The sequence below is a fragment of the Sorangium sp. So ce367 genome (assembly GCF_051520455.1).
GTDB classification, from domain to species: domain Bacteria; phylum Myxococcota_A; class Polyangia; order Polyangiales; family Polyangiaceae; genus Sorangium; species Sorangium cellulosum_B.
Genome location: NZ_CP150334.1, coordinates 10264772 through 10321728 on the forward strand (window position 1 = coordinate 10264772; position 56957 = coordinate 10321728).

The 56957-nt window shown below is 71.2% G+C and carries 53 protein-coding genes (2 of these 53 running past the window's edge); 28 read left to right on the forward strand and 25 right to left on the reverse strand.

The features are described 5' to 3' along the window. From WME97_RS38845 to mnmA, 4 genes are all read right to left on the reverse strand, one after another. Positions 1-552, reverse strand: partial view of a class I SAM-dependent RNA methyltransferase gene (locus WME97_RS38845; RefSeq protein WP_437545182.1) — the 5' portion only. The gene continues 846 nt to the left of window position 1, outside the view; the window shows 552 of its 1398 coding nt (coding positions 1-552); its start codon is at positions 550-552; the stop codon falls past the left edge of the window. Then, positions 549-2825, reverse strand: a complete 2277-nt coding sequence (locus WME97_RS38850; RefSeq protein WP_437545184.1) for a protein kinase domain-containing protein — start codon at positions 2823-2825, stop codon at positions 549-551. Before WME97_RS38850 ends, WME97_RS38845 begins: the two co-directional genes overlap by 4 nt. Before the next feature lie 190 nt (positions 2826-3015). Next, entirely contained in the window at positions 3016-3669 is a 654-nt protein-coding gene (locus WME97_RS38855) for a hypothetical protein (protein ID WP_437545186.1), read from the reverse strand. Next, entirely contained in the window at positions 3666-4823 is a 1158-nt protein-coding gene (gene mnmA, locus WME97_RS38860; protein ID WP_437545188.1) for a tRNA 2-thiouridine(34) synthase MnmA, read from the reverse strand. The genes WME97_RS38855 and mnmA overlap by 4 nt, the downstream gene beginning before the upstream one ends. A gap of 206 nt (positions 4824-5029) precedes the next feature. Between mnmA and WME97_RS38865 the strand changes: the two genes are divergently transcribed. Beyond that, complete coding sequence (locus WME97_RS38865) at positions 5030-6322, forward strand: response regulator (protein WP_437545190.1); 1293 nt, start codon at positions 5030-5032, stop codon at positions 6320-6322. Between the two features lie 39 nt (positions 6323-6361). Here the strand turns inward: WME97_RS38865 and WME97_RS38870 are convergent, their stop codons facing one another. Then, positions 6362-6970: a CPBP family intramembrane glutamic endopeptidase gene (locus WME97_RS38870; RefSeq protein WP_437545191.1), complete on the reverse strand. Its 609-nt coding sequence runs from the start codon at positions 6968-6970 to the stop codon at positions 6362-6364. Between the two features lie 93 nt (positions 6971-7063). On the opposite strand from WME97_RS38870, the gene WME97_RS38875 reads away from it, so the two are divergent. From WME97_RS38875 to WME97_RS38890, 4 genes are all read left to right on the forward strand, one after another. After that, positions 7064-7393: a hypothetical protein gene (locus WME97_RS38875; RefSeq protein ID WP_437545193.1), complete on the forward strand. Its 330-nt coding sequence runs from the start codon at positions 7064-7066 to the stop codon at positions 7391-7393. Beyond that, on the forward strand, positions 7390-8196 hold the full coding sequence (locus WME97_RS38880) for a zinc ribbon domain-containing protein (protein WP_437545195.1): 807 nt from the start codon (positions 7390-7392) through the stop codon (positions 8194-8196). The genes WME97_RS38875 and WME97_RS38880 overlap by 4 nt, the downstream gene beginning before the upstream one ends. Continuing rightward, on the forward strand, positions 8174-9475 hold the full coding sequence (locus tag WME97_RS38885) for a DNA methyltransferase (protein ID WP_437545196.1): 1302 nt from the start codon (positions 8174-8176) through the stop codon (positions 9473-9475). Before WME97_RS38880 ends, WME97_RS38885 begins: the two co-directional genes overlap by 23 nt. A gap of 165 nt (positions 9476-9640) precedes the next feature. Then, on the forward strand, positions 9641-9982 hold the full coding sequence (locus WME97_RS38890; RefSeq protein ID WP_437545198.1) for a hypothetical protein: 342 nt from the start codon (positions 9641-9643) through the stop codon (positions 9980-9982). 67 nt (positions 9983-10049) lie between these two features. Here WME97_RS38890 and WME97_RS38895 read toward each other — a convergent pair whose 3' ends face one another. Then, complete coding sequence (locus WME97_RS38895; RefSeq protein ID WP_437545200.1) at positions 10050-11339, reverse strand: NAD(P)/FAD-dependent oxidoreductase; 1290 nt, start codon at positions 11337-11339, stop codon at positions 10050-10052. A gap of 80 nt (positions 11340-11419) precedes the next feature. Here WME97_RS38895 and WME97_RS38900 point away from each other — a divergent pair, with 80 nt between their 5' ends. The 5 genes from WME97_RS38900 to WME97_RS38920 all read left to right on the forward strand — a co-directional run bounded on the left by WME97_RS38900 (position 11420) and on the right by WME97_RS38920 (position 15519). Further along, positions 11420-11731: a 2Fe-2S iron-sulfur cluster-binding protein gene (locus WME97_RS38900; protein ID WP_437545201.1), complete on the forward strand. Its 312-nt coding sequence runs from the start codon at positions 11420-11422 to the stop codon at positions 11729-11731. 333 nt (positions 11732-12064) lie between these two features. Further along, positions 12065-13729, forward strand: a complete 1665-nt coding sequence (locus WME97_RS38905) for an isocitrate lyase/phosphoenolpyruvate mutase family protein (protein WP_437545203.1) — start codon at positions 12065-12067, stop codon at positions 13727-13729. A gap of 4 nt (positions 13730-13733) precedes the next feature. Further along, positions 13734-14255: a thiamine pyrophosphate-binding protein gene (locus WME97_RS38910; RefSeq protein WP_437325131.1), complete on the forward strand. Its 522-nt coding sequence runs from the start codon at positions 13734-13736 to the stop codon at positions 14253-14255. Then, positions 14252-14815, forward strand: coding sequence for a thiamine pyrophosphate-dependent enzyme (locus tag WME97_RS38915; RefSeq protein WP_012239915.1), 564 nt, complete (start codon positions 14252-14254; stop codon positions 14813-14815). The genes WME97_RS38910 and WME97_RS38915 overlap by 4 nt, the downstream gene beginning before the upstream one ends. Then, positions 14812-15519 carry an NTP transferase domain-containing protein gene (locus WME97_RS38920; protein ID WP_437545206.1) on the forward strand — a complete coding sequence of 236 codons (708 nt, stop codon included), beginning with the start codon at positions 14812-14814 and terminating at the stop codon, positions 15517-15519. The genes WME97_RS38915 and WME97_RS38920 overlap by 4 nt, the downstream gene beginning before the upstream one ends. Before the next feature lie 35 nt (positions 15520-15554). Here the strand turns inward: WME97_RS38920 and WME97_RS38925 are convergent, their stop codons facing one another. Further along, entirely contained in the window at positions 15555-16508 is a 954-nt protein-coding gene (locus tag WME97_RS38925; RefSeq protein WP_437545207.1) for a CDP-alcohol phosphatidyltransferase family protein, read from the reverse strand. A gap of 413 nt (positions 16509-16921) precedes the next feature. On the opposite strand from WME97_RS38925, the gene WME97_RS38930 reads away from it, so the two are divergent. Next, positions 16922-17290, forward strand: a complete 369-nt coding sequence (locus tag WME97_RS38930; RefSeq protein WP_437545209.1) for a PDZ domain-containing protein — start codon at positions 16922-16924, stop codon at positions 17288-17290. A gap of 18 nt (positions 17291-17308) precedes the next feature. On the opposite strand, the gene WME97_RS38935 is transcribed toward WME97_RS38930, so the two are convergent. Continuing rightward, a complete protein-coding gene (locus tag WME97_RS38935; protein WP_437545211.1) occupies positions 17309-17704 on the reverse strand; it encodes a YbjN domain-containing protein in 396 nt (131 codons plus the stop codon). Positions 17705-17957: 253 nt separating this feature from the next. Here WME97_RS38935 and metK point away from each other — a divergent pair, with 253 nt between their 5' ends. Together metK and WME97_RS38945 are read left to right on the forward strand one after the other, a co-directional pair. Then, the gene (gene metK, locus WME97_RS38940) at positions 17958-19208 is read left to right on the forward strand and encodes a methionine adenosyltransferase (protein ID WP_437545213.1); all 1251 of its coding nucleotides are present in this window, start codon (positions 17958-17960) and stop codon (positions 19206-19208) included. Between the two features lie 317 nt (positions 19209-19525). Further along, positions 19526-20830 (forward strand): hypothetical protein, encoded by a 1305-nt coding sequence (locus tag WME97_RS38945; protein WP_437545215.1) that lies wholly within the window; start codon positions 19526-19528, stop codon positions 20828-20830. 65 nt (positions 20831-20895) lie between these two features. On the opposite strand, the gene WME97_RS38950 is transcribed toward WME97_RS38945, so the two are convergent. After that, positions 20896-21531 (reverse strand): phenylalanine--tRNA ligase beta subunit-related protein, encoded by a 636-nt coding sequence (locus WME97_RS38950; RefSeq protein ID WP_437555575.1) that lies wholly within the window; start codon positions 21529-21531, stop codon positions 20896-20898. Between the two features lie 149 nt (positions 21532-21680). Here WME97_RS38950 and WME97_RS38955 point away from each other — a divergent pair, with 149 nt between their 5' ends. Continuing rightward, positions 21681-24359, forward strand: coding sequence for an O-antigen ligase family protein (locus WME97_RS38955; protein ID WP_437545217.1), 2679 nt, complete (start codon positions 21681-21683; stop codon positions 24357-24359). A gap of 58 nt (positions 24360-24417) precedes the next feature. Beyond that, positions 24418-25680 carry a hypothetical protein gene (locus WME97_RS38960; protein WP_437545219.1) on the forward strand — a complete coding sequence of 421 codons (1263 nt, stop codon included), beginning with the start codon at positions 24418-24420 and terminating at the stop codon, positions 25678-25680. Here WME97_RS38960 and WME97_RS38965 read toward each other — a convergent pair. Beyond that, the gene (locus WME97_RS38965; RefSeq protein ID WP_437545221.1) at positions 25677-29180 is read right to left on the reverse strand and encodes an FG-GAP repeat domain-containing protein; all 3504 of its coding nucleotides are present in this window, start codon (positions 29178-29180) and stop codon (positions 25677-25679) included. The two genes, WME97_RS38960 and WME97_RS38965, sit on opposite strands and share 4 nt — an antisense overlap. 287 nt (positions 29181-29467) lie before the next feature. Between WME97_RS38965 and WME97_RS38970 the strand changes: the two genes are divergently transcribed. The 5 genes from WME97_RS38970 (at position 29468) to WME97_RS38990 (ending at position 37204) form a co-directional block, all read left to right on the forward strand. Next, on the forward strand, positions 29468-31780 hold the full coding sequence (locus tag WME97_RS38970; RefSeq protein WP_437545223.1) for a GumC family protein: 2313 nt from the start codon (positions 29468-29470) through the stop codon (positions 31778-31780). A gap of 12 nt (positions 31781-31792) precedes the next feature. Continuing rightward, positions 31793-33346 carry a hypothetical protein gene (locus WME97_RS38975; protein ID WP_437545225.1) on the forward strand — a complete coding sequence of 518 codons (1554 nt, stop codon included), beginning with the start codon at positions 31793-31795 and terminating at the stop codon, positions 33344-33346. A 169-nt stretch (positions 33347-33515) separates the two neighbouring features. Beyond that, a complete protein-coding gene (locus WME97_RS38980; RefSeq protein WP_437545227.1) occupies positions 33516-34325 on the forward strand; it encodes a hypothetical protein in 810 nt (269 codons plus the stop codon). A 60-nt stretch (positions 34326-34385) separates the two neighbouring features. Then, positions 34386-35651 (forward strand): glycosyltransferase family 4 protein, encoded by a 1266-nt coding sequence (locus WME97_RS38985; protein ID WP_437545229.1) that lies wholly within the window; start codon positions 34386-34388, stop codon positions 35649-35651. Then, complete coding sequence (locus WME97_RS38990; protein ID WP_437545231.1) at positions 35648-37204, forward strand: heparinase II/III domain-containing protein; 1557 nt, start codon at positions 35648-35650, stop codon at positions 37202-37204. Before WME97_RS38985 ends, WME97_RS38990 begins: the two co-directional genes overlap by 4 nt. A 21-nt stretch (positions 37205-37225) precedes the next feature. Here the strand turns inward: WME97_RS38990 and WME97_RS38995 are convergent, their stop codons facing one another. From WME97_RS38995 to WME97_RS39015, 5 genes are all read right to left on the reverse strand, one after another. Next, positions 37226-37972, reverse strand: a complete 747-nt coding sequence (locus WME97_RS38995) for a class I SAM-dependent methyltransferase (protein WP_437545233.1) — start codon at positions 37970-37972, stop codon at positions 37226-37228. A 56-nt stretch (positions 37973-38028) separates the two neighbouring features. Further along, positions 38029-39594: a glycosyltransferase family 4 protein gene (locus tag WME97_RS39000; protein ID WP_437545235.1), complete on the reverse strand. Its 1566-nt coding sequence runs from the start codon at positions 39592-39594 to the stop codon at positions 38029-38031. Between the two features lie 405 nt (positions 39595-39999). Continuing rightward, on the reverse strand, positions 40000-40995 hold the full coding sequence (locus WME97_RS39005; RefSeq protein WP_437545237.1) for a class I SAM-dependent methyltransferase: 996 nt from the start codon (positions 40993-40995) through the stop codon (positions 40000-40002). 61 nt (positions 40996-41056) lie between these two features. After that, positions 41057-41521, reverse strand: a complete 465-nt coding sequence (locus WME97_RS39010; RefSeq protein ID WP_437545239.1) for a serine O-acetyltransferase — start codon at positions 41519-41521, stop codon at positions 41057-41059. Next, positions 41518-42624, reverse strand: coding sequence for a glycosyltransferase family 4 protein (locus WME97_RS39015; protein ID WP_437545241.1), 1107 nt, complete (start codon positions 42622-42624; stop codon positions 41518-41520). Before WME97_RS39015 ends, WME97_RS39010 begins: the two co-directional genes overlap by 4 nt. A gap of 513 nt (positions 42625-43137) precedes the next feature. Between WME97_RS39015 and WME97_RS39020 the strand changes: the two genes are divergently transcribed. The 7 genes from WME97_RS39020 to WME97_RS39050 all read left to right on the forward strand — a co-directional run bounded on the left by WME97_RS39020 (position 43138) and on the right by WME97_RS39050 (position 48916). Further along, positions 43138-43665: a MerR family transcriptional regulator gene (locus WME97_RS39020; protein WP_437545243.1), complete on the forward strand. Its 528-nt coding sequence runs from the start codon at positions 43138-43140 to the stop codon at positions 43663-43665. A gap of 18 nt (positions 43666-43683) precedes the next feature. After that, the gene (locus tag WME97_RS39025) at positions 43684-44901 is read left to right on the forward strand and encodes an IscS subfamily cysteine desulfurase (protein WP_437555576.1); all 1218 of its coding nucleotides are present in this window, start codon (positions 43684-43686) and stop codon (positions 44899-44901) included. A 72-nt stretch (positions 44902-44973) separates the two neighbouring features. Then, entirely contained in the window at positions 44974-45423 is a 450-nt protein-coding gene (gene iscU / locus WME97_RS39030) for a Fe-S cluster assembly scaffold IscU (protein WP_437545245.1), read from the forward strand. A gap of 67 nt (positions 45424-45490) precedes the next feature. Then, complete coding sequence (locus tag WME97_RS39035; RefSeq protein ID WP_437545247.1) at positions 45491-45967, forward strand: HesB/IscA family protein; 477 nt, start codon at positions 45491-45493, stop codon at positions 45965-45967. A 53-nt stretch (positions 45968-46020) separates the two neighbouring features. Next, positions 46021-46557, forward strand: a complete 537-nt coding sequence (hscB, locus tag WME97_RS39040) for a Fe-S protein assembly co-chaperone HscB (RefSeq protein ID WP_437545249.1) — start codon at positions 46021-46023, stop codon at positions 46555-46557. Next, on the forward strand, positions 46554-48560 hold the full coding sequence (gene hscA / locus WME97_RS39045) for a Fe-S protein assembly chaperone HscA (protein WP_437545251.1): 2007 nt from the start codon (positions 46554-46556) through the stop codon (positions 48558-48560). Before hscB ends, hscA begins: the two co-directional genes overlap by 4 nt. Continuing rightward, positions 48560-48916 (forward strand): 2Fe-2S iron-sulfur cluster-binding protein, encoded by a 357-nt coding sequence (locus tag WME97_RS39050; RefSeq protein WP_437295123.1) that lies wholly within the window; start codon positions 48560-48562, stop codon positions 48914-48916. Before hscA ends, WME97_RS39050 begins: the two co-directional genes overlap by 1 nt. 67 nt (positions 48917-48983) lie before the next feature. On the opposite strand, the gene WME97_RS39055 is transcribed toward WME97_RS39050, so the two are convergent. Next, on the reverse strand, positions 48984-49259 hold the full coding sequence (locus tag WME97_RS39055) for a hypothetical protein (protein ID WP_437545253.1): 276 nt from the start codon (positions 49257-49259) through the stop codon (positions 48984-48986). Between WME97_RS39055 and WME97_RS39060 the strand changes: the two genes are divergently transcribed. Next, positions 49240-49500, forward strand: coding sequence for a DUF4142 domain-containing protein (locus WME97_RS39060; RefSeq protein WP_437545255.1), 261 nt, complete (start codon positions 49240-49242; stop codon positions 49498-49500). The genes WME97_RS39055 and WME97_RS39060 overlap by 20 nt on opposite strands. A 61-nt stretch (positions 49501-49561) precedes the next feature. Here WME97_RS39060 and WME97_RS39065 read toward each other — a convergent pair whose 3' ends face one another. From WME97_RS39065 to WME97_RS39105, 9 genes are all read right to left on the reverse strand, one after another. Beyond that, entirely contained in the window at positions 49562-50188 is a 627-nt protein-coding gene (locus WME97_RS39065) for a hypothetical protein (protein ID WP_437545257.1), read from the reverse strand. Further along, positions 50185-50823 (reverse strand): hypothetical protein, encoded by a 639-nt coding sequence (locus tag WME97_RS39070; RefSeq protein WP_437545259.1) that lies wholly within the window; start codon positions 50821-50823, stop codon positions 50185-50187. Before WME97_RS39070 ends, WME97_RS39065 begins: the two co-directional genes overlap by 4 nt. A gap of 152 nt (positions 50824-50975) precedes the next feature. Next, positions 50976-51380 (reverse strand): hypothetical protein, encoded by a 405-nt coding sequence (locus WME97_RS39075; RefSeq protein ID WP_437545261.1) that lies wholly within the window; start codon positions 51378-51380, stop codon positions 50976-50978. 175 nt (positions 51381-51555) lie between these two features. Beyond that, positions 51556-52647, reverse strand: a complete 1092-nt coding sequence (ychF, locus tag WME97_RS39080; protein WP_437545263.1) for a redox-regulated ATPase YchF — start codon at positions 52645-52647, stop codon at positions 51556-51558. Positions 52648-52744: 97 nt separating this feature from the next. Then, positions 52745-53695, reverse strand: coding sequence for a LysR family transcriptional regulator (locus WME97_RS39085; protein WP_437545265.1), 951 nt, complete (start codon positions 53693-53695; stop codon positions 52745-52747). Between the two features lie 161 nt (positions 53696-53856). Continuing rightward, positions 53857-54633, reverse strand: coding sequence for a formyl transferase (locus WME97_RS39090; RefSeq protein WP_437545267.1), 777 nt, complete (start codon positions 54631-54633; stop codon positions 53857-53859). A gap of 5 nt (positions 54634-54638) precedes the next feature. Next, entirely contained in the window at positions 54639-55196 is a 558-nt protein-coding gene (locus WME97_RS39095; protein WP_437545269.1) for a hypothetical protein, read from the reverse strand. After that, a complete protein-coding gene (locus WME97_RS39100) occupies positions 55193-56299 on the reverse strand; it encodes a hypothetical protein (RefSeq protein WP_437545271.1) in 1107 nt (368 codons plus the stop codon). Before WME97_RS39100 ends, WME97_RS39095 begins: the two co-directional genes overlap by 4 nt. 134 nt (positions 56300-56433) lie before the next feature. After that, a protein-coding gene (locus WME97_RS39105; RefSeq protein WP_437545273.1) for a DegT/DnrJ/EryC1/StrS family aminotransferase crosses the window boundary here: on the reverse strand, positions 56434-56957 show its 3' portion. It continues 595 nt past the right edge of the window; the window shows 524 of its 1119 coding nt (coding positions 596-1119); its start codon lies off the right edge, out of view — the gene reads right to left on this strand; it ends in the stop codon at positions 56434-56436.

Below are 56957 nucleotides of genomic sequence, written 5' to 3' on the forward strand. Positions count from 1 at the left end.
GGCGAGCGGCGCGATCGCGTCGACAAGCACCACGCAGCGATCGACCGCCGCCACCGCGTGCGTCCTCGGCGCGCGATACCCCACGCGCACCTCGCCGCGCTCCGCGCGCGCGAACAACCTCGCCCGCGACCGGTAGCCGAGCGAAAGGGGGGCCGGATGGACGCGGATCGGCGGCAGATCGGCCTCGGCGAGCGACGTCGCCCGCGCGATGGCTTGCCGGACGATCTGCTCGTGCGCGGCCTGCTGCGCCTCGATACGGACGTGCATCCAGTCGCAGCCGCCGCAGGCGTCAGCGAAGCGGCACGGCGGAGCGACGCGGTCGGCGCTCGGCTCGACGACACCGAGGAGCCTGCCCCTCGCCGGGCGTGCGCTCCGGTCGAGCTCGACCTCGACAAGATCACCCGGCGCGGTCCCAGGGACGAAGACGACCTCGCCGGCGAGCCGACCGACCCCCGCGCCTCCAGCGGCCAGCGCCTCGATACGCAGCTGAGCTCGCTCGCCGAGGCGATGCCGCGCCCTGGCACCGTTCGAGCGGCGGTGGACAGACTTCATCCCTTCATCGTAAGGCGCTGCAGGCCGATCCGGCCGGGGTGGACGACGGACGCTCGGTCGCGGACAGCGAGAGAGAGCGCGCGAAAGGCGCCCGCAGAGCTCCCCGGTACGCAGGAGCTCGACTGGCCCGTGGTGGTCGCGTCCGTCGAGGCGGGCGACGCAGGGACAGCGTCCACGCCCCTGGAGGGCGAGGACTGCGCGGCGTTCGTCTTCATGTAGATCAGCGCGCCGATACCGAGCACGCACAGCACGGTGAGGGTGATGACGGCGACGAGCACGAGCGTGTTCCTGCCGTTCCCCCTGGACGCCGCGTCCTGCGTGGCGGCCCAGATGGCCGCCGGATCCGGGCGCGGCAGGGAGAGCGCGGTCTCGATCTGCGACTGTGGAGGCTGCGCTGTCGCCGCGGACGCGAACAGCTGGGCCTGCCCCACGGTCATCGGCGCCTGGGCCGCCTGCACCGGCGAGCTGACAGGGGGCGCATGGGCTGCGACATGGCCCTGGCCATTGAAGGGAAGCGCGTACGGGACTGCAGCGTGCGCCGGCGACGGCGCGGCGACGGCCGGGGTCCTGGTCATCCGCGCGTGACGCGCAGGCTCGCTCGCGCCTTGCAGGACCGGCGGTGGATCCTGCGACGGGAGCGCGAGCGTGGACGCGAGCGGGTTGCCCAGATCGCTGTCGAGGAGGCCTCCCTTGGGGAGGGGCGCGAGCTCGCCGGTGTCGAAGTCGCGCGGAGGGTACGGGCTCGAGGAGAGCGGAGGCGGAGCAGGATCGTGGCCGCCGGGCACGCGCGGTGGGCCCGGGTAGGCCGGCGAAAAGCCGGGGCGCGCCGTCGGCATGCCAGGGCGCACCGTGGCAATGCCGGACTGGACACCGGCCTGGCGCGGCTGCGCTGGCGCCGGCTCGGGCACCATGCCGGCCGCCGGGCGCACCATCGGGCGCTCCCCATGAGGAAGGGAGCGCACCGGCTCGGCTTGCTCGCGCGTCGCGACCGTCGTCGGGACATCCTCATCGTCATCCATCAGCGATGAGGCGACCATCTGCCGATCGTCCACGTCCCTCGACGGCGGGCGCCCGACCGGCGCGATCCCGCTCGCCGGCGGAGCGTTGTGCCGCAGGATCTGCGGCGGCGTGAGGCGCTGCTGCGGCTCAGGCTCCCGACCGCGGCTGCGCAGCCCGACGCTGTCCGTGGCCGTCGTCGAGCTGCGCGAGCGCACCTGCTCGACGTTGATGGTGGACGTCACCTCGGCAGCCCACGCGAGGTGCGCCTCGCGCTTCTGGATGCGATCGACGAACACCTGCTGCACGAAGTGCGCGACCTCTTCGGAGCCAACGAAGACCCCGCTCCTCATCAGGAAATTCTGCAGCGCTCGCGAGAACTCACGCGCGGTCTGGAAGCGGTCTTGCTTGTGCTTGGCGAGCGCCTTCATGACCACGCTCTCCAGCTCGATCGGATAGTCGGGCACGATCGTGGACGGCGGCGGGACCACGCAGGCCTGCACCTTTTCGAGCGTGTCGAGATCCGTATCCATCCGGAAGAGGCGCTGGTTCGTCGTGAGCTCCCAGAGGACGACCCCGAGCGCAAACACGTCCGTCGTGCGATCGATCTCGTTGCCGCGCACCTGCTCGGGAGACATGTAGGCCAACTTGCCTTTGAGTGTTCCCGCGCGGGTGGACGACAGCCGGTCGGCCACCTTCGCGATCCCGAAATCCACGACCTTGGTGTAGCCGTCGTAGGTGAGGAACAGGTTGTGCGGCGTGACGTCTCGGTGCACCAGGCCGAGCAGCTGGCCGTTCTTTCCGCGCAGCTCGTGAGCGGCGTGAAGCCCCTCCGCGGCGTCGGAGCAGATGCGCGCAGCGAGCTCGGGCGAGATGCGCAGCCGGCGCTCCTCCGCGCGGCGCATCACCTCGCGGAGCGGCTCGCCGTGGAGGTACTCCATGGCGATCCAGTAGGTGTTGTCGTCCTTCCCGAGGTCGAAGACCTGCGCGACGTTGGCGTGGTTGATGCCAGCCGCGATGCGCGCCTCATCCAGGAACATGTCGACGAACTGATCGTCCTCGACCAGATGAGGGTGGATCCGCTTGATCGCGACCCACTTCTGGAAGCCGCCCGGGCCATCCATGCGAGCCAGGTGAACGCTCGCCATTCCGCCCACCCCGATCTCGTCGACCACACGGTAACGGCCCAGGAAGTAGGTCCCCTGCTGCTTCTCGGACTCCTTCGCGCGCGCTTCGAGCGATGAATGGGTCGACCCGGGGCTTGGCGGTCCGCCCATTCGCGATGCGGGTCGAGGCGGGGGTTGGGGCATGAGCGGTCACTACTTTACCGCGAGTTCGCGGCGCTTTGCCATGTCGTCTCGGCCAGGACACCTTCCAGATGGTCAGCTTCAATCCACCGGGGCGCTGAAGGCGCCTGTCCCGACAGGTAGGACACCACCTGAAACCCAGGACGGAGTCGTGACGGGCTCAGGGGAACGGTTGCCCAGGTTGACCCCGCTCGAAGTAGAAGCGGAACCCCCCGGTGACCCGCGAGAGGAGCTCCCGAGGGATGGCGTCGGCTGGATGACCGAGCCCTGCGTCGCGCGGATCGCCGACCCAGACGTCGAACGTCGCGTCGGTGTACTTGTCGACCGCGTCCGTCTCGTTGGGATCGCCGCTGAACAGCGCCTGGAACTTGATGGTCCCATCGACGGCGTAGAGCACGATGTTCTGGTTGTGGCAGGACCGCTGGAGGTAAAGCGCCATGTGCACGAGCGGCGCGAGCCCCTCCGGCTTCGGCGTCGGCGGAGGCGAGCCCGGCAGCTCGACGCCGGGCGGGAGCCCGACGCTCAGGTCGACGTCGAGCTTGTTCACGGTCCCGTCCCCGCGGATGATGTCGACGTCGTCGATCAGGACCGCGAGCCCGTCCGAGATCTCCTGCAGGTCGCTCCCCCGCTGCACCCGGACCTGCAAGGTGGAGCGGTAGGGGACCGCGGCGAAGAAGTCCGGGTTCATGTCGTAGCTGTCGTCCCAGCAGCCGGCCGCGCGCAGCCGTTCGCTGACGACCTCGCCTTCCCCCTGCCCGAGCGAGCACCCGAGCGAGAGCGCGCAGGCGAGGGGCGCGAGCGCACGGGCCCTCATGACGCCGCCTGCGAGCGAAGGGCCGCCTTGATGCGGCCTCCCCCGAGGACGCGATCGCCCCGGTAGACCACGGCCATCTGCCCGGGGGAGACGGACCGCACCGGGCTCGCGAACCGCGCCACGAAGCTCTCCGCGCCCGTCACGGGGTCGCGGCGCCGCTCGATGATGCCGGGCGCCGCCTCGTGCCGCGCGCGCACCCGCACCTCGGCCTCCAGGGGGAAGACCGCGTCGTCGCACCACACCGCGTCGTCGATCTCGGCGCCCGCGGCGTACAGATCGCCCTCGTCGCCGAGGTGCACCGCGCCGGACGCGGCGTCGAGGCCCACGACGAACGCGGGCCGGCCGAGCGAGACGCCGATGCCCTTGCGCTGGCCCACCGTGAAGCCGTGCACCCCGCCGTGCGACCCGACCACGCGGCCGTCCCGATCGACGATGGGGCCGGGCCGGAGCCTGTCCGCGGCGCGGTCGGCAACGAACGGCGCGTAACGGCCGGAGGGGATGAAGCAGAGCTCCTGGCTCTCCCCCTTCTCGGCGCCCGGGAGCCCGCGGGCGATCGCCTCGGCGCGCACCTCGTCCTTTGTCGAGTCGCCGAGCGGGAAGAGGAGCCGCGAGAGCTCGTCCGACCGGAGCATGTGCAGGAAATAGCTCTGATCCTTGTGCCGATCGCGGCCGCGGTAGAGGCGAGCGCCGCCCTCCTCCAGGACGACCCGCGCATAGTGGCCCGTCGCGACCCACGAGACCCCCAGCCGCTCCGCCAGCGGGAACAGCTCCCGGAGCTTGACCGAGCGGTTGCAGGCCACGCACGGGCTCGGCGTCTCACCCGCGAGGTAGGCCTCGACGAAGGGGTCGACGACGTGCTCGCGGAACAGGGCGCGCCGGTCGAACGTGTAGTGCGGGATCCCGAGGTGGTCGGCGACCCGGCGGGCGTCGTGCTGATCCTCGGGCGCGCAGCAGCGGCTCTTCACGCTGCCGTCGTCGGGGTAGTCCCAGAGGTGCAGCGTCACGCCGACGACCTCGTATCCAGCGTCGCAGAGGCGCGCCGCCGCGACGGACGAGTCGACTCCGCCGCTCATCGCGATGAAGACGCGTGCCCCCGAGGAGGCCCGCTCGCCGGGCCGCGCCGTACCGTCGGCCTCTCGGACCAGTGTTGCCATTTCCGTTCTTATAGCGTGGATTCCTCGCCGCGGCCGGACGCCGCGGGCGAACCCGCGCGGGGTGGCGCGGCGAGCTCGCGCGGGACGCTGCGGCGAGGGCTCGCGCGAGGAGCCAGGACGGCGGCGCGCCGGCGAATGAATGATCAGGCTGGCTCTCCGCCATTCACCCTTGGCCACCCCCGCAGGGCGCGTGTACCGTCTGCCTGATGCCGAGCGGGGTCGTGCTCGTGATCGAGGACGAGGAGTACATCGCGGACCTGCTCGCCACCGCGATCCGGGAGGCAGGTTACGAGGTCATCTTCTGCGCCACCGCGGAGGCCGGGCTCTCCACCGCCTGCACCCTGGAGCCCGAGTGCATCGTCTGCGACATCGGGCTGCCCGACCACGACGGCTACTGGGTCGCGCGCAACGTGCGCACCCAGCCGTCCCGGGTATCGGTCACCCCCTTCCTGTTCCTCTCCGCGCTCGACGACCAGGAGGCCCGCCTCGAAGGGTTCCACGTGGGCGCCGACGTCTACATGACCAAGCCGTTCCGGGTCGGCGAGGTCGTCGCGCAGATCGGGGCGCTCGTGCAGATGGCGTCACGCCTTCGCCAGCGGCGGGACAGCCTCATGTCCATCCCGGCCTCCGTCGATCAGACCGCGATCGAGGGAGATCTCAGCCAGATGTCCATCGCGACCGTACTCACGGTCCTCGAGATGGAGCGGCGCTCGGGCGTGTTCGAGGTGAGCAGCAAGAAACGTCGGGCTCAGCTGGACATCGCCGAAGGATGCATCGTCGAGGGGACCGTGGGAGGCACGCGCGCCTCGGCGCTCGCCGCGCTCCGCACCATGCTCAGCTGGAAGGTCGGACGGTTCGCGTTCGTGCCAGGCGTCCGCCCCCTGCCCGCGGAGCGGACATCCATCGCTGCGTACCTGCTCGAGGCGACCCGGCTCGAGGACGAGAGCGCCCGCGTCGAGCTGCCGCTCCCGCCGTCGCGACGCCGTCCGGAGCCCCGGAGCGCGACGACGGCGCTCGGCGGGCCGTCGTCCATTCTGGACGACGTCGCGCCGCCGTCGTCGCGCGTCGTGTCCGAGGAGCGCCTGCGCCGCGGTCCCACCCCTCTGCCACAGAGGGGCTCCGACCCCGGCGTGGCGATCTCCGATGGGCCGCCGTCGCTCGAGCTGAACTTCGAGTTCGAGCTGGCGACCCCGGCGGCGCCGCCGACCCTGCCCTCGCTGACCCGCAGGACGGCGAAGCCGTCGAGCCAGCGCGGCATGCGCGTGGAGGAGAGCGAGCCTCCGACGCTCCCGCGAAGCGGGAGCCTGACGCCGCCCTCGCGACCGTCCTCGCCAGGGCGCGAGCGGCAGAGCGCCGTGGACACGGGCGAGCTCTCCCGCGGGACCCTCGCTCCCCCGGAGACCCAGCCGGCAAGCGAAGAGGGCCCGCCGCGCGCGACCCCGATCCCCCCGAGACCAGCGCCGGCCAGGCCCCCCCGCCCTGACGCGAAGAAGCGCTGACGGCAGAAACGGGGACAGCGAGGAAACGGAAGCGCCGATCTACAGCGTCGGCTGCTGCTCCACCTCGCCCGGATCGTGATCGCGCAGGTAGCTCAGGTTGACCGCGTTCACGACGGCGTGCGCCAGGATCGGCCCGACGAGCGACCCCGTCGCCGCGAAGATGGCGCCGAGCCCCGCGCCCACGCCCACCGCCCAGCCGATCCACACCCAGCGGCTCGGACCGCGCATCTGGTGCATCAGACCGAAGAGGATCGCGCTCAGCAGCACGCCGAGGAGCGGCGTCAGCAGCCCGCGGAAGAGCAGCTCCTCCCCCAGGCTCGAGAGGCCCGCGAGGAGCAGGATCTGGCCGAGCGAGAAGTCGCGCGCGACCGGGCGGAGCTCCGCGTGCAGGCGCCGGGCCCAGCTGAACCGGGCCACGGCGACGCGCGTCGTCACGATGACGCCGGCCGCCAGCGTGAGGCCGAGCGCGGCGCTCATCAGCAGCGCCGCCAGCGGCGGCAGCGCGAGCCACGGGCTCGGGTGGATCCACGGCCATCCATCCCGCAGCACCAGGCCCAGCGAGATCGCCAGCGCCGCGAGGACGAGATAGCCGGACGCCGCCTGCACCGTCGCGTCGGTTCGACCGGTCCGCGCCCATCGCGACGCCATGTCCCATCATGGCACGCCGAAAGAAGCCGGTGAAGCAGCGCCCGCCGTCAGGACCCCTGGCCGAGCGCCGGCAACCGGAGTACGTCGACGGCCATGCACGCGACCGTGGTCATCTTCCCGGGCTCGAGCGCCGACGCCGAAATGATCCATACGCTCCGCGACGTGCTCCAGGTCCGCATCGCGCTGCAGTACTGCGACCGGGAGGGGCTGGTCGGCGACGACGCGAACCCCAACGGATCGGCGATGGACATCGCCGGCATCTACGGCGGGCCCCGGCGGAACGTGCTCGGACTGATGCCGCCCCCCGAACGGATGAGCGAGCCCTTCCAGGGCCACGGCAGCGCGGGCGGGCGCGCCCTGTTCGACGCCGTGCTGCGCAGCGTGGGCGGCGCCCGCTCGGCCCCCTCCGCGAGCGCGCCGTGAGCGACGCGTCGCCCGGCGCCGCCCGCTGCCGCGTGTGCGACGCGGCGCTCGCGCCGGAGGGCGATCGCTGCCCGCAGTGCGGCGCGGCCGCGCGCGCCGAGGCCTGCCCGCACTGCGGCGGCGTGACCGGCGTCTCGGCGCACCCCGAGCTGCGCTTCGCGTGCGACGCCTGCGGCGGCCCGCGCGTCCCCGTCGCCGACGCCCGCGTCGAGCGATCCGGCCGCGAGGTGCCGCTGCTCCAGAAGGCGCGCGCGGCGGCCTCGGCGCGCTCGGTCTGGCGCGCCGCGGGCATCGCGGCCAGCGCGCTGCTCGGCTTCGAGCTGTTCCTGTTCGCCGTGCTGCTGCTCGTCCTCAACGCGAGCGTCGGGCTCTTCACCGCCGGCCTCCTCACCATGGCGCCCGTCGGCGCCTTCGCCCTCTGGGCGCTCCGGCGGGCGAAGTCGCGGAGCCGGGACATCGCGCCCTCGCTCGACGCCGCCTGGGTCTCCGTCGCCTCCGACGTCGCCCGCCAGGCCGAGGGCCCGCTCACCGCCGGCGGGCTCGCCTCGACCCTCCGCATCGCCGAGTCCCAGGCCGAGGAGCTCCTCGCCCTGCTGGAGGTCAACGACGTCGTGCGCGGCGCGGTGAGCCCCGCGGGCGAGTTCGGCTATGCGCCGAAGCTGCGCGTCGGCGCGGCGCGCGACGAAGACCGGGACGAGGCGGGGGCCGAGAGCGTGGCGCACGCCCTCGCCGCCGAAGAAGAAGCCTTCGCCGCCGAGCCCCTGACGCAACGGACCGCCCATGTCGACCCCGCGAAGCGCTGATCCCAAGCCGAAGCCGGGCCCGCCGCAGCAGAAGGCCCGCGCGGGCCGGCCCGCGCCCCAGGAGCGCCGCGCCCTGACCCACATCGGCGGCGCGACGGTGCTCGAGGGCGACCCCGAAAGCGCCGCGAAGCTCGCCCACGCGCTCGACGTGGCCAGCTCGAGCACGGCGGAGGAAGCGGCGCGCGCGCACGTGCACGGCTTCCACAGCTACCCGGCCCGGATGCACCCGGACACGGCCCGCCGGCTGATCGAGGGCCTCTCGAGGCCGGGCGAGCGGGTGCTCGACCCCTTCTGCGGCAGCGGCACCGTCCTCGTCGAGGCCCGGCTCGCGGGCCGGGCGGCGATCGGCGTCGACGCGAACCCGCTGGCCGTGCGCCTCGCCCGCCTCAAGGTGCAGGGCAGCACCCCCGGCGAGCGCGAGCGGCTCGTCGCCGCCGCCCGCGAGGTCGCGGCCGCGGCCGATGAGCGCCGCAAGGCGCGCGCCGGGCCGAGCCGCCGGTACGGCCCCGAGGACGTCGCCCTGTTCGAGCCGCACGTGCTCCTCGAGCTCGACGGGCTGCGCGTCGGCCTCGACCGCCTCGCGGGCCACGGCGCCGACGCGCTCCGCGCGGATCTCGAGCTCGTCCTCTCCGCCATCCTGACGAAGCTCAGCCGCCGCACGTCCGACACGTCGGAGCACGAGCTGCCGCGGCGGATCGCCGCCGGTTATCCGGCGCGGCTCTTCATCCGCAAGGCGGAGGAGCTCGCCCAGCGCCTCGCCGAGGTCGCCGCGCCGCTCGAAGCGAGCCCCCCCGCGCTCGTCGAGGAGGGAGACGCGCGCGTGCTCCGCGGCGTCGAGGCCGGCTCCGTCCACCTCGCGATCACGTCGCCGCCCTACCCGGGCGTGTACGACTACCTCGCCCACCACGAGGCGAGGCTGCGCTGGCTCCGGCTCCGCAGCGCCCGCTTCGAGCAGGACGAGATCGGGGCCCGCCGGCACCTCGACCCGCTCGGCCCCGAGGCCGGCCGCGCGCGCTGGCGCGACGAGCTCGGCGGCGTGCTCACCGCGCTCGCGCGCGTCCTCCGGAGCGGCGCGCCGCTCGTGCTGCTGATCGCCGACAGCGTGGTCGCCGGCGCGCCGGTCTACGCGGTCGACGTGGTCAGGGCCGCCGCGTCCGGCGCGCGCTTCGCGGTCCGCGCGGTCGCGTCGCAGCCGCGCCCCCACTTCCACCGCCCCACGGCGCGCGCCTTCCAGCGCCGCCCGCGCCACGAGCACGCCATCCTGCTGATCCGCGCCTGACCCGCCGAGCTCTCCCCGCGGCGCAGGCGCATGGCAGGGCGCCCCGCCGCGCATGAGCGACCGAAAATTGCCCCGCGGCGCGGGCTCATGGCAGGGTGCGCCGGCGTCGGGCAGCGCGCGAGGCGGCCAGCTCCGGCCTCCTGCGGCGCTCCGGCGCGCGCGACGATGGCGAGAGCTCACCTGGCACTTCTCCTCTGGGGCACCTTCGCCCTCGGCTGCGGCAAGGCAGGCGGCGATCCGGGGAAGGCCGACCTCGACAGCACGGGGGTCGACGCCTGCGACAGCTACCTGGCCGCGATGACCACCTGCGCCGGCAAGCTGCCCGCGGAGAGCAGGAAGAGCCACGAGGCCGCGATCCGGATCGCGCGCGACGTGCTCGAGGCCAAGGCGGAGGCCGACGATGAAGCGCTGAAGGGCGACGCGAGGGCGGAGGCGCGCGTCGCGCTCGCGGCCGCCTGCAAGCAGATGAGCGACGCGGTCCTGGACCGCGACGCGTGCGGCCGCTGAGCGCCGGAGAGCCGAGCGCCCGGGCGAGCGTGCACGCGGCGAGGCACGCGCGGCCGCCCGCCGCGCTTCACGCGAAGGCGGGCACCTCCGCCGGATACTGCTGCCGGAGGAACGAGGCCCACTGCGGCCGCCGCTCGGCGTGGAACACGTCGCCCGCGAGCATGCTGGTGATGAGCTTGCGCATCGTGGGCCGCTGGTTCGGCTCGAACAGCGTCTCCCGGAACTGGCCTTTGTAAAAGCCCTGAACGACCCCCAGGAAGAGATCCACGGCGTAGCGGATCTCCGCCTCGTAGGCCGCGAACGCGGCGCGCGAGGTGTCCCCGGCGTCGAGCGCGCGGTGGATGGCCGTGGCGGCCAGATCGGCGCCCTTGATGGCGAGGTGCGCGCCCGTCGAGAAGAGCGGGTCGAGGAACCCGCCCGCGTCGCCCACGAAGAGCCATCCGTCTCCGGCGAGCTGGTCGATCCGGTACGAGAAATCGGCGAGCGCCCCCACCGGCCTGATGCGCCGCGCGCTCGCGAGGAACTCCCGCGCCCAGCCGCTCTGCGCGACGGTGCGATCGAAGAGCTCGTCGAGCCGCTCCCCCTTCGCCCGGCTGCGGATCCAGCTCGACGACACCACCGCGCCGACGCTCGTCACCTCGCCGCGGAACGGGATGAACCAGAACCACCCGTGCTCGAAGAGGACGATCTGGATGTCGCCCTGGTGGATCCCCGCCTCGCGGGGCACGCCCTCGTAGTGGGTGAACAGCGCGGTCTTGTCGAGCTCGGCCAGCTGCGCCTTCCGCCGCATCCTCGACGCGAGCAGCGTGTCCCGCCCCGTCGCGTCCACGATCACCGGCGCCCGGAGCTCGACGACGTCGCTCGAGTCGGCGCGCGCGGCCGCGGCCTCCTCCGCCCCGGCGCCGTCGGGTCGAGCGCGGGGCCGCGCGCGCACCCCGACCGCGCGGGGGCCCTCGAACACCACCTCGACGGCCTCCCACGACTCGCGCACCTCCGCCCCGAGCTCCGCGGCGTGGCGGAGCAGCAGCTGGTCGAACGCGTCGCGCTGCACCTGGTAGGCGAACTCGAACCTCGGATCGAACGCGTCGGCGAAGCTGTACGTCCGCGTCCGCCCCGTCGACGAGCACAGGAACCGGGCGCCGTATTTGCGGAGGAAGCGCGCGTCCAGCTCCTCGTCCAGCCCGAGCCGCTCGAAGACCTCGCGGGACAGCGGCAGCAGCGACTCGCCGATGTGAAAGCGAGGGAACCTCTCCCGCTCGAGCACGAGGGCCCGGCGCCCGAGGCGGGCCAGCGATGCGGCGAGCGTCGACCCACCCGGCCCTCCGCCGAGGATGATTGCGTCCCAGCGATCCGTCATCGCTCGTCGTATAGTGCGTGCCGACGCTCGAGAAAATGCGCTCTCGGCGTCGCGCGCCAGGTAGGGAGGAGGGATCGGCGGTGCCCACGGTCGTGTTCGAGGACGGCGCGCTCGGCCCCGCCATCACCGCGGAGGCGGGAGCCGGCAGGCTCATCGATGTCTGCGACGACGCGCGCGCTCCGATCGTGTTCTCGTGCCGCGACGCGCGCTGCGCCACGTGCCGCGTCGAGGTCGTCGAAGGGGAGCAGCTCCTCGAACCGCCCGCGCGCGGCGAGCGCGATCTGCTCGATCGCTTCGGCGCCCCGCCGCGGCTCCGGCTCGCGTGCCAGGCGGTGCTCCGCGCGGGCCCCGGGCTGGTCCGCTTGCGCGGGGTCGTCGGCCGCGAGGGCTGAGCGGCAGGGGGCCCGCGGCGAGCATCCCGCGCACCCTCCGTCAGGCACCGCCGCAGCGCGCACGTCCCGACGCGGCGGAGCGCGCTCCGCCGCCCTCGCGATCGTCTGCCCCGGTCGTGCCCTTCCATTGGCGGCACAGGCGAACGGTGTTAAGGCAGGCCCCGTTCTGAAGCCCGGCTCCTCGGGGAGGAGAGCGAGATCAGGCGCACCCCGGAGCTGCCCGCGCGCGGTGACGACGGGGCGCCGCTCGCCTGGGACGCGCACCGCGGCACCTGCAGCCGCGGTCGCCCGTCGGGCGGAGATGGCAACACCGCGCGGAGGAGTGGACGAGACGTGACCAAAGCCAGGAAGCTGCGCGAACTCATGGCCCGCCCCGGGCCGATCGTCATCATCGGCGCGCACAATGGGCTGTCTGCAAAGATCGGTGAAGAGGCAGGGTTCGACGGGCTCTGGGCTTCCGGCTTCGAGATCTCCGCGAGCTACGCGGTGCCGGACGCGAACATCCTCACGATGGCGGAGAACCTCCAGGCCGCCAAGATGATGAACAGCACGTCGCTCCCGGTCATCGCGGACTGCGACAACGGCTACGGCAACGCCGTCAACGTCGTCCGCTGCGTCGAGGAGTACGAGGCCGCGGGCATCGCGGCGATCTGCATGGAAGACAACATCTTCCCGAAGCGCTGCAGCTTCTACGCCGGCGTGAAGCGCGAGCTCGCGGACGTCGAGGAGCACGCGCTCAAGGTCCGCGCGGCCAAGGCGACGCAGAAGGATCGCGACTTCGTGGTCATCGCGCGGACCGAGGCGCTCATCGCCGGCTGGGGGATGGAGGAGGCGCTCCGCCGCGGCCGCGCCTACGCGGACGCGGGCGCCGACATGGTCCTCATCCACTCGAAGAGCAAGGACCCGGACGAGGTGCTCTCCTTCGCCCGCGCGTGGGACCGCCCGAACACGCCGCTCGTCTGCGTGCCGACGATCTACCGCACGACGAGCGTCGACACGCTGCACAAGGCCGGCTTCAAGCTGATCATCTTCGCGAACCACGCGATCCGCTCGTCGATCAAGGCGATGACGGAGACGCTCCAGACGCTGAAGCGCGAGATGTACACCGGCAGCGTCGACGACAAGGTCGTGCCGCTCGAGCGCGTCTACCAGCTCGTGGGCGTCGACAAGATGAAGCAGGAGGAGTCGAGCTTCCTGCCCTCCGGCAGCCCGGGCGTCACCGCCGTCATCCTCGCCGCCGGCCAGAGCCAGGGGCTCCTGCCGCTCACGGAGGAGCTGCCGAAGCCGATGCTCGACCTGAAGGGCAAGAGCATCCTCGAGCGGCAGATCGACGTGCTCAACGCCTGCGGCGTCAAGGACGTCGCCGTCGTGCGCGGGTACAAGAAGGAGGCGATCAAGGTCCCGAACGCCCGCTTCTACGACAACGACGAGTACGCGACGACGAACGAGGTGTCCTCGCTCTTCCGCGCCTCCAAGGAGCTGAGCGGGCCGTTCCTCTTCCTCTACGGCGACATCGTGTTCGAGCGCGGCCACCTCGAGAAGCTCCTCAAGAGCCCGGCGGACATCTCGATCGTCGTCGACCGCGCGTACGCCGAGGGCCAGCGGCCCAAGGACGCGCGCGGCGTGCCCGACCTCGTGGCCCTGAAGGACGCGCAGGAGGCCGGCTACCGCTTCGTCGGCGCCGAGGCGCCGCACCGGGTGGCCCGCGTCGGCCGCGCGATCCCCGCGGGCGAGGCGCACGGCGAGTTCGTGGGCATGGCCATGTTCACCGCGAAGGGCGCGCGCCTGCTCACCGACTGCTACCACCAGCTGCAGGAGAGCCGCGCGAAGGGCGGCTTCCACGAGGCCGAGTCGCTCCGCAACGCGAGCTTCACCGACCTGCTCCAGGAGCTCATCGACCGCGGCGCGGACGTGCAGGCGATCGACGTTTACAAGGGGTGGCTCGAGATCGACACGTTCGAGGACTACCGTCGCGCCTGGGCGCTCATCAAGGAGTGAGGCGATGTCCCACGGTTCCCACGGTTCAGGCAAATCGTACGCGCCCGAGTTCGTCGCCGCGCTCAAGGAGGCGGGGTTCGACTTCTTCGCGGGCGTGCCCTGCTCGCTGTTGAAGGGCCTTGTCTCGCTGCTCGACGCCGACGCGAGCGCCCGTTACATCTCGGCGACCCGCGAGGACAGCGCCATCGGGATGGCCTTCGGCGCCTGGCTCGGCGGCAGGCTGCCGATGGTCCTGATGCAGAACTCCGGGCTCGGCGTCTCCGTGAACGCGCTGGCCTCGCTCAGCACGATGTACGAGGTGCCCGCGCTGCTCGTCATCTCCTGGCGCGGCGAGGGCGGCAACGACGCCCCGGAGCACATCATGATGGGCGAGATCATGCTCCCCATCCTCGATCTGATGAAGATCCAGCACCGCGTCCTCCGCGCCGCCGAGCCGATGGGGCCCCAGGTGCAGTGGGCGAAGGACGTCATGCTCTCCACCAGGCAGCCGGCGGCGCTCATCGTGCCCGCGGGGGTGCTCGAATGAACAAGCTCGAAGCGCTCAAGGTGTTCACCGCGGCGGTCGGCAAGGACGACCTCGTTGTCTGCTGCAACGGCATGATCGGCCGCGAGCTCTACACGACGCAGGACCGGCCCTCGAACTTCTACATGATCGGCTCGATGGGGCTCGGCCTGTCGATCGGCCTGGGGCTCTCGCTCGCGCAGCCGCGCAAGCGGATCTTCGTGCTCGACGGCGACGGCAACGTCCTCATGGGCATGAACGCGCTCGCCAGCGTCGGCAGCGAGCGGCCGGCGAACCTCGTGCACGTCGTCCTCGACAACCGCTCCCACGCCTCGACGGGCGGGCAGCGGACGATCTCGGGCGACGTGAAGCTCGAGTCGGTCGCCAGCGCGGTCGGCTACCGCGCCACGCACCGCGCCGACTCCGTCGAGTCCTTCGAGGCGTCGCTGCGCGTCGCGCTCGTGCAGCCGGGCCCGGTCATGGTCCTCGCCCTCGTCGACGGCGGGACCGTGAAGGGCATCGGCCGCGTCGCGGAGACGCCGCAGGAGCTCGCCTCCCGCTTCGCGGCCGAGGCGCGCCGATGAGGGCGATCCTGCTCGCCGCCGGCCGCGGCCGGCGCATCGGCCGGGACGCGCCCAAGTGCCTCATCTCGATCGAAGGCAAGACGCTGCTCGAGCGCCACCTCGTGAACCTCACCGAGAGCGGCGTCACCGATCTGACGATCGTCGTCGGCTTCCGGCACGAGATGATCGAGGACGCGCTCGCCTCGCTCCGCCCTTCGCTGAAGATCGAGCTCGTCAAGAACCCGCGGTTCACCCACGGCAGCATCGTCTCGCTCCACGTCGCGGCCGACCGGCTGTCAGGCGGCGGGCTGTGGATGGACGCCGACGTGCTGTACCCCGCCGCGCTGCTGCGGCGCCTCGTGAGCTCGCCCCACGAGAACTGCCTGCTGGTCGACGCGAGCTCGGAGGAGAGCGGCGAAGAGATGATGGTCGGCGTCCGCGCCGGCCGCGTCCTCAAGATCGCGCGCCGCGTGGGCAAGGACTGGGACCTCGCCGGTGAGACCGTCGGCTTCGCCAAGGTCGGCCCGCAGGGCGGTCGCACGATGCAGCGCCTCCTGGAGGAGGAGGTCTCCGCCGGCCGCCTCGATCAGGAGTACGAGGCCGCGATGGACCGCGCTTTCCAGGAGGTGCCGTTCGGTATCGAGCGCGTCGACGACCTGCCCTGGACCGAGATCGACTTCGAAGAAGACGTGGAAAAGGCTCGCCGCCTGGCGAGCTCCCTCTAGAGCGGGCCCGAGCTCGGCGGCGCGGGGCGCCGAGCTCAGGCGACGGCCAGCTTCGCGCGGCGGGATGCGCCGCGGAGGAACCAGCCGTTCAGCCCGATGACCGCGACGATCCAGACGACCCCGCCCGTCGCGAAGAAGACCTGACCCAGCCAGAGCTGGTTCACGAGGAGCGTCAGCACCACCATCGACAGGAACGCGTCGCCGTTCGATATCGCCCAGAGCGCGCCGATGAGGCGCGTGAGCGGCGACGCCTCCTCCCGGATCAGCTGCTTTACCTGATCCGCGCTGGTCGAGGACCGGCTCCGCCGCGGGTCGAACCACTCGTGCTCGAACGCGAGGTGCCCCATGCGCCCGATGAAGACATCGAAATGGGCAAAGAACGAGGAGGAGGGGCCGAGCGCCTGGATCTTCCGGCGCAGCACGTCCGCCGTCTCGTCGGTGCCCGTCTCGAAGATCGAGCAGTACTTGAGCTTGAAGTAGTCCGCGGAGAAAGAGCGCAGCGCCCCCTGGAGCAGCGCGATCAGCAGGAGTGCGTTCGTGGACACGGTCGCGCTCCACGGGCCCTCCGGCGGCGGGTGAAGGTGAACGTGCCAGAAGATGCCGGCATAAAGGAAGACGACGCCCAGCCAGTCGGCCAGGCCGTCAATGGCGTGACCGGCGGGGCTCACCATCCTCTTCGCCCGCGCCAGCGCGCCGTCCACGCAGTCCAGGATGGAGCGGAGCTCGAACACGAGCGCCCCGGCGATGAGGTGCCTCGGATCATCGAACGTCACCAGGTAACCGGCCAGCACGGCGAAGAGCGGCTGAACCAGCGTCACCTGGTTCGGCGTGACCGGCGTCCTCATCAGCGCCCGCACGATCCAGCGCGCGATCGGGTACCGATAGTAGCGATTGAGCGGGTCCTCCATCCGCATCTTCCAGCCGCCGGGCACACCGCCGGACTGGGCGGCAGGTGTCGAGCTCTCGGCAGCAGCGCGCGGTTCAGGCATGGGCGATCCCGGCCCGGACTCTAGGGCAGCCGCCCCCGGGGACCAACTGGATTGCGACCTCTCGATGGACATGGCGTGACAGATCGCTGCAAGCCCGCGTCCCGGCGCCACGCCGCGCTTTCCAGGGCGTATCCCGCGCCTCCGGCGACCAGCCGCGTAGTTGTTTGCGCTCCTGAAGCCCCACCGAGAACCGCGCTTCGCACCTCGCGTGCGGACGCGACAGGCACACTCGGGCGCTCCCTTCCTGGAAAATCACATTCTCTCGCCTGCGGCGCAGTGACGTTGCGACGTTTGACGAGCGCGCGCGTCCGCTGGAGCCGGTCTGACACGGCCGCCGCGCCCTGCCGCGCGCTCCGGGGGGCGCCCTGCGAGAATGGCGGCGCGCCGGGGCTCCTCGGCGCTATGGTGCCGCGGTGGCAAGCAGGTCCTGGAGCGCGGCGCTCCTGCTCGTGGCCGCGGGGTGCACCGCGAGCGTGGGATCCATCGGGGCTGTCCTTGGGCGAGATAACGAGTCGCTGGCGCTCTACGTGCGCGACGTGCCGCCGGGCCTCGCCGCCGAGCGAGCGGGGCTGATCCCGGGCGACGAGATCATGATGATTGACGGCGTGTATGTCCGGGATCTCTCGTCGGCAGCGGTGCGCGATCGGCTCCGCGGCGCCGTCGGGAGCGCCGTCGAGCTCACCGTCGTCCGCGGGCGCGACGTGCGGCGCGTCCGGATCGTGCGCACCGAGCTAAGGGCGCACGAGGGGCTCAAGCCCAGAGAGGAGCAGATCCTGCCTTGAAGCGGGGCCGGTGACCGCTCATTGCGCGGCGAGCGCCACGAGCTCGGCATAGTGCTTGTTCGCGTAGAAGGAGAGCACATCGACCGCGTCGCGCACCTCGCTCGGATCGAGGTCCTCGAGGCGGTACTCGACGCTGAGAATCACGTCGCCCTCCTCGTCGGCCGAGAGCTTGGCCATGTTGATCTCGCGGTTCAGCTGGAGCAGGCGCCGCACGATCGCGTCGCCCTCTTCGAGCTCCATCGGGAGCCGCACGAACGGGATCACCGCGAAGACGACGAAGGGGGGCGCGAGCCGCACGAACAGCGGGAAGAGCCGCTCGGCCCCCTGGAAGTCGCTGCGCATGGTGTCGTTGGATACGACCTCCACAGCCCAGCCCTCGCGCTCGAGGCACGCCTTGATCTCGTCGAACATCATGCGCGGCATCATAGCCTCTGACGGCGCGCCTCCGGGAGCGCGCCGGATCGGCGGCCCGACGCCCCCCGCTCGCCCGGTCTCGCGTCCACCTCGCGTCCACCTCGCGTCCACCCCTCGCGTCCACACCGACAGCCCGGAGGCAGCTCGTCCGGCCGGCGCTTTTGTCCGCGGAAGGCCGCGGCTCGCGTTGACGGTGCCCCGCGCTCGAACTATGCGTAGAGGTCCGATTTCGAGTCCGCCGAAGGAGCGATTCATGCGCCGTTACCAGTTCACATCCGAGTCCGTCACCGAAGGACACCCCGACAAGGTGTGCGACCAGATCTCCGACGCCATTCTCGACGGGATCCTCGAGAAGGATCCGACAGCCCGCGTCGCGTGCGAGACCCTGGTGAAGACGGGGATGGCCGTCGTGGCCGGCGAGATCACCACCTCGGCGTGGGTCGACATGCCGGTCGTCGTGCGCAACACCATCAAGGACATCGGCTACACCGACGCCGCGATGGGCTTCGACTACGAGACGTGCGCGGTGCTCACGGCGATCGAGAAGCAGTCGCCCGACATCTCCCGCGGCGTCACCGAGGGCGAGGGCCTCTTCAAGGAGCAGGGGGCCGGCGACCAGGGGCTCATGTTCGGTTATGCGACGGACGAGACGTCGGAGCTGATGCCCTCCCCCATCAGCTATGCCCACCGCCTCGCCCGGAAGCTCGCCGATCTCCGCAAATCCAAGAAGCTCGACTGGCTGCGCCCCGACGGCAAGACCCAGGTCACGATCGAGTACGAAGACCAGACGCCCGTGCGCGTGAGCGCCGTCGTCGTGTCGACGCAGCACGGCCCCGAGGTCAAGCACAAGACGATCGTGGACGCGGTGCGGAGCCTGATCATCGAGAAGTGCATCCCGGCCAAGCTGATGGATAAGAGCACGAAGATCTACGTGAACCCCACCGGCCGCTTCGTGGTCGGCGGCCCCTTCGGCGACGCGGGCCTCACCGGCCGCAAGATCATCGTCGACACCTACGGCGGCATGGGCCGGCACGGCGGCGGCGCCTTCAGCGGCAAGGACCCGACGAAGGTCGACCGCTCCGCCTGCTACTACGCGCGCTACGTCGCGAAGAACGTCGTCGCGTCCAAGCTCGCGGCGCGCTGCGAGGTGCAGATCGCCTACGCCATCGGCGTCGCCCAGCCGGTCGGCGTCCACGTGAACACCTTCGGCACGGGCCGCGTAGGTGAGGACGTGCTCGAGAAGTACATCATGCAGAACTTCGACATGCGGCCGAAGGCGATCATCGAGCAGCTCGATCTGCTGAAGCCCATCTACCGAAAGACGGCCGCGTACGGCCACTTCGGGCGTGACGAGTTCACCTGGGAGAAGACGGACCGCGCGGCCAAGCTGGCCGAGGACCTGCTGCGCCCGACGCTCGCCGCTGTCCCCGCGGCCACGAACGGCTCCGGGAGCAAGAAGGAGCCGAAACGCAAGGGCAAGAAGGAAGTGGGCGCCCAGGCCTGATCGTTCAGAGCGCTCCGCCCGCTGCGTGTGAGCGGGGCGAACCGTGGACGGCCGAGCGGCCGAGAGCGCCGGCGCTGTGAAAGCGCCGGCGCTCTGCGTTTTGTCGCCACGACCCGCGTCTCCTGGAGCGCGCGTGACCATGGCGCCTGGGTCGGAGGGAGGGGCCACGATGTGGGCATTCACCTCACAAAAAAGCACCGGCCTTTGCCGGGATGGGCTGACTGCTGCGGCCGCTTCTGCTGATAAAATCATCGACGACTCCCGTATCGCCGGATCGACCGAACCTCCCTGGTTCCATGCGACCTCGAGGAGCACCGATGAAACCTTGGTTGAATTTCTTGAGCTTCATCACTGCGGCCGGGTGTCTGGGCACGGCCTGCACCGGGAACATCGGACCGGTAGGCGGCCTTGAGGTCGGGGAGGGCGGCGCCGCGAGCGCCTCCAGCACCGGCGGGATACCGGCCACGACAACAGCCGAAACGACGGCCGACGCGACGACCGTCGCCACGTCCGCGGGGGTGGGCGCGGGGGGCGCGGGCTGCAGCGGCTCGCCGGACGCCGACGACGACGGCGACGGCTTCACGGAGCTCGACGGCGACTGCGACGATTGCAACGCGCTGATCAACCCGCGAGCGCTCGAGCTCCCGACGGTCGGAGGAGAAGGGGGAACCTCGCCGGAGCCCGTGGACGACGACTGCGACGGCATCGCCGACAACGTGCCCGAGCCGTGCGACGACGGGATCCCGCTCGACGACCTGGATCCGCTCAACGCCGCGAGGGCCGTCGAGCTGTGCAAGATGTCGTCCGGGCCCGACGACTGGGGCGTTGTCTCCGCCGCCTGGGTCATGGTCGACGGCGCGCCGCCGCCGCAGGAAGCCGAGCTGCTCGCCAACTTCCATCTCGGGCACGGCATCCTCCCCAAGTTCGGCCCCAACGTCCCGCCGAGGGCGGGCACGCGGCTGCTCGCCCTCTCGAGCGGCACGGCGCGGACGCAGAACGACGAGGGGTTCGAGAGCCCGCAAGGCTTCGACAAGAAATACGAAGGTGATTTCCCCGAAGACTTCCCGAAGGACCCCCGCGGCTGTGACGATCTGGTGCTCGCGAAGCCGTCCGACCCGACCGCCGTCGAGATCACCCTCCGGGTCCCGTCGAACGTCCGCGGCTTCGCGTTCAACGTCAATTACGTCACGTTCGACTGGCCCGTCGTCTGCGACAGCTTCAACGACTACTTCGTCGCGTTCCTCTCACCGCGGCCGGCCAACCTCATCGATGGCCACATCCTGTTCGACAGCGAGCGGAACGCCATGAGCGTCAACAGCACCTTCATCGACGTCTGCGCCTGCGAGAGCGGCCCTCCCTGCGATCTCGACGGCAGGGTGTACGCGTGCACCCGCGGGATCCGGGAGCTGCTCGGGACGGGGTTCGAGGGCCGCGCGGGGACGAGCTGGCTGGTCACGTCGGCGCCCGTGGAGCCGAACACGGAGATCAAGATCCGGTGGGGCGCATACGACGCCGGAGACCATCAGCTCGATTCGACCGGGCTCGTCGACAACTGGCGGTGGCTCACCGACAAGGACGAGAGCGTGATCACGCTGCCCGATCCCCCTGCGCCGGCGCCGTAGGGCATATCGCGGCAGCGGCGTCGCGCCGGCGCGCGTCGAGAGGCGATGGCCCGCGCGCCGGGTGATCAGGCCGCGATCGGCGCGTCCGAGGTCGCCGCGCCGATGCCGGCGAGCAGCTCCTTGTACCAGGCGGCCGCTCCCGCCGCGCGGCCCGGCAGCGCGCGGCTGCCCCAGAGGACCGAGAGCGTGCGCGTCGTCCCCGCGTGCGTCTTCGTCCGCTGCGCGTCCTTCACGGCGTTCGCGCACGGGCCGTCCGCGTCGAAGACGCAGAGGAGCCCCTCGAGGTCGATCTCCTGCCCCGAGGCGTTGAACACGTAGCGGGAGCCGGCGGGCGCGACCTCGATGCGGAGCGGCGGGCGGGCGCGATCGAGATCGATCACGCTGATGGGCAGGCCCGTGTGCAGCGACACGGCGTTGCACGCGTCCACGGCCGCGTTGATGGGCGCGAGCGATCCCCCCTCGGCGGCGCGGATGAGGTACTCGGAGGCCGGCTTGCCCCGGCCTGTCGGCTTGTAGCCGCCGTGCCGGAGCAGATCGCGGACCGCCGACCGCACGGCGTCGTCCGAGCGGAACGGGGCCGAGGCCTTGTCGGACAGGAGGCCGCGGAGCGCGTCGCTCCCCTGCAGCTCGCCGAGCGGCGCGGGGAACGTCGTGACGAAGGTGGCGACTTCGAGCAGAGGATGCGCCGAGAGCGTGAGCACGCGGCGCACTCTACACGACGACAGCGCTCCTGGATGGATGCTCGTCATCTCACACTCTCTCGGTCAATCCCGGGAGTGCGCAGGTCGACTCAGTGGTGCCGTGAGCGACCCCGTCCCTCTGCGGCGCAGATCGACTACCCTGGCCGGCCGTGACGACGGACTCCACACGCCCGAAGCTGAGGTCGCCCGCCGAGCTCCGGCGCTCGATGGGCACCGCGGCGCGGAGCCGCCCAGGAGGCGCCGCACCACCGCTCGCCGAGCGCGTGATCCCGTGGCTGCTCGGGGCCGTCGTCGCCGGGTCCGTGCTCGCCATCGGCGCTGTCCATACGCCGACGCTGGCCCTGGTGTCCGCGGCCGTGGCGATCGCCGCCGCGCTCTCGCTCCGCGCCAGCGCGCTCGCCGGCGAGCCGTCTCCCGTGAAGACGCTTCCGGCGCTCACGCTGCTCGGCTTGACCGCGTATACGCTGCTGCAGGCCGCGCCGCTGCCGCTCGCGTGGCTCGAGCGGCTCTCGCCGGCGAGCGCCGACATCTGGTCGCGCTCCCTGATGCCGCTCGGCGAGGCGGCGCCGCGGTACGCCAGCGTCTCGCTCGACCCCGGCGCCACGCTGGTGGAGGCCCTGAAATGGCTGACCTATACCGGCGTCTTCCTCACGGCCGCGTTCGTCGGCGCGCGGCGCGGCGCGAAGCTCGGGATCACCCTGGTCTTCGGCAGCGCGTTCCTCGCCGCGCTCACGACGATCGCCCACGGGCTGCTCGGCGCGACGACCGTCTTCGGCCTGTATCAACCGCGGTTCTCGGTGGCGTCATGGCACGTCGGGCCGCTGCTCAACCCGAACAACCTCGCCGGTTACCTGAACCTCGGCATCCTCTCGGGGGTCGGGCTGCTGCTCACGAGCAGGCCGCTCCTGCCGCCCTGGGTCGCCGGCGTCGGGCTCACCGCGATCGTCGGGGTCGGCATCATCGCGTCGTCTCGCGGAGGGCTGCTCGTGCTGCCGCTCGGCCTCGCCCTCTTCGCGTTGCTCTCGCGGCGGCGGCGCGGCAGGCACCGCTCCGGCCCCCGCGGCCGGGGCGCGGCGGCCTGGCTGTTGAGCGTGGCCATCGGCGGCGGCGCGCTGCTGGCCGCGCTCGCCGCGACGAACCGCACGCTCGCGGAGATGGCGGACGACAACCTCGACAAGCTGTCGCTCTTTCGCTCGACGCTCCCGCTGCTCGCGGATCACTGGCTTTTCGGCATCGGGCGCGGCGCGTTCGAGACGGTGTTCCCGGCGTACCGGCAGTCGCCGGGGAACATCGTGTTCACGCACGCCGAGAACGTCGTGATCCAGTGGGCGGCCGAGTGGGGCGCTCCGGTCGCGGCGGCCTCGCTCGTCGCGCTCGGCGTCGCGTTTCGCCCGGGCAAGATCGCCTTGCGCGCGAGCACGGCGGCGCTGGGCGCCTGGGTCGGCTGCGCGGTGCTCGTCCTCCAGAACCTGTTCGACCTCGGGCTCGAGGTGCCAGGCGTCAGCATCGCGCTCGCGGCGACCCTGGGCTCACTCTGGGGTGAGGCCCATGGCGAGCGGCCGCGGCACGAGGCCCCGGCTGGCGAGCCCGGCCCGGCGCGGTGGCGGCCGTGGCAGGCGGCGGCTTGCGCCGTGGCCTCCGCGCTCGCGCTCGTCTCCCTGATGGTGCGCTTCGGCTGGCGCGACGTCGACCACGACCGCCGGTCGCTGCGCGCGCAGAGCGACGCCGGCGCGGCGAGCGGCGCCGGCTGGCCACGCTTCCGTGAGGAGCTCCGCGCGGCGATCCTCCGCCACCCCGCGGAGCCGTACTTCCCGCTGCTCGGCGCGGTCGCCGCGCTCCGGGGCAGCGGCGAGAGCCCAATCCCATGGCTCCAGCGCACGCTCGAGCGCTCACGCCGCCACGGGCGCGCCCACCTCCTGCTCGCGGAGGTGCTCGCGTCGCGCGGCGCCAAGGAGCAGGCGCTCCTGAGCCTGCGGCTCGCCGTGGAGGACGACCCCGGCGTGACCGACACGGCCGCGGTGCTCGCCCGGCAGTGGACCCACACGTGGGAGGAGCTGCTGCGGGCCGTGCCGGAAGGCAAGGCCGGGGTCGAGGTGCTCGAGCGCATGGCCACCGCGGGCGACCGCCGGGAAGAGATCGACCTGCGCCTGCGCTGCGCGGAGGAGGCGATCGCGCGCGACCCCGCGCGGGTCGGAGCGCACTGGGCCGCCGGCGACGCGCTGCTCGCGATGCTGGAGGTCCCGGGCTCCGCCCGCTGCGGCGGTGACGACGGGCGGAGGGCCGCCTGCGAGCGGGAGATCGAGGCGCACGCGGCGGCGGTGCAGGGCCTCGACGACGACTCGTTCTTCGCGGTCCAGCTGAGGGCGCGGCTCCTCCTCTTGGGCAAGAAGAGCGCGGAGGCGGAGCAGCTGCTCTCGGGGAGCTGCGAGCGGCTGGACAACCGGGCCGGCTGTCTTCGCCTGCGGGTCGTCGCGGCGGCGCAGATGGCCTCGTCCGAGAAGCTCCTCCCCGCGCTCCGCGAGCTGCTCTCCGCGTCGTGCACCACGCTCGCGGCGTGCGCGGCGACGTCGACCTGGGCCGGCGACCTGCTCGCGGCGCGGGAAGACCATCCGTCGGCCGTGACCTACTACGCGCGGGCAGCGCAGGACGAGCCGACCGAGGAGCGCCTCCTCAAGCTGGCGGACGCCGCCAGCCGCGCGGGCGCGCACATCGAGGCGTCGAAGGCGCTGGAGCGCCTGCTGCAGCGGCGCGGGGGGCAGGACCCTGCGCTGCGCAAGCGGGTCCTCGAGGAGAAGGCGAAGGCGCTGGCGCCTTCGCTCAGCCCGTAGGTAGATTGCGCACGATCGTGCCCCTCTTCGCCTTCCTCCCTCTCCCTCGAATCGCCCTGTGAAGCTGTCGTCGTTGCTGCGCGCTGGGATGCACGGCGGCGCCGGGGTCGCCTTCGCGGTCATCCTGCCTCGCGCCGTCTCGCTCGCGGCCCAGTGGGTGCTTGCGCTGTCGGCCGCCCCCGCGGCGCTCGCCGCGCTCGCCAACTACACGTCGCGCGGGATGGTCGTCGTCGCGCTGGTCTCCGCCGGCCTCGCGCCGACCCTCGCGCGCCGGGCGCGCGCCTTCGCGACCAGGGGGGGCCGCGCGCTCGTGGGCGGCGCCCTCGCGCTCGTCGCGGTGTTCGCCTTCAGCTGCACGCTCGCCCATGAGCTGACCACCGGGCTGGGCGGGACGGCGGGGTTGGTCACCGCGCTCTTCAGCGCGTGCTCGCTGCTCGCCGCCGCCTCGCCGAGCATCTGGCCCAGCTGGCAGCTCCGGGGGCGGTACCTGCACGCGCTCGCGGTGCTCCTCGTCTTCTCCCCGGGCGCGTCCATGCTGGCCGCGCTCGCGGGGCGCCCCGATGCCGTCGCCGTCGCGATCGGGATCGCCGGCGCCTCGCCTGCGCTGCTCCTCCTGCGCCCGACCCGGCTCCGGCGCGCCGCGCGTTACGCGATGCTCGTCGTCCGGCGCGCGGTCCCGTACTCCATCGCGAACTTCGCGACCGTCATCGTTTACCCGATCTCGCTCAGCGCCAACCTGAAGCTCATCGGCGATCATCGCGTGGGGCAGCAGGTGCTCTACTGGTCGTTCGCCGCGGTGCTGTCCCAGGCGTCGCAGGCGTTCGCCGCGCGCGCGGTCGCGGGCGCGAGCAGATCGGGAGACGAGACGGCCTGGCAGGCGCGCGCCGTGCGCGCCTGGCTGCCTCCGGCCGCGCTGCTGTCGCTCCTCGGCGCCGCCATCTATGTGATCTTCACGGTCCGGATCCCCGGCCTGCCGCACTCGGGCGCCGCGCGCGACGCGATGACGATGACGATGCTGGTCTCTGCGGTGGCTCCGCTCGTCACGGACGCCATGTGCATTTACTTCTCTGGCCCGGGCTCGCGCCGCGTGCTCGCGGCGGGCAGCGTGCTGAGCAGCGCGTGCGTGGCCGGATGGCTCCTGCTGGCGCCGGCGCCCCTGGTCCGCCATTTCGGTGTGTTCGGCCCCTCGGTGCTTGTCGGCGTGGCGCGCCTCGCCTTCGTGATCGACGCGCCTGTGCGGCGGTACACGCTCGGCGCACTGCTCCTGCTGATCGCGGCGTTCGCGCTCACGCTGGCGCTCGGCGGGGGCGTGAGCTTCTAACGCGCCGGCCGCACGTCGCGCGGCCAGCGCCCGCGAGGTGCCCTGATCGCGCGGCGGCCCGGCGGCGCGCTCGCCGTCCCGCGGGCCCTGCCGAGGACGACGAGCGCCAGGGCGATAGCGCCGAGGCCGGCCGCCCACGAGGCCGGGCGCTGCCCCGGCGCCTCGGTGCACACGCAACCACGGCCGTAGAGGAGCGTGTCGTCCCATCCGGCCGCGCCGGCTCCGCCAGGACCTGCGCTGCCGGTGCCCCCTGCCCCGCCATCGCCGCCACCCCCTGCTCCGCCGCCGGCGCCTCCTGCTCCACCGCCGCCAGCGCCTCCGGCTCCACCGCCGCCAGCGCCTCCGGCTCCACCGCCGCCTCCCCCTTCGCCCTGCGGCATCCTCACGATCACGCCGTCCGACCCCCGGTCCGGCGAGAGCCCGGCGGCAGAGACCGCGCGCACGCCGACGTAGTACTTCGCCCCGTCGAGGAGCGGCAGCCCGCCGACCGAGGCTTCGACGACGTCGCCCACGTCCTGCCAAGCAGGCGAGGTCAGGTAATCGCCTTGCCCGCCCACGACCGTCACCTGATACGACGTCGCGCCCTCGACCTTCGACCACCTCATGTGGAGCGTGTCCCTGGTCTCGATCTCGTCGATGTCCTCGCCTTGCTCGCCGCTGCCCGGATCGACATCCCAGACGAACTCGGGCGCCGGCAGGATCTCGTGCCGCATGTTGTAGAGGTAGCCGTCTGCCACGCTCACGAGGATGTCGTCGTGTCCGTCACCGTCGGTGTCCGCGAGGCTCGGTGAGCCGACGGGGCTGCCGAAAGCATAAGACCACACGAGGCGCGCCGAGCACGCGTCGACCGCATAGAGGAAGCCGTTCGTGGAGCCGACGATGGCGGTCGGACCGGCGGACGCGCGCCCGGTCAGGTTCCCCGAGATCGCCACATCTCCGAGCTGGCCCATCGGGGCGCCCGCCTGTGCTGCGGCGTCCTCCGCGTCGAACGCGCCGTCGCCCGCGAGGACGATGAAGCTCGATTGCCCCCCGCTGGCGGCGTCCAGCACGGAGAACGTCAGCCGCGCCGGATTCATGAACGACCCCTCGACGAGGACGGTCTTGCCGTCGCAGCGCGCGATCGCGCCGTGCGGGTAGGGACGGATGTCCTGCGCGCCCTTCCACAGCGCGGCGCTCAGGTCGTGCGGCAGCGCCCGCGCGGGGGCATACCCCCCCTGCAGGGTCATCTCGAGCCGATGATCTCCCGACACATCGGCGAGGATGGGCATGAAATAGAGCAGCGTCTCCGGGTTCTCGCCGAGGGGGCTGCCGTTCCGACCCGAGAGCACCTTGGCCCTGTTGATCGCGACCGCCACGTCCTCCGCGCCGTCTCCGTTCCAGTCGGCGATCGCGACGGCCTGGGTGCCGGCGGAGGCGTCGATACGGTGTTTCCACCGCTCTCCGCCGCCCCCATCGATCGCGACGACCTCGGTGCGCAGGTTCGGATCCACCGTGACCGCCACGAGTTCGCGCGCGCCGTCTCCGTCGAGATCTCCGTGCAGCACGTCCCACGCGGGGGGCTTCTCGAGCGGAGTCTCGCTCGTTTGCCTGCCGTTCGCGTCGAGCGTCGCGACGGCGTACTTCACCGGGTCAGTGAGCGGGTGCAGCCGCCTGAAGCACGCGAGCGTCGCGGGCGAGCTCCCCTCGGCGGGGGCGATGGACGCGCCGAACGCGTCCCTCACGCGCCAGGCAGGCTTGGCCGGCGCCACGTTGCTCGCGCCGTCGGACGCGACCCGGACGAGGTCGCCCCGGCTGTCGACGACCACGACGCTGGCGGCGGCGTCCTCCGGAGAGAACCTCGCGGCGAGCGGGGCGCGGCCGAAATTGACGAAGGCGCCCGGGCCTGTGTAGAAGCCGCCGACGCGCATCCCGGGCAGGACGTCGCGCCCCTCCCGCACGAGGTTCAAGGGCTCGAACGACGCGTCGAGCAGCGTGAGGAACCCATCGGCCCGGGAAACCACCAGCCGCGGCCACGACGGAGCGCTCGCGACGGGCAGCTCGAGCGCCGCGATGCCGCTTCCGGGCCCGACGGAGTAGACGGCCGCGACCGTCGCCCCGCCCCCCTGCATATCCACCGCGGTGAGCGCCACGGGCTCCGACGTCGACTCGAGCACGAGCTCGCCGCGTCCGTCGCCCGTGAGATCCGGAGTCACCAGCGAGAAGGCGAGGTTCGTCCTGCGGGATCTCGCCCAGTCGACCCGCGTGCGCACCCGCTCGCCGTCCAGCGACCAGAGCCGCTCGAGCGAGCCCCCGGCGGCGCGGCTGAACCGGTACGCCGACACGCGCTCTTCGCGCGACGTGACGATCCATTGCTCGGAGCCCGCGTCTCCCTGGACCGCGCCCTGCGCTATCGCGTCGGGAATGGTGGCGAGCACGGCGCCCGTGGCGGCATCGAGCACGAAGGACGTCCAGGCTTCGCCCACCTTGCCGCTCGCCAGCACCTCGAGCGCGCCGTCGCCGTCGAGATCCCACGCGAGGCGCGTCGGGGCGCGGGCGTCGCCGCCGTCATTGGGGCTGAGGGTCTTTCGCCAGACCACAGCGAGCGACGGGCTCTCGTCCGGCCTGTACGCGAGCAGGGTGACCTCGCGCGCGCCCTGGTTGCCGCGGACCCGATTCTGGAAGCAGAGCGCGTGCTGACCGGGGCTCGCCCGATCGCCCATGGTCACCGCCTCGCAGACGGCCCCGCCGAGATGGACGCCGATGCTGGCCGACTCCGCAAAGACGTCCCCCGATCCCGAGACGAGGAATAGCTGGTCATAGGAGGACACGAGGAGATCGTCCGCGCCGTCTCCGTTCCAGTCGCCCACCGTGTCGATCGTCGCGTTGCAATGCACGCGCCGCGGAGGAGGAGGCAACCGCTCGACAGCGCCGAACCCCCCCGCGAAGCTGTAGATGACACCCGGGCTGTCCGTGCGCACGGTGCAACAGCCACACTCGTCCAGGAAGAGATCGAGATGACCGTCGCCGTTGAAATCGGCGAGGCGCGCGGCCCCGAGCGTTCCGAGCTCCGAGGCGTCCTCGCGCCACAGGATGGCTCCGCTCGATCCATCGATGACCGCCGCGCCCGCGCCGCTCAGCGCGACGATCTCGAGCCGCCCGTCTCCGTCGAGATCGTCGACGGAGTGCAGCGTCTGCAATCCCAGCGATGGGGTGCTCCAGCGGACGAATCCCAGCGGATCGGAGAGGACGACGCGGCCGCCGGACACAAAGAGCAGGTCGATATCGCCGTCCTGGTTCGTATCCCCTGCGAGCACCCGGCCTGTCCCGAGGACACCGCCGAGGTACGCCCGCCAGTAGGGTGCCGGCTTCACGATATTGCTCGTGGACGACGTGGCGCCCGTGCGCTGCGCGTCGTGACGGGCAGATGGCCAGTCGGCGGAGGCCGAGGCCGCATCGAGGAGGAGCGCAGAGCAAACCGCGCTCGCGACCGCGCCGCGCGCCATGAAGGACGATCGTTCCATTCTCACTGCCCGAGCGCGTTTTCCGCTTCCGGACGCGCGGCCGGAGTGTACTCCATCAGCGCGAGCGTCGCACCGCGCGAGAATGTGCCGCACCTCGCCTCCCCGACGCCAGGCCGACGCCAGGCCGCGCATTGTCACGACGCGCACATTGTGCCACATCGTCCCCCTGTCGAGAACCCCAGCTTGAATTTTGGAGACGCCGCGGGCACCTTACCCCTCCGCGCGGACCTCTACCCTCCACGAAGGCGCTTCGAAGGCGCTTCGAAGGCGCTTCGAGCGCATGACTTATGGCCGACGATTCCAGAGCCCCCTCCACGACCGCTCTCCGCGACGACATCTCAGGCGAGCGCGCGTTCGACCTCGTCGTCACCTGGCGAACGGTCAGCAAGCACTGGGCCATCGCGCTGACCACCCTGCTCCTGGTCGCCCTCAGCGTCACGTTCTATACGCTCGGCCAGAAGAAGATCTATCAATCCGCGGCGACGGTGCAGTTCGATCCGAACCCTCCTCGGCCGCTCGGCCGCGGGGTCGACACCGTGGTCGACATGGGCGCCGGCTCGTACTGGAATAACCGCGAGTACTATGAAACCCAGTACAAGGTCATCCGGTCCATCCGGGTGGCGCTGGCGGTCGTCGCCCAGCTCAACCTGCAGAACGATGCCTATTTTCTGAAGGACCTCCCGAAGGACGCGACCTCGCCCGGGCCGATGTCCGTGACCCCGGAGGAGGCCGCGGAGATCCTGCGCGAGCGGCTCGTCGTCGAGCCGGTGAAGGACAGCCGCCTCGCGGTGATCCGCTACAACGACGCGGATCGCGAGCGGGCTCAGCGCATCCTCACCACGTTGATGGACATTTACATCGAGCAGAACCTCGATGACGCGCTCGCCTCGACGAACTCAGCGGTCGATTGGCTCCGGGCGCAGCTCGACAAGCTGAAGTACGATCTCGAGGCGAGCGAGACGTCGCTCCACGAATACAAGCTCAGCAAGAACATCCTCGACGTCGATTTCGAGGACAAGACGAACCTGCTGCGCGAGGAGATGAAGCAGATCAACGACGCTCTCACGTCCGTGCGCACGAAGCGTGAGGAGTTCGCGGCCCGGAGCCACGAGCTGTCGAAGCTCGATCCGAACACCCCGCTCGACCTCCCCGCCTCCGAGCTCATCCAGAGCCCGGTCCTCCAGATGCTGCGCGCGCGCCAGGAGGAGTGCGTCCGTGAGCGCGACGCGCTCATCGGCTCTGGCAAGGGCGAAAACCACCCTGACGTCCGCGCCGCGACCGAGCGGGTCGCGGCCAACAGGAGCGCGCTGGTCGCCGAGATCAAGAATGTTCAGGGCGCGGTGAACCGCGATCTCGCCATCGTGAAGCGCCAGGAGGGGGGCCTCGTGGGGCTGCTCGAGGACGCGAAGAAGCAGGCGTTCGAGCTGAACTCCCTCAAGATCGAGTACGATCGACTCCGCAGGACGAAGGACAACACAGAGAAGCTGTACCAGCTCGTCCTGGAGCGCACGAAGGAGAGCGATCTCCAGCGAATGCTGCGGGTGAACAACATCCACGTCCTCGATCGGCCGAACTTCCCGCTCACCGCGCTGCGGCCGCGCGTCGGCGTCAACATCGGGATAGGCATCCTCGCCGGGCTGCTCCTCGGGATCGGCGCTGCGCTGGCGCGGGCGATGCTCGATCGCACGCTGCGGACGCCGGATGAGGTCGAGCGGGAGCTCGGGCTGCCCTTCCTCGGGCTCCTCCCGGAGTTCGACAAGCGGGACCAGAAGGAAGCCCAGCGCCGCAGGGCGCGCCACCGCGGCAAGGCCGCGCCCCAGCTCGGCCGGCGCGAGCTCGTCGTGCACGATCAGCCGACGAGCGGGATCGCCGAGGCGGCGCGCGCGATCCGGACCAACCTGCTCTTCATGTCGCCCGACCGGCCTTACAAGACGCTCCTCATCGCCAGCGCCGGCCCCAGCGAGGGCAAGACGACCGTGTGCTGCTGCATCGCCGTCGCCATGGCGCAGGCCGGACAGAAGGTCGTCCTCATCGATTGCGACCTCCGCAAGCCGCGCATCCACCAGATCTTCGGCAAGAGCCCGGAGCTCGGCGTCACCAGCGCGCTTCTCGACGACTCCGTGGTGGACGACGAGAGCGCGCTCAAGACCGAGGTGGAGAACCTCTACGTCATCCCGGCGGGCCCGATCCCGCCGAACCCGGCGGAGCTCTTGCACAGCGAACGCTTCCAGGCGCTGCTCCAGAAGCTCCAGAGCCGCTTCGACCGGGTCATCATCGACAGCCCGCCCATCGTCGCGGTCACCGACGGCGCCGTGCTGTCGACGCTGGTCGACGGCACGGTGCTCGTCGTGCGCGCCTCCGCGACGAGGCACGACTTCGCGCGCCATGGGATCCGCGCGCTGCTCGACGTCGGCGGCAAGACCGTGGGCGTCGTGCTGAACGCCGTCGATCTGAAGCGCCAAGAGTACGGGGTGTACCACTACTATGGCGACAGGAAGGACGGCTATTACCACGCGCCCTCCGAGCCGGCGCCAGCGGCCCCGACGGACGCTCCTGCACCCCCGTCCCCGCCCCCCTCTCCACCCTCCTTGCCGAACTGAGGAGCGCCGCCGTTGCCCTCGCTGAGACTCCCCCGCGCGCGCGGCGCTACGCGCGCCGCCGGCGCCGCGCCCGCGCGGCGGACGAAGACGCCCCTCGGCCGGGTCACCGCGACGCTCCTCGTCGGGACGCTGGCGGCCCTCGGCCCGATCCTCGAGGGAGCGCTCGGCGACGGCCGCGGATGGACGATCGGCCTCTTGCTCTTGCTGGCCGCCCCGTCGCTCGCCCGCGCCAGCGGCCCCCGGTTCCATCCGCTGGATCCGGAGACCTACATACCAGCCGCCTATTTCCTCAGCGTCGCCTACTCACCTATCCTGCGCCTCCTCATCTCCCGCGAGTTCTCCCTGTCGAGCCATGAGACGGCAGCCATGGAGGTGGCCTATGCCGGCGCGGTCGGGTGCGCCCTCGCCTGCACCGCGCTGAGCCGCCCCAAGGAAGCGCCCGACCTGCAGCGCCTTGTCCCGGCGCACAGGCCCAAGGCGACGCTGGACCAGGACTGGGCCACGATCCTCGTCGGCATGGTGGGCCTGGGGCTCGTGGCCACATGGATCGCCACGATCGGCGTGGGGCGGTTCTTCTCGATGAACTACGCCTCCAATCACCTCGAGGCAGATGGCAAAGGGCTGCTCACCGGCGGCTGGCACCTCATCGGGGTGGCCGTCGTTTACCTCTTCCTCCGGGTCGTATCGCTCCGCAAGGCGGGGCTGACCGTGCCGAGGGTGGTCTCGCTCGCGGGGTTCTGCTTCTTCGTGAGCTTCCTGCTCAACACGATCATGGGCCGGCGGGGCCCCCTCGTCTGGACGATCCTCTCCGTCGCGCTCGCCGCGCATGCCTTCGGCATCCAGATCCGACGCGTGTGGCTGGCCATCGGCATGGTGGGCGTCCTCTTCTACGGCATCGTCGTGGAAGGCGCCCGCGCCGAGCAGGGCAGCGGGCTCGACGCGCAGATATCGTCGGCCAGCGCGTACCTCGATCGGATAGAGAACCCGCTGGAGATCGGAGAGCTCCAGCGCGTCTACGCCAACCTCGTCAGCGTCGTGAACGAGCAGCCGCCCATCATCAGCTACCCAGGCGAGAGCTGGGTGAACGCGTTCCTCATCCTGGTGCCCAAGCCGCTCTGGAGCGAGCGGCCGCTCGGCCTCGCGCAGCGATATGCCATGTGGACGGCCCCCGACCTCGCGCGCCGCGGCGCCGGCTTCGCGATGGGCGCCGCCGCCGAAGGGTACCTGAACTTCGGGCTCGCCGGCACGGCCATCGAGATCGCGGTCTTCAGCGGGCTCTTCTTCATGATGCCGCTCCTCGTGGCCGGCGCGCGCGGCTCGCCCCTGCTCGCCCGCGCCGCGGCGGTGAACCTCGCCTCGTTCGCGTACAACCAGTTTCGCGGCGAGCTGACCGCGCTGCTCAAGATCACGGTGTCGCTGGCGATCGCGCTGCTCGCGGCGGTCGTGCTCACCTCGGTGGTCACGCACCTGCGGCGCGGGCTGGCCGCCCTCGGCCCGACACGCCGGAGATCCGGGCAGCGCCTGCGCGATCCGCGCCTCGGGCCCTCGTCGGCGCTGGGGCGGTAGCCGCGCCGACCGGGGTTGGCCGGCGTGAGGACAACGCGGGACCGCGCGCCCGCAAGCCGCAGGATGGACCGCGCGGCGCGCGGCGTCGGAACATGAAGAGCGGAGAAGCCAGGTCCCTATCGTCATGAGATTTCCCTTTCGTTTGAACCGTTCAGGCTGGCCGGCGCGCATGCTGCCTCGCAGGGTCTGCTTCCCGGACCCGCGGGCCCTCCTCCGGCCCGAGGAGATCACGTCGCCCGAGGTGTTCTCGGAGCGGATCTCCGTCCTCTTGCTGGGCGGCACCTACAAGACGACGCGGCCGGGCAGGCACCGGCAGAGCGACGCCCTCCTCGTGGGCGCGCTCCGCCAGAAGCGCCCCGTCGTCCTCGACGTCGGCGCCTCCGACGGGAGCACGGCGCTCGATCTGATCACCGCGCTCGGCGACGCCTTCGAGGCGTACTACGTGACGGACAGGGCGCTCTCGCTCCGGGTGCGCGCCGACGATCGCGGGCGCGCGTTCTTCTATGATGCGGACGGCGCCTGCGTCCTCGCCGCCACCCCGCGCTTGCTGTTCTATCCCGCAGCGGCGGGCTCGCGCCGCTGGCCGCGCTGGGTGCTCCCCGGGTGGCGCGGCGCCATCCCGCCGTTCGACCCGGCCTATCCGGAGGTATCGCTCGTCCAGCCGCGGCTCCGCGAGATCGCGCGCCGTGACGCGCGCGTGCGCCTCAGACCCCACGACATCTTCCAGCCGTGGGACGGCCCCGCGCCGACGGTCGTCAAGGCAGCGAACATCCTGAACCGCGCCTATTTCTCCGACGATCAGATCCGCCGAGCCGCGCGCAATTTCTGGCGCGCGCTCGCGCCTGACGGGCTGCTCCTTGTGATCGACAACCGCGACGCCGAGAAGGCCTCGCTCTTCGCGCGAACGGAGGGCGGCTTCGGGCACATCGACAGCATCCATGGCGGAACCGAGATCAAGGAGCTCATCCTGAGCTGCTGAAGCCCCTCGTTCATCGGCAGCAAAGCTCGCTTCCCACGCACCGACCTCCCTGAAGCCCTCATGCGCATCCTCTACGTCTCTCCCTACTTTCCCCCCGAGCCCGGGGCCCCCGCCGCGCGTGTCTCCGAGCTCGCCCGGGCCTGGCGGCGTGCCGGACACGAGGTCACGGTCCTGACGGGCATGCCGAACCACCCGACAGGGGTGATCCCGGCTGCCTATCGAGGTCGGCTCCGCGTGGAAGAGGACTTCCATGGGGTCCGGGTCCTCCGCACCTGGATCTACGCCGCCGCCAACCGGGGCAAGGTGCGCCGCTCGCTCGCGTATGGGTCCTTCGCCCTGTCTGCGCTCTCGCTCGCGCAGCTCGGTTTACCGCAGGCCGACGTCCTCATCGCGACGAGCCCCCAGTTCCTCGCGGCCGTGGCCGGCTACGGGCTCTCCAGGCTCCGCGGGATGCCGTTCGTGTTCGAGGTGCGCGACCTCTGGCCCGAGTCGATCGTGGCCGTGGGCGCGCTGTCGGCCGGGCACGCGGTCGTGCGCGGGCTCACGCGCGTCGAGGAGCACCTCTACGAGGTGTCCGACGGGATCGTGGTCGTCACGCAGAGCTTCCGGGAGCGGCTCATCCAGCGAGGAGTCCCCGCCGACAAGATCGACGTCATCAGGAACGGCGTGGACCTCGGGCGCTTCACCCCCGCCTCGCGCGACACGCCGCTCCGGGAGAAGCTCGGCTTCGGCGACCGCCTCGTCGTGGCGTACGTGGGGACGCACGGCATGGCGCACGGCCTCTCCGCCGTGCTCGATGTGGCGAGCGGCCTGCGCGCGCGCGACGACATTCGCTTCCTGTTCGTCGGCGAGGGGGCGGAGCGGGCCAGCCTGGAGGCGCGCGCCCGGGAGCTCGGGCTCTCCAACGTGACGTTCCTCGGCGCCCTCCCGCGCGATGCGGTCACCGAGGTGTATGCGACCGCCGATATCTGCCTGGTTCCTCTGCGCAAGACCGAGCTCTTTCAGACGGTCATCCCGTCCAAGATCTTCGAGATCCTCGCCATGGAGCGGCCCATCGTGATCTCGGTCGACGGCGAAGCGCGGTCCATCGTCGAGGAGGCGAGCGCCGGCGTCTTCGCTCCCCCGGAAGACGTACAGGCCATGACCCGGGCGATCGTCGAGCTCGCCTCCGATCCAGAGCGGCGAAGGCGCATGGGGTCGGCAGGGCGGACCTACGTGATGCGCTCGTTCGAGCGCGACATGCTCGCGCGCGAGTATGTCGATGTGCTGGAGCGCGTGCTCTGCCGCTCGCGCTCTCGTGAAGGCCAGAGCAGGAGCGAGCGATGAACCTACCGCGGATCGCCCGCACCCTCGTCCAGCTCCACCCGCTGCAGGTCCTCGCCCGCCCGATCGCCCTCGGCCACCGCGCGCTCGGCGGGGGGCCGAGCGCGGCGCTGGCGCCTCGCCTCCGGCCGGGCTTTGCCCCGTCGAGCCCGCGGTTCGCGGCCTTCGCCGACGCCGAGAAGGAGCGCGGGCGCGCGCGGCTGGCCGCCATTCCCGAAGGGTCGCTCCTGCACGCCTACGAGCGCGCCTACGGCTATGAGCTCGGGGCCGAGCCGACCCTCCCCGCCCCGAGCGCGTGGGACGACCCGATCGCGTCACACCCGTTTCCCGCGTCGGTGCGCGCCCGCCGGCTCGCGGCGGCGGCGCGCCTCGGCCGCCCCGGGCTCTCTGCGGAGCTGGCGCGCGCGTGTCGGGCCATCGCGCTCGGCCTCGAGCTTCACCTGCTCGCCAATCACCTCCTGGAGAACGCGATAGGGCTCGTGTGCGGCGGCGCCGTGGCCCACGGGCCCGAGGCCGAGGCGTGGTGGCGGCTCGGCTCCGCGATCCTGGCGTGGCAGCTGCCGGAGCAGTTCCTCGCGGACGGCGGCCATTTCGAGCTCTCCGCGTCGTACCACCTCGCGCTGACGGCCGGGCTGCTCGAGGCCATCGAGCTCGCGCAGGCGGCCGGCCGCAAGGTACCCGAGCGCTGGAGGACCACCGCGGAGAGGGCCCTCGAGTGGGCCGCCGCCGTGCGCGCGCCGGACGGCTCGTACCCGCTCTTCAACGATGCGTCGCTCGACGCCGCGCCGGAGCTCGACCACGTGCTCGCCCTCGGCGAGGACCTCGGCCTCTTCACGCCGGGCAGGGCCTCCGGTGGCGGGCGGGGAGCCCCCGGCGCGCCGCCGGACGACACGCCGTCGCTCGACCACCTCGCGGCCACCGGCTGGGTGATCCTGCGGTTCGGCGACCGGGCCTGGCTCGCGCTCGACGCGGGGATGGATGGCGCCTCCTATCAGCCCGGGCACGTGCACGCGGACGCGCTCACCTTCGAGCTATGGCTCCGCGGAGAGCGCGCCGTCGTCGACTACGGGGTCTCCAGCTACAAGACCGACGGCGACCGGCAGACCACCCGCTCCACGCGCGCCCACAACACGGTGGAGCTCGGCGACATGGATTCGAGCGAGGTGTGGAGCGCCTTCCGCGTCGGCCGCCGGGCGCGCGCCGGGGTGCGCAGGCTCGAGCGCGCCTCGGCGCACGTCGCCGTCGAGGCTGAACACGACGGGTATCGCGCTCTCCCCGGAGCTCCCCGGCATCGCCGGACGGTGGAGCTGTCCGCTCGGGAGCTCGTGGTCCTCGACGACATCCTCGGCGGCAGGACGAGCGCCTGCTCCCGGCTCAGGGTCGACGAGGCCGTCTTGCGACGCCAGCCCATCGAGATCGAGGGCATCCAGCTCACGCCCGAGCGGAGCCCGGGCGTATGGCACCCCTGCTTCCGGAAGCCCCAGGCAGCCACGGTGTTCTCCGGGCGCGGAGACGTGCGCGACGCCTGGCGCGCCGGCTTTCGAATTCGCTTCTAGAGCGGGGCGCGTCTCCGTGCGCTACTCGCGGACGAGGCTGCCTGTGAGCGTGATGCGGAAAGGCGCGAGCGCCTCGACCTTGTCGAGCACGAGGTGAAGCGCCAGCGCGGCCTGGTGGAGCCCGGGGATCAACACCGTATAGCTCGGGTGGTCGACCCCGGTGGCGAGCTTGTCGACGCGGAAGCCCGCGGCCTTCGCGAGGCGCTTCACGGCCCAGACCGTGTTCATGCGGAAGTACGTCGGGTACGGCTTGGCATTGTCGCTGCCGCTCGTCCCGCGCAGGAGCCCGACGTAGAGCGTATGAAACCAGTGCGGCGTGAGGTGGGTCGCGAGGCCCGAATAGGAGAGGAGGTTCGGCGCCGTGAACACGAATCGCCCCCCCGGCCGCAGCAGGCGGTGCGCCTCGCGCAGCACCGCCTCGGGCCGCTCGAGGTGCTCGAGCAGGTGGTCCGCGGCGATCACGTCCGCGCAGCCGTCCGGCAGCGGGATCGACTCGCCGTACGCGCAGATATGCCGCTGGGCCGGGTTGCGCGCGAGCGCCTCCTCATCCGGATCGACCGCGTAGATGGTCTTGCCGTCGAGAGGCACCGTCGCGACCTTGCCGAACCACAGCGGCCCGCAGCCGAGGTGGATGATGTCCGTCGCCGGCGCGACCGCCTCGTCCACGATGCCCTGGTAGACCTTCCAGTAATGCGCATGATCGCTGAAACGATAATAGAGCTCGTTCGTCTTGCAGTTGAGACCAACGATCTTGCGGGCAATATCCACGATATCTCCTCAATCAGTCCGGCGGCACGAACACATCAGCGCGGGATAGGGGCCCCTCACACCACCGAGAAGCGCCCATGGGGGCGCGAATCCCGAGCGCGCGGCGGCGGCCGGCGCAGCAGCAGGCGCTCTGCAGAGTCCACGACGAGCTGCAGCAGCATGTCGGCCTGCGGATTGACCGCGCACTCCTCGCTGTCCCAGCGGAAGCGCAGCTCGACGGTCTCGCCCTCGAGCTTGATCGGGAACACCGCGACCACCGCCTCGCGGAGCTGCTGCGGCGTCGCCGCGTCCTGCGCCCAGCTCCAGGGCTTCACGCGCGCGCTGCCGTTGGCCCCGGCGGAGCTCACCTCGAGCGCGACGAGCTTCGCCTCCTCGGCGAAGCGCTCGAGCACCGGGCGCAGCTTGTCCACGCCGCTCGCGGCCTCGATCTCCATCAGCGCCCACGGCACAGCGCGGCGCAGCGCCTCCACGGCGGCCTCGCGGGGGCGCCGGGGGTCCTGCGGCTGCGCCCCGAAGAGCGGGAGCGAGCCCGCCGTGCGCACCACGATGAAGAGCACCACGCTGCAGGCGACGAGGGCGAACCCGATCTCGAGCGAGCGGCCGACATACGCCACCAGCGCGACCACGGTGAACAGCAGGCTGAGCCCATACAGGATCAGCACCGCGCCGCGATGCGAGTGGCCCTTGTCGAGCAGCTTGTGGTGGATGTGCGAACGATCGGCGGCGAAGATCGGCCGGCGAGCGACATAACGCCGCACCATCGCCGAGATCATGTCGAAGATCGGCAGGCCGAGCGCGAGCAGCGGCACCATGACGGCGAGCGCGGTGCCGCCCTTGTGCGTACCCACGCCGAAGAGGGGGATCGCGGCCAGCATGAACCCAAGGAACATGCTCCCGGTGTCCCCCATGAAGATCGTCGCGGGGTGAAAGTTGTGAAACAGGAACCCCACGATCGCGCCCGCGAGCGTCGCCGCGAGCAGGCAGATCACCATGTTGCCGGGGTAGCCGCCGAGGTACGCGGTGATGAAGTTCGCGACGCAGGCGAAGAAGCCGACGCCCGCCGCGAGCCCGTCGAGCCCGTCGATCAGGTTGACCGCGTTGATGATGGCGACGAACCACGGAATCGTCACCAGGAACGAGAGCGGCCAGAACGATACATGCCCGAAGTACGGCAGCGTCACGCACTCGAGGCGGAGCCCGAAGGCCCAGGCGATCGACGCGACGAGGACCTGCGCGGCCAGCTTGTGCCGCGCGCGCATTCCCTTCGTATCGTCCCAGGCGCCGACCGCGGCGATCGCCAGCCCTCCAGCCAGCAGCCCCACCACCAGCGAGTGCTGCGAGAACCACATCAGCCCGATCTGCGTCCCCAGCGCGGCCAGGATGAACAGCGGCAGCACGAAACCCGCCACGATGGCGAGCCCGCCCAGGCGCGGGACGCACCGCGTGTGTACGCGCCGCGCGGTCGGTTCATCCACTGCCCCCACCGTCACCGCCAAACGGCGCGCGAGCGGCGTCGCTGCCCACGAGAGCACCAGCGCCAGAATAACCGCCGTGAGCGTACTTACCATCGCTCGCTCCTCTGGAAATCCCGCATCCCTAAGGTGCGGCGCGGCGGGCGGCATTCATAGCTCATCACCATGGCGGACAGCCCGTTGTTGGTGCGCACCTAGTACCCCAAGTCAGCACACGGAACAACCCAGGAGCAGGCTTTGGAATCCGGCGAGGGTCTGGAACTTTCCTCCGCCGCTTACATTTTACAGTTACATTGTACAATTTTACCTGTGAGTGTTTACCGTGGTGCGTCGCCCTGATGACAATGTCGTTATGCCGGCCTCGGCCGTAGCGGGGTTTGCCGTGAAAGCGGAAACGCCTTCATCGAAACAGAGACGTGGCCTCGGCGGGCCCTCCTTGTCCCCGCAGCGCTTGGAGCCCCTCGCGAGGCGCGTGGCGCTCCGAAGCAGCGATGGATCCCGCGCCTGGTGTGCGCTTTCTGGCCCGAGACTCCATGGTGTGATGGAGTCGGGCCATCAGCTCTTTTCGGCGACGCAGAAGATGTACGGGGACGTGACGGCGTTCGGTCGGGGAGCCAGGCCGCGCGCGTCGAGCGCCCAGACGAGCTCAGCAACGGCGGAGGCAGCGCCGACCGCCGGTAGGCGGAGCCAGCGCGACCCGATGCTGCCCACGCCGAAGAGGCTGACGTCCAGCGGAAGGATGTAGTCGCTCCGCAGCACATGGAGGCCCGCGTCGCGATGCGCCTTCACCAGCGCCTCGCGGTCCAGCGGAACATGAACGTCGTAGGTGGGCCTGTCGGTGACCTTGGCCACCCACCCCACGAGCCCGCGCATGTTCGGGATCTCCGTGACGATGCGCCCGCCTGGGCGCAGGTAGCGCGCGCATGCGCGGAGGCAGCCCGCCGTGTCCTCGAAGTGCTCGACCACGCCGAGCGACACCACCACGTCGAAGGCGCCCACGAAGCGCTCCGGCGGCTCGAACAGATCGGCGCACACGATCTCTCCAGGGATGCCGGCGCTCGCGAGGATGTCCCGCTCCTGCGCGCAGCCAATCTCGGTATAGTCGAGCCCGCTGACCTGAAAGCCAAACTCACGCGCGAGGTAGGGAAGCCAGGCGGAACGACCACAGCCGATCTCCAGCAGGCGTTGCCCCTTCGTGTCCATGCCCTCGAACGCGCGAACGAACTCCCGATGAAATGCCTGGCGCACGTATTGCCGAAACCCACGCGCGTGCGGATCCACCGGCTTTGGGAGCGACCGGTTCGACCACACTTGATTCCAATGCGCTTTTCCTGCCTTGTCTCCGGCCGACGACGCCGCGTTGCTCATCACGTCCTCGCTAGGGCAGGGCCGCCGGCGGGGCGGATGCCTCGCGAAAGGAATCACGGTTTCCCAGCTCGGTCCAGGACAAATCTGGACGAATTGTCGCAGCGCGGCACCCCGGGCGCTCCCCGGCCGGGCGAAGCCAGCGCGCCCGTGGCCATGCAGGCCCGCACGGGCCACGTGCGCCATGGAACCAGGCACGCATGGAGATGCGCCCGGTCACGCGGTCGGGCCGACCCGATCCTGCGGATCAGGCGCTCGGGTTATCCAGCTCGTAGTACTTGAGCTTCCTGTCGGACGCGATGATCCTGAACGGGTTCCCGGCGACGACGGAGTTGGACGGCACGTCCTTGTTCACGACGCTGTTGGCGCCGATGATCACGTTATCCCCGATGGTGATGTCGCCGAAGATGGCGCTCCCCGCTCCGACATAGACGTCGTTGCCCAGGCGTGGGACGCCCTGGCTGCCGAAGTTTCTCCCTATCGTGACGTTCTGGCAGATGAGGCAGTTGTCGCCGATGACCGTCCTCGTGTGGATCACGACCCCGAGCCCCCAGTAAGCGAGCCTGAAATTCGCCCCGATCGTGGCCGAGGAGGGGACGAAGACCGCGAACAAGAACCTGTTCAACCACGTGATGAGCGTGGCGACGAAGGTCAGGTTGTTCCGATAAAAGAAGTTTCCCAGCCGATACAGCAGCACAGAAGGGTTCTTCATAGCGTCGACAACAGGTCTCTGAACTTGGTCACGGCATGACCCATCCTGTTGGTCTCCCTCACCCTCTCGAGCGAGCGCCGCGAGAACTCCTCCAGCAGCGCCGGCTCGCGGAGGACGGTCAGGACCGCCTCGGCGATCTGCCCCGGGCTCCCGACATCCACGAGGAGCCCATTTCTCCCGGACACGACGAGATCGTTCACGGCCCCCACCCTGCTGGACACGACGGGGACCCCGAGGGCCATGACCTCCAGCAAGGCGTTCGGGAACCCTTCGCTGTGCGAGGTGAACACGCACAGATCGAAGGACGAGATGACCTCGTTCTTGTCCGTCGAGAGCCAGCCCATGTACTCGGTGTTCTCGAGCTGGTTCTCGGAGATGAACCTGCGCACGTCGTCCAGCTCGCTTCCGTCTCCGTAGATCTTGGCGCTGACCGAGGCGTTCGCCCGCTGCAAGAGGAGCATGGCCTCGAGGAAATCGTAAATACCCTTCTGCCGCTCGATCCGGTTGAAATAGAGCAGCCTCAAGGGCCTGTTCATGGCTCGAGGGTATGCCTTGTGTTCCACGTCGCCGAAGCTGGAGTCGGGCAGCCAGTTCTCGATGACGACGAGTTTGTCCCCATATTTCTCGGGGACCAGGCTCTGGAAGAAGCTCCGCCAGGTTTCGCTCTGGCATATCACGACATCGCAGGCTCTCACGACGGCGCTCAGGTACGACCGGTACAGCCTGCTCCTGGCGACGTTGTCGACGATCGGCCCCGAGCGAGGGAAGATGGCGACCTTCTTGCCGAGCAGCTTGCCGAGGAGCCCGATCGACCCCTTCTCGACGAAGCTCAGCCCCGAGCTCGAGAACAAGAGGACCGCATCCACCCTCGAGAAGAGCAGCGCCCTGACGCACCTCAGCACCCTCGGCGCGATCCTGTGCAGCCTGCGGCGCACCGATTGCACCCGGATGCTGTCGAGGGTGGAGTCGACGAGGAGGAAATCGAAATCATCTTTCAGATCGCTCTCGATCAGAGAGCGACAAGCAAAGTACTGCCCACCCATCTTCCCGTCAGCCGGGGGATTGAACGAGCCCACGAACAGGATTCGTTTCTTGTCTACCATCGCGTCGCTATCGTCGCGGAGGTGATACCATACCTGTCCGGCGATGGATGGCGGGAACGCCCGCTCGCCGAGCGCCGCGCCGACAGCGCCGGATCGTCACCGAACGGCCCGCGATCCCAGGAAAGCAGTCAGCCTGCCTCGGCACAGGGCGGTGGCGGCGGGCTCTGCAGGCGCGCCCTCCCGCCGCCCCGGCCCGCCGCGGCGCGGCCACCTCTCGCGGCCGCGGCCGGCGGCCCGGGACGTTGCTCCTCCGGCACCTCGAGCGGCCGCCGATTCCGCCTCCTTCCGCTGTTTCACGCTGGCCCCGTACGACCCGGTTGACAGTCTTGGCGCTCCGACCTACAAGGTCCCCAACCCTCACGCGCACGTAAGGGTCATGGTTTCAACCGAGCACGGTTTCGATCGCGACGGGCCGTTGACCACCCGATGACCACCCGCCACCACCTTCCGCTAGCCCACGAGCAAAGCATCGCGGGGCCCGTCACGTCCAGCACGTCCCGAACGGACGACCTGATGGGGGCTCTCGGTGGTGCCGAGGACGAGGAGCGCCTCCTTCAGGTGGGGGACATCGCCAAGGCAACCGGGAAAACCGTGCGGGCGATCCACCACTACGAAGAGGTGGGGTTGCTCACGCCGCACGCCCGCTCCAAGGGGCGCTACCGGCTCTACGATCACGCGGCCCTGACCCGCGTCCGGTGGATCGGCAAGCTCCACGACCTCGGCCTGTCGCTGAGCCAGATCCAGCAGATCGTCTCGACCTGGGAGTCGTCCCCCTCGGCCCCCGGCGCGATGGCGCAGATCCGCCACGTCTACCAGCAGAAGCTCGAAGAGGTGCGGGAGCAGGTCGCGCACCTCAAGACCCTCGAGCACGAGCTCGTGGCGAGCCTCGCCTACCTCGACACCTGCGAGGCGTGCGACCCGGCAGAGCTCGTCGCCGCCTGTACGAACTGTAACCTCCACGACAAGAGCACGGCTGAGCCCGAGCTCGTCGCCGGGATCCGCGGCAATGGGCATTGCCGCCACGGCTCGAATCACCGCTGAGCGAGAAACACCATGGCTATCCAGCTTCCGATCTACATGGACTACCACGCGACGACGCCCGTCGATCAGCGTGTCCTCGACGTGATGCTGCCGTATTTCAACGGCAAATTCGGCAACGCCGCGAGCCGGAGCCACGTCTTCGGCTGGACGGCCGAGGAGGCGGTCGGCCACGCTCGCGAGACGCTCGCCAGGTTCATCGGCGCCTCGAACCCGAAGGAGATCGTCTTCACCTCGGGCGCGACCGAGAGCGACAACATCGCCATCAAGGGGGTCGCCGAGTTCTACAAGGACAAGGGCAACCACATCATCACGAGCGTCATCGAGCACAAGGCGGTGCTCGACACCTGCAAGCGGCTCGAGAAGCAGGGCTACGAGGTCACCTACCTCAAGGTCGACAAGTACGGGATGGTCGACCCGGACGACGTCGCCCGGGCGATCACCGACAAGACGATCCTTGTCTCGATCATGCTGGCCAACAACGAGGTCGGCACGGTCCAGCCCATCGCAGAGATCGGAAAGATCACGAAATCGAAGGGCATCCTCCTCCACTCGGACGCGGTGCAGGGGGTCGGGAAGGTCCCGTTCAACGTCGAGCAGATGGGGGTCGACCTCGCGTCGGTGACGGCCCACAAGATCTACGGCCCGAAGGGCATCGGCTTCCTGTACGTGCGCAGGTCGAAGCCGCGCGTCCGCATCACCGCGCAGATGGACGGCGGCGGCCACGAGTTCGGCATGCGCTCCGGCACGCTCAACGTGCCCGGCATCGTCGGGTTCGCCAGGGCAGCCGAGATCCTCATGGAGGAGGGCGAGGCGGAGTCGGCGCGCATCCTGTCGCTGCGCGAGCGGCTCAGGAGCCGGCTCTGGAAGGAGCTCGACGCCATCCAGCTGAACGGCTCGCCCGATCGGCGGCTGCCGGGCAACCTCAACGTGTCGTTCAGCTTCGTCGAGGGCGAGGCCATGATGATGGCGATCAAGGACGTGGCGGTCTCGAGCGGCTCGGCGTGCACGAGCGCGAGCCTGGAGCCCTCCTACGTCCTCCACGCGATGGGCATCGGCGACGACCTCGCCCACTCGTCCATCCGGTTCGGGCTCGGGCGCTTCACCACCGAGGAGGAGGTCGACTACGTGGCTGACCTCGTGATCCGGAAGGTGAACAAGCTGCGCGACATGTCGCCCCTCTACGAGATGCACAAGGAGGGGATCGACCTGAACACCGTGCAGTGGGCGGCCCACTGACGAGCGGCGCGGGCGCCGCCGGCCCGACAGAGCAAGGTTTCGAGACGAAAGGAAACGGTCGAGGAGAGAGCCATGGCATACAGCGATAAGGTCATCGAGCACTACGAGAACCCCCACAACGTCGGCACCCTCGACAAGAATGACGAGCACGTCGGCACCGGGCTCGTCGGCGCTCCGGCCTGCGGCGACGTCATGCGCTTGCAGATCAAGGTCGGCGAGGGCGGCGTCATCGAGGACGCGAAGTTCAAGACGTTCGGCTGCGGGTCGGCCATCGCGTCGTCGTCGCTCGCCACCGAGTGGCTGAAGGGCAAGACGATCGACGAGGCCGAGACGATCAAGAACAGCATGATCGCCGAGGAGCTCCACCTGCCTCCGGTGAAGATCCATTGCTCGGTCCTCGCCGAGGACGCGATCAAGAGCGCCATCGCCGATTTCCGCGCCAAGCAGCAGGCGAAGAAGGAGCTCGCGGGCGCGGCGCCTTCGGTCCCCGCCGCGGCCGCCGCGACGGCGAGCGCGGAGTAGCAGCGCCGGGGCTTCGGGGCGGAGGCGGCCCACAGAACCGGAACCGGAACCGGAGAAGGAACGACGCATGCAGAGCAGTGAGCAGACCACGACCAAGCCGGCGGACACCGGGCCGCACGCCGCGCCCACCACGACCGCGGACGCCGCGCCCGCGCGCAGCGACGGGGCCTCGGGCGAGGCGGAGGCGAAGCCGAAGCGGACGCTCTCGGTGAGCGACGCCGCGGTGCAGGCCATCCGGGCGCAGCTCGCCAAGCGCGGCACGCCCGAAGGCGCCATCCGGGTCGGGATCCGCGGCGGCGGCTGCTCCGGGTTCTCCTACGTCATCGAGTTCGAGGACAAGCCGCCCCGGTCCGGCGACCTCGTCCTGGAGTTCGCCGAGCCGGACAAGGCCACCGTGCGCGTCTTCTGCGACAAGAAGAGCATCCTCTACCTGGGCGGCTCGGTGCTCGACTGGGAGAAGACGCTCATGTACCAGGGCTTCAAGTTCAAGAACCCGCACGAGGCGACGCGCTGCGGCTGCGGGCACTCGTTCACGGTGGCCTGAGCCGCCGCAGGGAGCGCCCGCCCGTCGCCGAGGCGCCTTCCCCAGAGCACGCCATGACCGATCCCTTCGATACCCTGGGCGTCGAGCCGCGGTTCGACCTCGACCTGCGCGCCCTCGAGCAGCGCCACCGCGATCTCTCCCGCGCGCTCCACCCCGATCGCTACGCGGGCGCCCCCGCGGCCGAGCGCCGGCTCGCGCTCGGCCGCGCGATCGAGGCGAACGACGCCCTGCGCGTGCTCAGGGATCCGATCCGCCGGGCCGAGGCGCTGCTCCAGCGCGCCGGGGTCGCGCGGGGCGAGGAGGGCGAGCAGAAGGCCTCCCCCGCCCTGCTGATGGAGATGATGGAGTCGCGCGAAGAGCTCGCCGAGGCGGCGAAGGGGCGCGACCCCGCGCGGATCGCGCGGCTCGGCGAGGCGATGCTCGCGCGCGAGCAGGCGACCCTCACGGCGATCCAGGGCGCCTTCGCCGCCGCAGGGAATGATCCGGAGCAGCTGCATGGCGTGCTCGCCTTGCTCAGCGAGCTCCGCTACATCCGGCGGTTCCTCGAAGAAGTGAGCGCCATCGAAGAAGAGCTCGCAGATTTGAAATGACCCTCCTCGAAATTTTCGACCCCAAGGCAAGGCCCAGCCCGATCGGCATCGATCTCGGGACGACGAACTCGCTCGTCGCCCGCGTGCGCGACGGCCGCCCGGTGGTCATCGACGACTGCAATGGAGAGCGGCTGGTGCCGTCGGTCGTGCACTACGACGAGCGCGGCCGCGCGGTCGTGGGCGACAGCGCGCGGCGGCTCGCGCAGAGCCACCCCCGCGAGACCATCGTCAGCGTGAAGCGCTTCATGGGCCGCGGCGCGGACGATCCGGAGACGCGGCGGCTCGGGCCGTACGAGTTCGCGGAGCCGAAGGGCCCCGAGGACGCGAAGAGCGTGCGCTTCAAGGTGCGGGACGCGGTCGTGACGCCCGTCGAGGTGTCGGCGGAGATCTTGAGGGAGCTCCGCACCTCGGCGGAGCGCGAGCTCCGCTCCGTGGGCGGCGCGGTGATCACGGTGCCGGCGTACTTCGACGACGCCCAGCGGCAGGCGACCAAGGACGCCGGCCGGCTGGCCGGGCTGGAGGTGCTGCGCCTGCTCAACGAGCCGACCGCCGCGGCGCTCGCGTACGGGCTCGACAAGCAGCAGAACGGCCTGTTCGCCGTGTACGACCTCGGCGGCGGGACGTTCGACGTCACCGTCCTCCTGCTCGACAACGGGGTCTTCCAGGTGAAGTCCACGGGGGGCGACAGCTCGCTCGGCGGCGACGACATGGACAGGGCGCTCGCGGAGCGGCTGCTCGAGGAGATGGGCGCGACGCGGCGCACGCCCGAGGTGGTGCGGCTCGCGCTCGACACCGCCCGCAGCATCAAGCACGCGCTGACCGACGCGACGCAGATCGAGATCGAGCTGCCCGTGCAGGCGGCCGAGGTGACCGGCGGCCCGGCGTCGAAGCGGGTCACCGTGACCCGCGACGAGCTGAACGCGCTCATCACGCCGCTCCTGGACCGCACGGGCGTCGCGTGCCGCCGCGCGCTCCGCGACGCGGGCGTCCAGGCCGCGGACATCGACGGCGTGATCCTCGTGGGCGGCGCGACGCGCGTGCCCCACGTGCGCGACTACGTGGCGCGCCTCTTCGGCAAGGAGCCGCTCAAGGACATCGATCCGGAGGAGGTCGTCGCGCTGGGCGCCGCCATCCAGGCCGACATCCTGGCCGGCTCGATGGATCGCGCGGACGAGGTGCTCCTGCTCGACGTGCTGCCGCTGTCGCTCGGCATCGAGACGATGGGCGGCGTCGCCGAGAAGATCCTGCCGAGGAACACGACGATCCCGGCGGGGGCGCGGCAGACCTTCACGACCTACGCGGACAACCAGACCGGGTTCGATCTGCACATCGTGCAGGGCGAGCGGGAGCTCGCCGCCGACTGCCGCTCGCTCGCGCGCTTCGTGCTCAAGGGGATTCCGCCGATGCCCGCGGGCATGGCGCGGCTCGAGGTGACGTTCCGCGTGGACGCCGATGGCTTGCTCGGCGTGACCGCGCGCGAGCAGACGACGGGGGTCGAGCAGAAGGTCGAGGTCAAGCCGAGCTATGGGCTGACCGACGAGGAGGTCGAGGACATGCTCCTCGCGGCGCTGGACCACGGCGAGGAGGACCTTCTCAAGCGCCGGCTCGTCGAGGCGCGGGTCGAGGGCGAGCGCGTGGCGATGGCGACGCGCAAGGCGCTCTCCGCGGACGCCGATCTGCTCGAGCCCGGCGAGCGCGAGGCGATCGAGGGCGCGCTGAAGGGCCTCGACGCGGCGATCCGCGGGGACAAGCCGGGGCTGATCCTGGCGCGCACGGAGGCGCTCGACGAGGCGACGCACGGGTGGGCGGGGCGGAGGATGGACCGCGCCGTGGCCAGGGCGATCGCGGGCAAGCAGGTCGAGGACGTCGAGGCGAAGGTCGCCGCGGCGAAGGGCGTGGACGCGCACCTGGCCGAGCACGGCGGGGACGACGCGAGCCACGCGCAGGTCGAGGCGGGCGGCGCTGGCGCGGCGAAGGCCGGCGTCGAGGCGAGGAGGAGCTGATGGCCAAGGTCCGATTTCTGGCGCACGGACGCGCGTGGGAGGTCGAGGCCCCGGTGGGCTCGTCCGTCCTCCAGGCGTCGAAGTCCGTGGGCGCGCCCGAGGGCGACGCGTGCGGCGGCGTCTGCGCGTGCTCCACCTGCCACGTCTACGTCACGAAGGGGCGCGAGCTCCTCAGCGAGGCCGAGGAGGACGAGGAGGACATCCTCGACAAGGCCTTCGACGTCCGGTCGACGAGCCGCCTCGGCTGTCAGGCGAAGATCTTGAAAGACGGCGATATCGAGGCGGAGATCTCCCGCGAGAGCCTCGACGCTTTCTACAACGAGCACCCGAACGTGAAGGATCCGCGCAAGGGCTGAGCCCCCGGCGCGCGCCGAGCAGCGCGCGCCGACCAGCGCGATCAACCCGCAACGACGGCAGGGACGGCTACGGCGGCGGCCTCACCTTCGCGGTCGCCGGCTTCGGCTCGCGCTGCGCGGGCGGCGGGCGGCGGAGCTTGTCCAGCTCGGTGCTCGCCTCGGTGGCGATGCGCCGGGCGATGTGGGCGAAGGCCGAGGCGGCCTCCCTGGCCGGCGGCGTCGAGACGATCGCGACGAGGTGCTGCGCGGCCGTCTTCCTGCCGATGGGGACGAGGAAGAAGGTCAGGGCGGCGAGGAGGAAGACGACGCCGTTCGTGAGGCGCTTGAAGAACTCGCCGACCACAGGCGCCAACCGTAGATGGAGCGATCGGCCGGGGCCCAGTTCTCGGGAGCCTTTCGCCCTTCCAGCCGGAGGCGATCACCTGCTCGCCCATGCTCGCGACCACAAGGACGGCGTCGAGGAGTTCGAGGAGGCCGCGAAGGAGGCGAAGGACGCCGACGTGAAGCGCTTCGCCGCCACGGGGCTGCCGCTGCTCCGGGAGCACCTCGCGATGGCGAGGCAGGCCTATGACAAGGTGAAGTAGACGTGGCGGCGCGAGCGCGCCGGCCCTGCGAGGCGTGGCCGGCGCACGGCGGCCGGCGCGCTCAGGCGACCACGCGCGCCGCGCGCTCGGGCCTCGCCGCTGGCGGCGGGGTCGTCCTCGACCTCGCCGCGCCGCGGACGGGCGCGAGCTTGCCCCGGAGCTTCTGGTACGCGGCCGTGTCGACAGGCTCGCCCCGGACCCAGGTGCGGATGAACGGCGCCACCCCGGACTCCCAGGCGGCCCCGAGGCGGAGCGCGAGGAACTCGCCGTAGAGCGCGGTGAAGAGCGTCTCGAGCTCCTCGATGAGGTACATGCGCTCGTAGAACTGCTCGTCCGCGGCGTCCTTGACGACGCTCGGGATCTTCACGCCCGAGAGCGAGAACGCGTCGGCGTTGAACAGAAAGGCATACTCGAGCTCTCCGCGCGTGACGCGGACGCGCGCGTGCGACGGGAGCTTGCCCTGGCGCAGCGCCTCGTGGGCCTCGGGGGCGCTGCTCGGCGCCGCGCCCTTGAGCCGGCTCTGCTCCTTCTCCTGGACGAGCGTGATCTGCCCCTCGAGCCAGAGCTCGCAGACGCCGAGGGCGTCCAGGGAGAAGCGGCCCTCGAAGAGCTCGCTCTCGAACCAGAGCCAGACAAGGAATTCGCGGCCGACGAACCGGCGCTGCTCGATCAGCTCAGCGAGGCTCACAGGGCACCTCCAAGGGTCGATTCAGCGTGGAAGACCGTGGGCTTGAGCAGCTCGAACGCGGCCTGCTGCTCGGCCGACAAGCCGAGCTCACGGGCGGCGGTGTACGGGCTCTCCGGCACGAGATCGAGCTCGAAGGTCTCTTCGAAGAGCTCCGAGAGCCCCTCGTGCGCGCGCGGCGACTGGTTCCAGAACCGGACGACGCCGGCCTCCAGATTCCAGGACAGATCCACGACCTTCATCACCGGCATGAGCTGCGCGCGGAGCTTCCTCGACACGACGGCACGGAGCTCCTCCTTCTCGCGCCGCCCGAGCTTCTCGCGCCCTCGCTTCGCGAGGTGCTCCCGCTCCGCCTCGGCGAAATGCGCCTTGAAGAGCGCCGAGGGCACCTGCCAGCGATCGGTCCTGAGGCCGAGGTTGAGGTACGAGTTGAAGAAGATCTTGCCGTGATCGAGCTCGCAATCGAGCGGATTCTCGATGGAGCACCACCCGGCGCGCTGCTCCGCGTCCTCTTCGACCGTGAGCGGCCGGAACGCGCGGAGCTGGATTCGCTCGACGAACCTGTCGCGGAACCCCTCGGTGAGCTCGCCGCGGACATAGAACTTCGAGAATGAGATGGATCCTTTGAGTGCGCCCAAATGATCGTCCTTTCGTCTCGTGAAGGCGCAGGAGGTAGCCGAGCGGATCCAGGGGGTCAAAAAACCGGACGGGGCGGCGCGGCCATCGGGCGGAGAACGACGACGAACGGCGATGGCCACGGCCGCCAGGCGGGCTGGGCAGCAAGGCGCGGTCAGAGCGGCTGGACCAGCGGCGGGCGCAGCCAGCGGCCCGAGAACGGGCCAGTGAGGTAAAAACGATAGCGAAGGAAATACGGCTCTTCGTCGGGCCCACAGAAGACGACGGTGGATCGCAGGAAGCGGCCGAAGACGTCGTCGCCGGGCTCCGCAGATGGCCTGTGGCCGATGGCCGGCGCGGGCACCGCAGGAAAGCGGGGCGGCGCGCCCTCCGAGAACCCGCGCGGCACGTCGCACGGCGCGGGCGGAAGAGGCACGCGCGCCGCGCCGCCGCCCGGGTCCGGGGCGCCCGCCTCCTCGGGCGGGACGTCGGTGGCAGCCGCGACGCAGCCCACCGCGGCGCTCCCCCACGAGGAGAGGAGAACCAGCACACACCACGCGCCGACGCTCGCCCTGGGCACCGTCCTGCCTCCGTCCGAGAAGCGCGAGGTCCGCGGAGCGCCGGCGGTCGTGGCCGGCACACCGCGCCTGCGCGAACGCCGGAGGAGCAACGGCGGTGCCGCGCCGCCCGCGAAGCAGGGGCGCACCGGGCGCGCTCGGGGAGAGCGACGGCGGGCGCGCTCGTGGGACGGACGGTCAGACGTTGAAGAGGAAGTGCGCGACGTCGGCGTCCTGGAAGACGTACGTCTTGCCCTCGACGCGCAGCTTGCCTGCGGCGCGGATGGCGGCCTCGGTCCTGTGCTCGACGAGGTCGTCCACCCTGTAGACCTCCGCCCGGATGAAGCCCTTCTCGAAATCGCTGTGGATGACCCCCGCGGCCTGCGGGGCCGTGCAGCCAATCGGGATCGTCCAGGCGCGGATCTCCTTGGGACCGGCCGTGTAGTAGCTCTGGAGGCCGAGCAGCCGGTAGGCCTCGCGCGCGAGCGTCGAGAGCGCCGGCTCCTTCATGCCCAGGCTCTCGAGCATCTCCTTGCGCTCGTCGGGCGCGAGCTCGTTCAGCTCCGCCTCGAGCTTGCTGCAGACCGGCACGACGCCGCTGCCCTCGGAGGCGGCGCGCTCGCGCACCTTCGCCGCGAGCGGGCCCGTGCCGGAGACGTCGGACTCGTCGACGTTCGCCACGTAGAGGACCTTCTTCGCCGTGATCAGGCCGAACGTCTTCACGACCTTCCGCTGCTCGTCGTCGAAGGAGAGCCCGCGGACGGGCTTGCCGGCCTGGAGCGCCTCGAGGCACTTCTCCATGAGCGCGATCTTCGGGAGGAGCTCCTTGTCGCCCTTGGCCTGCTTCCGCGTGCGCTCCAGCATCCCCTCGAGGGAGCCGAGGTCGGCCAGCATCAGCTCCGTCTCGATGGTGTCGATGTCGCGGAGCGGGTCGACCCCGCCGTCGACGTGCACGACGTCCGCGAGCGTGAAGCAGCGGACGACGTGGAGGATGGCGTCTACCTCACGGATATGACTCAGGAATTTGTTCCCGAGCCCCTCGCCCGTGCTCGCGCCGCGCACGAGCCCGGCGATGTCGACCACCTGCACCATGGCGGGGATGATCTTCTCGGTCTTGATGAACTTCGCGAGCGTCGTGAGCCGGTCGTCAGGGACAGGGACGGCGCCGACGTTGGGCTCGATCGTGCAGAAGGGGTAATTCTGCGCCTCGGCCTTGGCGGCCGTCAGCGCGTTGAACAGGGTGCTCTTGCCCACGTTGGGCAGTCCGACGATGCCAACCTCGACGCTCATGGCGCGCACGTCTAGCACAGGCAGGGTCGCGCGGCCCGGCCCCGTGGGCAGCACCGCCACAGCGAGATTCCCGGTTTGCCCGCGCCGCCGTCCGCCGTCAGCGCCGCGCGCGGCCGGGCGCGCGGAGGGCGCCGGCGAGGTGGTCGACGAACGCGCGCACCCGCGCGGGCAGGAAGCGCGACGGGAGGTACACCGCGACGACCTGGCGGCGCACCGGGAGCCACCCGGCGAGCACCTCGCGCAGCCTGCCCGCGGCGACGTCGGGCGCGGCGAGGTACGCGGGCAGCTCGGCCAGGCCGAGACCGGCGCGCGTCGCCTCGAGCACGGCGAGGACGCTGTCGCTCGAGAAGACCGCGGGCAAGCGCGCCGTCGCCGCTGCGCCGCCGGGCTCGACGAGGCGGAAGGCGACGTGCGACGCGCCGCCCGCGCCGTAGCGGAGCCCCGCGTGTGATCCGAGCTCCGCCGCGCCGCGCGGCGCGCGGTGGCGGCGGAGGTAGCCCGGGCTCGCGTAGAGCCCGCGCCGATCGTCCTCGAGCGGCCGCGCGACGAGCTCGGCCGGGAGCGCGGAGAGCATGCGCACCGCGACGTCGATGCGCTCCTCGACCAGATCGGCGAGCCGATCGCCGCAGCGGAGATCCACGGTGACGCCCGGGTGCTCGGCCTGGAAGCGCGCGCAGAGCGGGGCGACGCGGCACGCGCCGTAGACCGCGGGCGCCGCGACGCGCAGCGGACCGCGCACCGCCTGGTCGCGCGCGGCGATGTCGCGCTCGAGCGACTCGACGTCGGCGAGGAGCTGGCGGCCGCGCGCGACGTACGCTTCGCCGAGATCGGTCAGCGAGACCCGGCGCGTCGTGCGCTGCACGAGCTGCACGCCGAGCCGAGCCTCGGCGCGGGAGACGGCCTTGCTCACCGCCGAGGGCGTGAGACCCAGCCGCTCGGCCGCCGCGGAGAACGAGCGCAGATCCGCGATCGCGACCAGGAGCCGCAGCGCGTGCGCGGCCTCGGACGGGTCGATTGATGAACCGATCTCATGAATCCTCGCCTTCACGCGTCGATTGTACGCTCCGGAGATCGGGTTCACCGGTCGCGGAGCGCCGCGCGAGGGAGCCGCCGGATGAGGGCGCGCGGCGGGTCATCGACCCGGGGCCCCGGCGAGGGGAGATCTCGCTGTCGAGGAGCCGGCGGCGCGCGTGCGATGCGGGGGCGTGATCAGCGGGCGAGCGCCCGGAGCCGCCGCGCCGCGATCGCCGCGATCGCAGGGTGCAGCACGAAATGCTGTCGCCCCGCGTCGGCGGCCTGGGGGGCAGGCGTCAAGGTCCCGTCGCGCAGGCCGCGCACCGCGCGACACATGAGCTCGAGCCCGACGCGCTCGACGCGCCTCATCACGGCCGGGTGGTCGTCTCCGGGCTCGAGCGCGAACCGCTCGACCAGCAGGACGGGCCCGGTGTCGACGCCCGTGTCGATGAGGTGCACGGTGACCCCGAGCTCGGGCGGGCCGTCCTCGAGGAAGGGCCACAGCGCGACGTCCATGCCACGGTACCTGGGCAAGACGCCCGCATGGGCGTTGAGGACACCGATCCTGGGAATCGCCAGCAGCGGGGCGCGAAGCAGGCCGCCGCCCGCGAACACGATCAGGTCGGGCGCGGCGGCCCGGAGCGCGGCCAGCGACCGCTCGTCGTTGTGGTTCTGGACCACGTGGAACCGCGCGCCGATCGCCGCAGCGACGTCTCGCAGGGACGCCCCGGGGAGCCCCTCCTCGGCGGCGATGTCCCGCACCGATCGCTCCCCCTCGCGGGGGGACGAGAGGCTGCCGACCAGGACCTTGCCGGTGACCTTGGCGAGCACGCGGCCGGGCGTGGTGAGGCGAAGCTCGTCGCGGAGCCGGTCGAGCTGGTAAGGCGCTCGCAGCAGGACGTCGGTCAGCTCGATGCCGTCGGTGCGACCGAGCCGCCACGCGAGCAGCCGCGCGTACATGCTTGTATGCACGGGCGCTAGGAGCGCGATGCGCATTGCAACTCCAGCTCCGCAAGCGCGGATTCGACGTCACGGAGCGCCGCGGCCCAGTCCGCGGCGACCTCGGGTCCGACCCGCCACGACATCCCCGGCGCGAACCGATCCGCGAGCTTGAGGGCGGCGTTGAGCAGCCGCCAGTCGCGGCGCGCTGGCGCCTGCCGCGCGAGCAGCGAGCAGACCGCGGCGCGCTCACGCGCGACGCCGGCGCGATCCTGCGGCGGCTCGATCTCCGCCAAGGCATCGCCGCGACGCAGCTCGACATGACGAAGCAGCCGCTCGAGCTCCTCGGCTCCCCGAGCGTCGCCCGCGGCGAGCGCCGCCTCGATGTCGGCGCACGCGCCAGCGCGCCACCGGCGCTGCTCCAGCGCCGGGCGGAGGGCGCCCTCGGCGCGCGCCGGCGCGGCGCGGGTCACCCCGGACGCAGCCCGTCGCAGCGCGGCCTCGAGGCGGCTCCGGCGCTCGCGCCCCCGGGCGGGATCATCGAGCCACACCGCGGCGGCGCGGACGCCCGCCAGCACGCGATCGCGCAGGGTCACGGCAATCCTCCGTCGATCGCGATACGCACGCTGCTCCCGTCGAGGCCCACAAGCGCCTCTCCGCTCAACCAGAGATCGTCCTGACGCAGGTGCCCAGACGGCAGCGTGAGGACACCGTTCTTGAACAACCAGTAGGGACTCCATCGATCCTTGCGGAAGCAGGCGAGCTCCCGCCAGGTGATCCCGTCGCGGCTCGCGAGGACGGCCGCCGTGTCGCGGTGAACCCCAGCGCCGCGCTCGACGACCGTGAGCGCGATGAGCACCGGACCGGGGAGCTGGGCCCCGTGCCACGCCGAGGCGGGGATCGCACAGCCCACCTCGAGGGCGAGCGTGCGTCGATCGGCGCGGCATGCATGGTTCTGCGTCACCTCGGAGTCGGTCAACCAGCACACGTGGTCCGCGGTGAAGAACAGCTGCACGGCGCGCCAGCGCTGCGTGCCGTCCCCGAACCTCTCGATCGTGCGGAACCAGTCGCGCGTTCGCCACAGGTAGCACTCGCCGTCGAGATCACCGGTGGTCACCCACGCCGCGCCGACGTCGAACGGGTCGGCGAAGATGCCATGAACATGCCGCACCGACCCCGCGGAGAACTCGTGGGCTACCTCGACGCGGTCGCCGTCAGGGGCGACCCGGTGAACGCGCACTGATCCACGGCGCTCGTTCCTCGTGTACTCGCCGAGGTACGCGGCGCCGAGAGGGTCCTCCGCGATCCCGCGGTGCAGGACGCAGTCGCCAGCGATCGCGCCCAGCGGCGCCGGATCGCGCCCCTCCTCGAGCCGGTAGATCGTCCCCGCGCGAACCCCGATGACGACGCCGCGCGACGTGCGGTACACGTTGCACTTGTCGGCGCGCGCCGCCCGGACGAGCAGGCGCTGGAAGGCCATGGCGTCACGCGGCATCGCCGCGGGAAACCGGCAAAACGGCTCGAACGCGCCGACGCCGCGGGCGCGGCGCAGCACGACGCGCCCATGGCTCGCCCAGACCGTGCCGTCGACGTCGACGTGGTGCACGGTCGAGACCGCCGGAGCCCGCTCCCGTACTGAGACCCCCAGCGCGAGGTGATCGCTGGAAGGCGTCGGGGTGATGGCGCGAGCCGGCAACATCGTCAGCGCGGCGCACGCTAGCACCCGCTCGCGCGATCCGGCAAGCCGGAGCCCGGCGCCATGGCGCACGCGCGCCGCGCTCGACGCGAGGTGCAGCCGAGGTGCCTTGACGCCGCCGCGCCGAGGCGCCCGGCTCAACCGAAGAACGAGGCGATAGCGGCCGCCACGCGTGCGACCTCGTCGCCCGTGAGCTCGGGAAAGATGGGGAGCGCGAGCGTGTCGCGCGCCGCCGCCTCTGCGACCGGAAGGGAGCCCTCCGGCGGGCCAAGGCGCGCGAAGCAGGGCTGGAGGTGGAGCGGCGCGGGATAATAGATCTCGGTGCCGATGCCCCGCTCCGCGAGCGAGCTCCGCAGCGGATCGCGCAGAGAGGCATCCTTCAGGCGAATCACATACTGATTGAACGTGCGCCCCGCAGCGCCGGCGTCCGGCAGCGCGAGGGGCAGATCTCGCCCGCCGAGCAGCGCGGCATACCGCGCGGCGTGCTCACGCCGCCGCTCGAGGAGCGCGCCGAGCCGCGGGAGCTTGCGCCGGAGGAGCGCCGCCTGGAGCGCGTCGAGCCGGAAGTTGCCGCCGACGCAGGTGTGATGGTGCTTCTTCCGAGCGCCCTGCGCCCTGAGCGTCCGGACGCGCTCCGCGAGCTCATCGTGATCGGTGGTCA

Bases quoted from the DNA above. Each gene is read 5' to 3' on its own strand.
- WME97_RS38850 (WP_437545184.1), bottom strand. From the start codon at position 2,825: ATGGGCGGACCGCCAAGCCCCGGGTCGACCCATTCATCGCTCGAAGCG.
- WME97_RS38855 (WP_437545186.1), bottom strand. From the start codon at position 3,669: ATGAGGGCCCGTGCGCTCGCGCCCCTCGCCTGCGCGCTCTCGCTCGGG.
- mnmA (WP_437545188.1), bottom strand. From the start codon at position 4,823: ATGGCAACACTGGTCCGAGAGGCCGACGGTACGGCGCGGCCCGGCGAG.
- WME97_RS38865 (WP_437545190.1), top strand. From the start codon at position 5,030: ATGCCGAGCGGGGTCGTGCTCGTGATCGAGGACGAGGAGTACATCGCG.
- WME97_RS38870 (WP_437545191.1), bottom strand. From the start codon at position 6,970: ATGGCGTCGCGATGGGCGCGGACCGGTCGAACCGACGCGACGGTGCAG.
- WME97_RS38875 (WP_437545193.1), top strand. From the start codon at position 7,064: ATGCACGCGACCGTGGTCATCTTCCCGGGCTCGAGCGCCGACGCCGAA.
- WME97_RS38885 (WP_437545196.1), top strand. From the start codon at position 8,174: ATGTCGACCCCGCGAAGCGCTGATCCCAAGCCGAAGCCGGGCCCGCCG.
- WME97_RS38890 (WP_437545198.1), top strand. From the start codon at position 9,641: ATGGCGAGAGCTCACCTGGCACTTCTCCTCTGGGGCACCTTCGCCCTC.
- WME97_RS38895 (WP_437545200.1), bottom strand. From the start codon at position 11,339: ATGACGGATCGCTGGGACGCAATCATCCTCGGCGGAGGGCCGGGTGGG.
- WME97_RS38910 (WP_437325131.1), top strand. From the start codon at position 13,734: ATGTCCCACGGTTCCCACGGTTCAGGCAAATCGTACGCGCCCGAGTTC.
- WME97_RS38915 (WP_012239915.1), top strand. From the start codon at position 14,252: ATGAACAAGCTCGAAGCGCTCAAGGTGTTCACCGCGGCGGTCGGCAAG.
- WME97_RS38920 (WP_437545206.1), top strand. From the start codon at position 14,812: ATGAGGGCGATCCTGCTCGCCGCCGGCCGCGGCCGGCGCATCGGCCGG.
- WME97_RS38925 (WP_437545207.1), bottom strand. From the start codon at position 16,508: ATGCCTGAACCGCGCGCTGCTGCCGAGAGCTCGACACCTGCCGCCCAG.
- WME97_RS38935 (WP_437545211.1), bottom strand. From the start codon at position 17,704: ATGATGTTCGACGAGATCAAGGCGTGCCTCGAGCGCGAGGGCTGGGCT.
- metK (WP_437545213.1), top strand. From the start codon at position 17,958: ATGCGCCGTTACCAGTTCACATCCGAGTCCGTCACCGAAGGACACCCC.
- WME97_RS38945 (WP_437545215.1), top strand. From the start codon at position 19,526: ATGAAACCTTGGTTGAATTTCTTGAGCTTCATCACTGCGGCCGGGTGT.
- WME97_RS38965 (WP_437545221.1), bottom strand. From the start codon at position 29,180: ATGGAACGATCGTCCTTCATGGCGCGCGGCGCGGTCGCGAGCGCGGTT.
- WME97_RS38970 (WP_437545223.1), top strand. From the start codon at position 29,468: ATGGCCGACGATTCCAGAGCCCCCTCCACGACCGCTCTCCGCGACGAC.
- WME97_RS38980 (WP_437545227.1), top strand. From the start codon at position 33,516: ATGCTGCCTCGCAGGGTCTGCTTCCCGGACCCGCGGGCCCTCCTCCGG.
- WME97_RS38985 (WP_437545229.1), top strand. From the start codon at position 34,386: ATGCGCATCCTCTACGTCTCTCCCTACTTTCCCCCCGAGCCCGGGGCC.
- WME97_RS38990 (WP_437545231.1), top strand. From the start codon at position 35,648: ATGAACCTACCGCGGATCGCCCGCACCCTCGTCCAGCTCCACCCGCTG.
- WME97_RS39000 (WP_437545235.1), bottom strand. From the start codon at position 39,594: ATGCCGCCCGCCGCGCCGCACCTTAGGGATGCGGGATTTCCAGAGGAG.
- WME97_RS39005 (WP_437545237.1), bottom strand. From the start codon at position 40,995: ATGGCGCACGTGGCCCGTGCGGGCCTGCATGGCCACGGGCGCGCTGGC.
- WME97_RS39010 (WP_437545239.1), bottom strand. From the start codon at position 41,521: ATGAAGAACCCTTCTGTGCTGCTGTATCGGCTGGGAAACTTCTTTTAT.
- WME97_RS39015 (WP_437545241.1), bottom strand. From the start codon at position 42,624: ATGGTAGACAAGAAACGAATCCTGTTCGTGGGCTCGTTCAATCCCCCG.
- WME97_RS39020 (WP_437545243.1), top strand. From the start codon at position 43,138: ATGGGGGCTCTCGGTGGTGCCGAGGACGAGGAGCGCCTCCTTCAGGTG.
- iscU (WP_437545245.1), top strand. From the start codon at position 44,974: ATGGCATACAGCGATAAGGTCATCGAGCACTACGAGAACCCCCACAAC.
- WME97_RS39035 (WP_437545247.1), top strand. From the start codon at position 45,491: ATGCAGAGCAGTGAGCAGACCACGACCAAGCCGGCGGACACCGGGCCG.
- hscB (WP_437545249.1), top strand. From the start codon at position 46,021: ATGACCGATCCCTTCGATACCCTGGGCGTCGAGCCGCGGTTCGACCTC.
- hscA (WP_437545251.1), top strand. From the start codon at position 46,554: ATGACCCTCCTCGAAATTTTCGACCCCAAGGCAAGGCCCAGCCCGATC.
- WME97_RS39050 (WP_437295123.1), top strand. From the start codon at position 48,560: ATGGCCAAGGTCCGATTTCTGGCGCACGGACGCGCGTGGGAGGTCGAG.
- ychF (WP_437545263.1), bottom strand. From the start codon at position 52,647: ATGAGCGTCGAGGTTGGCATCGTCGGACTGCCCAACGTGGGCAAGAGC.
- WME97_RS39100 (WP_437545271.1), bottom strand. From the start codon at position 56,299: ATGTTGCCGGCTCGCGCCATCACCCCGACGCCTTCCAGCGATCACCTC.